Below are 57156 nucleotides of genomic sequence, written 5' to 3'. Positions count from 1 at the left end.
GCGCGGAGCAATGTTGAGGGTTCTCCCCTACACCGAACGACCACGAAAAAGGTATCAGCGAACCTTGAAAAATTTCAGCGAGGTTCCACCGTCACCCAATACCCGGTGAGGCTGCTGACCTTGACCGGCAGCGTTTCCTGCAACAGGTGCAGGCTGGCGTCGGTATCGCGCAGGGAAAACGCGCCCGACACGGTGAGGTTGGCCACCGAGTCGTGGCAGCGCAACACACCGGCGCGATAACGCCCCAACTCATCCAGCAGGTCCGCCAGGCGCATGTGCTGGGCCAGCAGCATGCCGTTCTCCCAGGTCAGGGCGCTGACATCCAGCGGTTCCACGGCGGCCACACGGTCCGCACCGAAGGCGCCCTGCTCGCCCGCCTTGACGATCACGCCTTGGGTCGCATGCTCCGGCAGCAACTCCACCGCGCCTTCGGTCACGGCCACTCGGCATGCCTGCTCACCTACCCGCACGCTGAAACGCGTGCCCAAGGCCCGGGCGGTACCGTGGCGGGTCTGGACGATAAAAGCACGATGGGCCGCATCCTTGGCGGTGGTGATCAGCACTTCGCCCTTGAGCAGCTCAATGCGCCGTACCTGATCGGAGAACGCGATATTCAGCGAGCTGCCGGTGTTGATCAGCACACGCGTGCCGTCGGGCAAAGTAAGGTTCTTTTGTTCGCCAATGGCGGTGTGCTGGTCGGCCGTCCATTGCTGCCACGGCAATTGCCGATACGCCAGCCAGGTCGCCGGGCCCGCCGCCAGCAACAGCCCGAGGGCCTGGCGTCGGCCGAGGGGTTTCTTGCGGCCGATGCGCTTGAGGGTATCGCCGGCAATCGCCGCCGGCACCGTGTTGAAGTCCCCGAGAATCGCCTGCGCCCGTTGCCAGGCCTGGGCGTGCTGGACACTGCGGCCCTGCCACTGGGCGATGGCGCGACGGTCTTCATCGGTGGCACTGCCGGATTGCAACTGCACCATCCAGTCGGCGGCTTCCCCGAGGATCAGCGGATCAATCGGCTGGCTCATGCCACGCTCAGGCAGGCCAGGAAGGCATCGCGCATGTAGCGTTTGACCGAAACCAGCGACACGCCCAGGGCATCGGCGATCTGCTGATACGTCAGGCCGTCGATCTGCGACATCAGGAATGCCTGGCGGGTCTTCTCCGGCAGGTCCCGCAGCATCGCTTCAATGCGGTACAGCGCTTCGAGAATCAGCCAGCGGGTTTCCGGCGAGGGTACGTGCTGCTCGGGCAGATGGGCGATGGTTTCCAGGTAGGCGCGCTCCACCTCCTGGCGGCGCCAGCTGTCGATCATCAGGCCCTTGGCGATATGGGTGAGCAACGCTCGTGGCTCGGCGCCCAGGTTGCTGGTGGTTTGTCGGGTGAGCAGGCGCATGAAGGTGTCGTGGGCCAGGTCGGCCGCATCGCTGGCGTTGCCCAGCTTGCGGTCCAGCCAACGGTGCAACCATCCATGGTGTTCGCAGTACAGGTCCTGGATATGCAGATTGAGGGGAGACGACATGCCGATCACCGGGGCGCGCCGGAGCGGTGAGGCTCAAGCGTAATTAAGAATTGATCGCATTCTAATCTGCATCGAGGGTGCTGGCAATTTCACAGTTTTTTCAGCGCTGAAGATTCCTGTGGGAGCTGGCTTGCCTGCGATGGCGGTGTGTCAGTCGCCAACGATGCAAGCTGGGCCGCCGCCATCGCAGGCAAGCCAGCTCCTACATTTTTGAGCTTCGCCCGGCGTGTTATCCGGGCGCTTGGATTACGCCAGTTCAGCCCGCAGTTGACGCGCCGCCGTCACCATGTGAATCAGCGCCGCTTCCGTCTCCGGCCAGCCACGGGTTTTCAAGCCGCAATCCGGGTTGACCCACAGGCGTTCAGCGGGGATACGCTTGGCCGCCTTGCGCAGCAGGTTGGCCATTTCCGACGCATCCGGTACCCGTGGCGAGTGGATGTCGTACACACCAGGGCCAATGTCGTTCGGGTAAGCGAAGGCTTCGAACGCCTCCAGCAATTCCATGTCCGAGCGCGAGGTTTCGATGGTGATCACGTCAGCATCCATGGCCGCGATGGACTCGATCACGTCGTTGAACTCGCTGTAGCACATGTGGGTATGGATCTGGGTTTCGTCACGCACGCCGGAGGCGCACAAGCGGAAGACTTCGGTGGCCCAGTCCAGGTACTCCTTCCACTGCGCCTGGCGCAACGGCAAGCCTTCACGGAAGGCGGCTTCGTCGATCTGCACGATCTTGATCCCGGCGGCTTCCAGGTCCACCACTTCGTCACGAATCGCCAGGGCCAGTTGCCGGGCCTGCTCTTCGCGGCTCACGTCTTCACGGGGGAACGACCACATCAGCATGGTCACCGGGCCCGTCAGCATGCCTTTCATCACCTTGTTGGTCAGGCCTTGAGCGTAGCGGATCCACTCCACGGTCATGGCTTTCGGGCGGCTCAGGTCACCAAAAATCACCGCCGGTTTCACGCAGCGCGAACCGTAGCTCTGTACCCAGCCGAAGCGGGTAAATACATAACCGTCCAACTGTTCGGCGAAGTATTCGACCATGTCGTTACGCTCGGCCTCACCGTGTACCAGCACATCCAGGCCAAGGTTTTCCTGCACCTCTACCGCGTGACGAATCTCGCTGTGCATGGCTTCGACGTATTCGGCTTCGCTCAGCTTGCCGGCCTTGTACGACTGGCGTGCCAGGCGGATCGAGGCGGTTTGCGGGAACGAACCGATGGTGGTGGTCGGGAACAGCGGCAGGTTCAGGCCGGCCCGTTGTTTCTCGATACGCTGGGCAAACAGCGAGTGACGCTGGCTGTCCTTGGCGGTAATAGCGGCAACGCGGGCTTGAACAGCAGGCTTGTGGATACGCGGGGAAGCGGCCCGGGCAGCCTGCACGGCGCGGCTTTCGGCCAGGGCGGCGACAACGTTTGGCGCTTCAGGTTGATTCACGGCCTGGGCCAGCACGGCCACTTCTTCACACTTCTGCACGGCAAACGCCAGCCAGCTTTTCAGCTCGGCATCCAGCTTGTCTTCACGGCCCAGGTCCACCGGGCTGTGGAGCAACGAGCTGGACGGCGCGACCCACAGGCGATCACCCAAGCGCTCATGAGCGTGCTGCAAGGTAGCCAGGGCCTTTTCCAGGTCGCAGCGCCACACGTTACGGCCATTGACCACGCCCAGGGACAGCACCTTATAAGCCGGCAGGCGATCGAGGATGGTCGGGTATTGATCCGGTGCACGCACCAGGTCGATGTGCAGGCCGTCGACTGGCAGGTTGGCGGCCAGGCCAAGATTCTCTTCAAGGCCGCCAAAGTAGGTGGCCACCAGCTTCTTCAGCGGGTCACGCTGGATCAGGTTGTAGGCACGCTCAAACGCGTTCTTCCAATCCTGCGGCAAGTCCAGCACCAGGATCGGCTCGTCGATCTGCACCCACTCCACGCCCAGGTCCGCCAGGCGCTGGAAGATCTGACCGTACAGCGGCAGCAGGCGGTCCAGCAGGTCGAGCTTGTCGAATTCGCCACCCTTGGCCTTGCCCAGCCACAGGTACGTCAGCGGGCCGATGACCACCGGCTTGACGGTGTGGCCGAGGTCGCGGGCTTCCTTGACCTCTTCGAACAACTGATCCCAACCCAGGTGGAATTGCTGGTCGGCGCTGAATTCAGGCACAAGGTAGTGGTAGTTGGTATCGAACCACTTGGTCATTTCCTGGGCGTGGGCACCGCCGCAGCAGTTGTCGCTGACGCCACGGGCCATGCCGAACAGCGTGTGCAGAGTGGCTTTGCCGTCGGCCGGGCGGAAACGCTCAGGGATCACACCGAACATCAGCGAGTGAGTCAGCACCTGGTCGTACCAGGCAAAATCACCGGCGGGCAGCAGCTCGATGCCGGCGTTCTTTTGCAGGTCCCAGTGGGTCTTGCGCAGTTCGCGGCCTACGGCGCGCAGGCCGGCTTCGTCGAGTTCGCCCTTCCAAAACGCTTCCTGCGCTTTTTTCAGTTCACGATCGCGACCAATGCGCGGGAATCCAAGGGAATGGGCAACAGCCATGACATAAAGCTCCAATGTGTGTGTGTATGGGAGCTATTGTCGGGATCGAACGATAGTGAGACAAACTCATTCTATTCCAGATGATCACAAGTTCTATTCATGATGCCAGCGCAATCAAGTGTGGGAGCTGGCTTGCCTGCGATTGCGGTGGGTCAGCTGCACTACTATCAACTGACAGAGTGCTATCGCAGGCAAGCCAGCTCCCACAGTAGACCGCGTATGCCTTTGCTTCGCTCTACATCACGCCTGTTTTGCTTATCACTGAAATAGCCGCCAGCGTCTGTTTCACCTACCGCACGCTCCCCATACTTTTGCTTCCCGAACCTCCAAGGAAGCCCTCACATGGAACCTCATCAGCCTGCGCCTGTTACCACCCTGCTCGTTCACTTCGCCGCGTTGGGCGTGGCCATCCTCGGCATCGGTAGCCTGGCCCTATTGATGGCCTGGGCCGGGCGCCTGATTTTCTAGGTCAGTCGGCCGGAATGTCGGCGCTCAAGGTACGGATCAGCGCGTGCGCCTGAGCGTCCCGCTGCGCGGTGTACAGCACCACTTCGCGACTGGGCAGCGGTGGCAGGTCGAAGCGCTGCTCCACGTCGACGCAGCCACTCGGCGCCATCCGCCCCACCATCGCACCAATGCCAATCCCCGCCACCACCGCCGCGCCGATCGCCAGGATGCCACTGCCCACAAACGCCTCTTCCCAGGCACGGTTCTGCTGGGCCAGCGCCGCCATCACCATGCTGCGCATGCCGCAAGGCTCCGGCTGAATGGCCAGGGGTAACGCCCCGCCCTGGCGCAACTCGAAGTCGCGTGAAGCCATCCAGCCGAAGCGTTCAACGCCCACCACTTCGCCGTCCTGGCGACGGTTGTCATGGCGCAGGATCATCGCCACATCCAGCTTGCCCTGCTCGTAGTTCATCAGCATGTCCCGCGAGGTGCCGAGGCTGAACGCGACGATGACGTCCGGGTCGGTGGTGGCCAACCGTCGCAGCCACAGGCTGAGATCGGCGCCGACAATGTGATGGCTGACGCCCACGCGCAAGGTGCGCTTCTGCGGGCCAAAGCAGTTCATTGCATCCTGGTAGTTGTCGAGCAAACGGCGGGCGCTGGCCAGGAACATCTGGCCGTGGGCCGACAGCGTGACCCGCCGCGGCGTACGCTCCAGCAGCTTGCGGCCGAGGTTTTCTTCGAGGCGTTTTATCTTCAGGCTGATGGCCGCCTGAGTGCCGCCGATGGCATCGGCGGCGCGGGTGAAGCTCTGGAGTTCGGCGACCAGGACGAACGCCTGGATGGCGTCGATATCGGGCATTTTCATGGGTGGGCTGACGCTGGAAAGTTAAGAGGTGACGTTAGCATGCCGCGCCTGCTGCCCAAACCACTGCATGATCAGTGACCACGCCGTCTGATGCCAATGGCACTTCATGCCAAACCATTAAGTGCCCAGAAGCGTTAACAGACTTCAGTCAATCAGCCCATCCGCGTCATAAAACGGATACGGCCCCGGGTAGTCCCCGAACACGCCGTTGTGGCTGACCAACCCTTGCTGTTCATCCCAGCGATGCAAGAGATAACCCGCCGGCTCCAGGTTGAAATGCGCCGGTGCGGCCTCCTGCAAATCCAGCACGATTTGATGGGACGTGCCCGGGCATACACAGCTCACACTGCCGCCGAAACGTCGCTGCATCGGCCGGTGCAGATGCCCGCACAACAGGCGCTCCACTTGGGGGTGACGGGCGATAATCTTTTCCAGCGCGGCGGCGTTACGGAACGGCTCGCGGTCCATATGGCCGATGCCGCTGATAAACGGCGGGTGATGCAGGATCAGCAGGGTCGGCACGTTCGGGCGCAGCGCCAGTTGCTCGTCAAGCCACTGCAACTGGCTGTCGAGTAACTGGCCGCCATGGGCGTCGGGAATCGTCGAGTCCAGGCCGATCAAACGCACCGGGTAGTCATCCACCACCCAGTCCAGCGGGCAGTCGGCGTTCGCCGGTAAATAGCGGTGATCAGCAAATGCGTCGAGCAAATGCCGGCGGTGGTCGTGATTGCCCGGCACCAGGTAGCAAGGCATCTGCAAGCGGGCCAGCTCGGGGTGCAGCACGGCGTATTCATCGGCGCGACCGAAGTCCACCAGGTCGCCGCTGATCACCACGATATCCGGTCGTGGATAGCTGGCATTCAAATGGTCGACCGCGCGGCGCAACGCACCAAGGGTGTCGACCACCCCATAAGTCAGGCGCTGGCCGGCTTTAAGGTGCAGATCGCTGATCTGCGCAACAAGAAACGGACGGTTCAAAATAGGCTCTCTGAAGTCAGGCATGCAGGGTGAACAGCTTGTGTGGGGCGATGGCCAGGGCAATCGGCGCGCCGACGGCGTGGAGTTGGTTATCGTTGCTGTCCACCAGCAGCGGTTGCGGGCCGCCGACGTCCACCAGCAGACGGCTTTGCGCGCCCTGGAAAAACTGCGCCAGCAGGTGCCCGTGCAGGTGCCCTTCGCTCTCCATCACCCGCAGGTGCTCGGGGCGGCAGTACACGGTGGTCGGCAGATGGGGTTCGTGCCACGGCAGTTCGCCGCCGCACACCGTCAGGCCATGGGCGGTGCGATCGATCACCGAAAAGGCATTCAGGTTGCCCACGAAGCCTGCGACAAACGCATTGGCCGGCTGCTGGTAGATCTCTCGCGGGCTGGCCAGTTGCGCGATACGCCCCTGCTCCATCACCAGGATGCGATCCCCCAGGGCCATGGCTTCGCCCTGGTCGTGGGTGACGAACACCGAGGTGATGCCCAGGCCGCGCAACAGCTGATCCAGCTCGCTGCGCAGACGCTCACGCAACTGTGCGTCGAGGGCGGCCAGCGGTTCGTCCAGCAACAGCACTTTGGGGCGAGGCGCCAACGCGCGGGCCAGTGCCACACGCTGGCGCTGGCCGCCGGACAGTTCATGGATGCTGCGCTTGCCATGATTCTGCAGGCCCACCAGCTCCAGTAGTTCGTCACAGCGCTTGTTGCGCTGCGCCGGCGCGATGCCGCGAATCTTCAAGCCATAAACGATGTTGCCGGCCACATCCAGGTTGGGAAACAACGCATAGTTCTGGAACACCATGCCCACGTCACGCCGCTCGATGGGCAGGCGGGTGACGTCGCTGTCACCGAAAAAAACCTGGCCCACATCGGGACGTTCAAGGCCGGCGATCAAGCGCAACGTGGTGGTCTTGCCGCAACCGGAGGGGCCGAGAATGGCCAGGGTTTCGCCGCCCTCGATGGTCAGGTCGAGGTTCTGCACGGCAACGGTGCCGTCGGCGAATGCCTTGCGGCAACCCTTCAGGCGAATGGTGATAGCGGTCATCGACGCTCTCCACGGGACAGACGAGCGCTGATGGCCTGCAACGCAATCAGCAGCGGCACGATCATCAGCAAAAAGATAAGGGTGTAGGCGCTGGCGATTTCCAGGCGCGCCGAGGCGTAGCTGTCGGCGAGGCCCACAGGCAAGGTCTTGGTCATCGGCGTGTGGAGCATCCAGGTCAGGTTGAACTCACCCAGGCTCAAGGTGACGACCATCAGCACGCCGGCGAGAATCCCCGCCCGGCAGTTGGGCACCACCACGCTGAAAAAGCGCTTGATCGGCCCCGCACCCAGACTGGCCGCCGCCTCTTCCAGCACCGGCAGTTGCTGGCGTTGCATCACCGCCATCACCGGGCGCACCAGGAACGGCAGGGTGAACAACACATGCCCCACCAGGATGAACAGCCAACTGCTGCGAAACCCGCCGAACTGGCCGTAGGTCAGCAACAACGCCAGGGCACTGGCCAGGCCGGGCATGGCCACCGGCAGCACCATCAATTCCTCGAAGGCGCGGCTGAAGCGGTTGTTCATGCGCACCAAAGCGTACGCCGCCGGCACGCCGATCACGCAGACGCATACCGCGCAGGCCAGGGCCAATTGCAGCGAGAGCCAGACCGTCGGCGAGTAGGCCTGCCACACCTGGATCAACCAGTCGAAGGTCAGGCCGCTGGACAGGCCGACGAAGAAATTGCGCGTCAGCCCCGCCAGCAATGACATCAATACCGGCACCAACATGAAGGCGCAGACCAGCAAGGTAAACAACAGTTGGATGACAAACAGCGATGAGCGCTTCACAGGACCGTCCCCGCGTTTTTCACCAGGCGCCGCGTGAGCAACAGCACGGCCCAGGTCACCGCACCGAGCACCACCGAGAGCGCGGCCGCCACGGCAAAATTGGCGTAGTTGGTGAACACGTTATAGATGGCGACGGGCGTCACGTTCAGCCGCGTGCCCAGGGTGAACGCGGTGCCGAAGGCGCCCATGGACGTGGCAAAACAGATCGCCCCGCACGAGGCCAACGCCGGCGCCAGGCCCGGCACGATCACATCGCACACCACCCGCCAATGCCCGGCACCCAGTGAATGGGCGGCTTCCTCCAGGCTGCGGTCGAGGCTTTCACACGCCGCCATCACCGTGAGGATCACCCGTGGAATCGAGAAGTACAGGTAGCCGACAAACAGCCCTGCCAGGGAATAGGCAAAGATCCAGCGCTCGCCGGCCAACTGCAATCCCAGGGCGGCAAACAAGCCCTGGCGGCCCGCCAGCAGGATCACCAGGAAGCCCACCACCACACCGGGGAACGCCAGGGGAAACGTCAGCAGCGCCACCAGCGCCGAACGCCCGAAGAATTGCTGGCGGGCGAGAAACACACCGGCGATGCCGCCCACCAGCAGCGCCGCCAACGTCACCAGCACCGCGAGCACGCAGGTTTGCGCCAGGCTGCCCAGGTATTGCGCGCTGCTCAGGACCTGCCAGTAACCGCTGCCGTTGCTGTCACGGCTTTCGCCCCCCAGCACCAGCAGGTGCGCCAACGGCAACAGCCAGAAGGCGAGCAGCACCGCAAACGCCGGGGCCAGCGCCCAGGCGGGATTTGGCCGCAAAAGTGCCTTCACTTACTTGACCTCACTCAGGTAGCGCGCGGCGAAGGCTTCCTGCACAGCGGCCATTTTCTGGTAATCCACCACGCCGGCCCGGGCATAGTCGCTGTCCGGCAGAAACTGCGCGGCGACGTCCGCCGGCATCTTCACCGGCCGCACCGGGCGCAGGTAGGCCTTGGCCCAGAGTGCCTGGCCTTGATCGGACAGCACGAAATCCAGGACCTTTTCACCATTGGCACGATGCGGCGCGTTCGCCACCAGGCTCATCACGTACGGCACGCTGATGCTGCCTTCCCTGGGAATCACGAAGGCCACGTTGGCGTTGTCCTTGTAGCGGGCGCGGTAGGCGTTGAAGTCGTAGTCCACCAAGATCGGCAACTCGCCGGAAAGCACCCGTGCGTAGGCGGTTTGCTTGGGCACGATGGGGGCGTTTTTCGAGAGCTTCTGGAAGTAGTCGATGGCCGGGGCGAAGTTGTCGAGGTCGCCGCCCATGGCGCGGTTGATCGCCACCGCAGAGACGTAGCCGACGAAGGCGCTGGAAGGGTCGAGGTAGCCGACCATGCCTTTGTACTCAGGCTTGAGCAGGTCGGCCCAGCTTTGCGGCACCGGCAGGCCACCCAGGGCGTCGACGTTGACCATGATGCCCAGGGTGCCGGAGTGAATCGCGAACCACTGGCCGTCAGGGTCTTTCAGGCCGGCGGGAATCTGTTCCCAGCCTTTGGGTTTATAGCCCTCCACCACCGCAGCCTTCTGCGCTTGCAGGCCGAACGTCACGCCGTAGTAGACGACATCGGCCACCGGCGCGGCTTTCTCGGCCACCAACTGCGCCAGGGACTGGCCGGAGTTCTTGTTGTCCAGCGGCACCTGCACGCCAGTGCTCGCGGCGATGGCCTTGAGTTGCGTGCCCCAGTCCGCCCAGTCTGGCGGGCAGTTGTAGCAAATCGCGGTGTCGGCGGCCTGGGCCAGGCTGGCCGCGCCGCACAGCAGCAATGCCGCCAGGGTTTTACTGAGCATGCTCATCAAGCGTCTCCTTTATGGGGTTGGGTGCTTTCGCCCGGCCGGATATGGCACGGCAGGCAATGGGAAACCGGGGCGTTGCCGGCGATCTGCGCCAGCAGTTGGTCGATCACGGTGCTGGCCAAAAGCGCGATGGGCTGCACCACGCTGCACAACGTCGGGTGCATCTGGGTGCCCAGGGAAATGCCGTCAAACCCCATCACCGAAAGTTGCTCGGGCACATTCCAGGCGTGCCGGCGCAGTTCGGCGATCAGGCTGATGGCGAGAAAATCGTTGGAGCAGACCAGCGCCGTGGGTGCCTGCGGGCCTTGCAAAAAGGGCTCGACGGCAGCGAACTCGGCTTGGGTATGGGCCGGCATTTCGATCACCGATTGGCTATCAAGGCCGTACTCGCCCATGGCATCGCAATACCCGGCATAACGCAGGCGCGCCCGGTCGGACTGCAACGCAGGGCCGGCGACCATGGCGATGCGGCGATGGCCCGCTTCCAGCAGATAACGGGTAGCGAGGGCCATGCCGGCGCGGTTGTCCACCGAGACGGCGCTGTAGTTGGGGTTGTCGGGTTGGTGGTAGGCCAGCACGAACGGCGTTTCTTCCGTGGCCAGGCTGTGGAGCACGCTGTTGCTTTCGGCGTCGGTGACGGTCAGCACCAGGCCGTCGACGCGCTGGCGCAGCAGCTCTTCCACCACGCTGCTTTCGCGCTCGGCGCTGTAGTCGGTGGTCGCCAGCAACAGGTTATAGCCACGCAGGCGTGCCGCGCGCTCCATGGCCTGGAACTGCTCGGCGAACACCGGGTTAAGCAGGTTGGGCACCACCACGCCGATCAGGTTGGTGGTTTGCAGCCGCAGTTGGCGGCCCAGCAGGTTGGGCCGAAAGCCCAGCTCGCGGGCGGCGGCGAAGACCTGCTCGCGGGTGGCCGGGCGTACCTGCTCGGGGGAAGCAAAGGTCCGGGCGGCGGTGGCGCGGGATACGCCGGCCAACCGGGCTACGTCTTTCAAATCAGTCATTGTCACTCGCTTGAGATCGATCTCATTGGCGAGGACAGTAACGGGGGAATGTGGCAGTCAGGCGATGGGGAGATGACGGTTTGATGTCAGCGTGGGCGGGGTTTGGGAGTTCGCTGAACATCTCATGTAGGAGCTGTCGAGCTTTAGCGAGGCTGCGATAGCGGTGGGTCAGGCGACACTTCTATTGAATGTGCCGCCGCCATCGCAGCCTCGCTAAAGCTCGACAGCTCCCACAGGGGACCGATGTTGCTGGATGGTCAGGCCACCAGCCCCTTTTTGGCGGCGTTGGCGAGTATGTCTTGCGCGGGCACGTTGACCCACGTGGCAGCGTCCACCTCACCCAGCGTTGCCAGCCAGGCTTCCACCATCTGATACCCCAACGTGTACCCCAGCCACCTCGGCCGCGTCCCGGTGCCGAAGAACCATTCGCTGTGGTCGTAATACGTGGCCTCCAGAAGCTGGAACTCTACCGGTGAACTCAGCAGCTCCTCGGGTGCAAGCGCCCTCTCCCACAGCTCCGGCTCACTGCTCAGCACCCGCCGCACAAACTGCCCGGCCAGCCCTTCGCTGACCATGGCCTCTCCCAGCGTCCAGCCATAACCCGGGCCCGCCATGCGCAGGCAATGATGCACTTCATGCACCACATGCCGACGCAGGGAGCCGCTGCGAAAACTGGCGAGCAAATAGTGTCCATGCGTCCATTCTCACCTCTCGTCGCCAAAGCCGGGATCCGTATCCAATGCGGCTCATCATACCCACAGGCTGTCATATTCACAGGTCAGCTTATAACCGGGCGCGCAAATTCCGCTGACTAACCTTTCGATCTGTCCCAAGTGCGGGCACAATGCGTGTCCTTTTTTGGCAGGCACCGCCGCAGGCTCTGAAAATGATCAAAACGCCGTACTACCTCATCGACAAACAGAAGCTTCTGGTCAACATGCAGAAGATCGCCTACGTGCGCGAACAGTCCGGCGCCAAGGCTCTGCTGGCCCTCAAGTGTTTCGCTACCTGGTCGGTGTTCGACCTGATGCAGGAATACATGGACGGCACCACCTCGTCGTCGCTGTACGAGCTCAAGCTGGGTCGCCAGAAGTTCGAAGGTGAAGCCCACGCCTACAGCGTGGCCTGGGCCGACGATGAAGTCGAAGAGATGCTGGATAACTGCGACAAGATCATCTTCAACTCCATCAGCCAACTGCAGCGCTTTGCCGAGCGCAGCGAAGGCAAGACCCGCGGCCTGCGCGTCAACCCGCAAGTGAGCAGCTCCGACTACCTGCTGGCCGACCCGGCGCGCCCGTTCAGCCGCCTGGGCGAATGGGACCCGGTGAAGATCGAAGGCGTGATCGAGCAGATCTCCGGCTTCATGTTCCACAACAACTGCGAGAACGGTGACTTCAACCTGTTCGACCAGATGCTCAACACCATCGAAGAACGCTTCGGCGCACTGCTGCACAAGGTCAACTGGGTCAGCCTCGGCGGCGGCATCCACTTCACCGGTGAAGGCTATGCCATCGACGCCTTCTGCCAGCGCCTCAAGGCGTTCTCGCAGAAGTACGACGTGCAGGTGTACCTGGAACCCGGCGAAGCGGCGATCACCAACAGCGCCTCCCTGGAAGTGACCGTGCTCGACACCCTCTACAACGGCAAGAACCTCGCCGTGGTAGACAGCTCCATCGAAGCCCACCTGCTGGACCTGCTGATCTATCGCCTGAACGCCAAGCTGGCGCCAAGCAGTGGCGAACACACCTACATGGTGTGCGGCAAGTCGTGCCTGGCCGGGGACATCTTCGGCGAATACCAATTTGATCAGCCGCTGGCCATCGGCGATCGACTGTCGTTCATCGACACGGCAGGCTACACCATGGTCAAGAAAAACTGGTTCAACGGCCTGAAAATGCCGTCCATCGTAGTGAAACAACTCGACGGTACAGTCGAAGTGGTTCGTGAATTTGGTTACGACGACTACCTGTCCAGCCTTTCGTAAAGCGGACAGATAAAGGAGAGATAAAGCAATTGAAAAAGAACGTTCTTATCATTGGTGCAGGAGGTGTCGCCAAGGTGGTGGCCCACAAGTGCGCGCAGCACAACGACGAACTCGGTCGTATTGCTATCGCGTCGCGCAACATCTCCAAATGCCAGGCCATCATCGCAAGCGTCAAGGCCAAGGGTAGCCTCAAGGTACCCGCCGACATCCAGGCCTTCGCGCTGAACGCTCTGGACGTGGAAGCGACCAAGGCTCTGATCCGCGAGACCGAATCGCAGATCGTCATCAACGTCGGTTCCGCGTTCCTCAACATGTCGGTACTGCGTGCCTGCATCGACACGGGCGTGGCGTACCTCGACACCGCCATCCACGAAGAGCCGGGCAAGGTCTGCGAGACCCCGCCGTGGTACGGCAACTACGAATGGAACCACCTGGAAGAGTGCAAACAGAAGAACATCACGGCCATTCTTGGCGTGGGCTTCGACCCGGGTGTGGTCAACGCTTATGCAGCGCTGGCGCAACAAAAGCATTTCGACCGCATTGATTCGATCGACATTCTCGACGTCAATGCCGGCTCCCACGGCAAATATTTCGCCACCAATTTCGACCCGGAAATCAACTTCCGCGAATTCACCGGACAGGTGTGGAGCTGGCAGAACAGCCAGTGGACCAGCAACACCATGTTCGAAGTCAAACGTACCGACGACCTGCCTGTGGTCGGTTCGCAGAACCTGTACCTGACCGGCCACGATGAAGTGCACTCGCTGTCGAAAAACCTCGACGTGCCCAACGTGCGTTTCTGGATGAGCTTCGGCGAACACTACATCAACGTGTTCACCGTGCTGAAAAACCTCGGCCTGCTCTCCGAAAAACCGGTCACTACCGCCGAAGGCCTGGAAGTCGTGCCGCTGAAACTGGTCAAGGCCGTGCTGCCTGACCCGTCGTCGCTGGCACCGGGCTACACCGGCAAGACCTGCATCGGCGACCTGGTCAAGGGCACCAAGGATGGCCAGCCACGCGAGCTGTTCATCTACAACGTGGCCTGTCACGAAGAAGCCTTCGCCGAGACCGACAGCCAGGGCATCTCCTACACCGCCGGCGTTCCGCCTGTAGCCGCAGCGCTGCTGGTTGCCCGTGGCGAGTGGGATGTGAAGCACATGGCCAACGTCGAGGAACTGCCGGCTGAGCCGTTCCTCAAAGCGCTGGACGTGATGGGCTTGCCGACTCGGATCAAAGACGAGAACGGTGACCGTGCCTGGGATGCGATTGCCTGACAGGCGATAGCTGACCGCACAAAAAAATGCGCCCGAAGGGGCGCATTTTTTGTTGGGGCCAACCCAAACCTCAAACCCAATGAAAATCAAATGTGGGAGCTGGCTTGCCTGCGATAGCGGTGGGTCAGTGCAGGTTATATTGCCTGACACGCCGCTATCGCAGGCAAGCCAGCTCCCACACTGACGGTGTTCACTTCTATTCAAGATTGCGCGCCGAATTACTCAACGCCCTTGAACACTGCAACAACGCCGGCGCCAGCTGCTTCTCGGCATCCGCCCGGCTCCAGCGACTGGTGGGCGCCACCACATGCACCGCCGCCACCGGCCGGCCATTCGCCCCCAGCACCGGCGCGCCGATGGTCATGTCCCCCAGGAACAGCTCCTGCCCATTCACCGCATAGCCCTGCTCGCGCACCTGCTGCAACGACTCCATGATCCTGTCGACGTCCGTCAACGTCTGGCTGGTATGCGCCACCCGCTGGCTGTGCTCGATCAACGCCAACGCCTCATCCTGCGGCAACGCACTCAAATACGCCCGGCCCGACGCCGTGCAGTACATCGGCACCCGCGAGCCAATCGGCATGTGCACCGGCACAAAGCCTGAGCTGACGAAGCGCGCGATGTACGTCATGTCGTAACCCGCAGGCTCCGTCAGGCACGAGGTTTCTCCGGTCAGGCGAGTCAATTCCGACAAGAACGGGTTGGCCAGTTCAATCAGCGAATGCGCATCCAGATAACTGAAGCCCAACTCCAGCACCCGGGGGGTGAGTTGGTAATGACGGGTGCGCGAGTGTTTCCGAAGGTAACCCAGGCTCTCCAGAGTAAACACCATGCGCTGGGCCGAACTTTTGGTCATGCCGGCAGCCTCCGCCACCTCTGCAAGGCTCATGCTGCGGCGCTGTGCGCTGAATGCCTTGAGCACCGACAGGCCTTTTTCCAGGGATTGGTTGTGCAAGCTGTTGCGTTCTTCAGACATGGCGGACTCGCGGTCAGGTCGATCAAGCGTGGCGATATTTCTACACCAAAGCGCGAAATCCGACCACTAAAAATCGCATATCGATACGAATGGTTCATTTTATCGATTTTCTATACCACTAAACGATTTTATTGAATCGAAATGGCACAGAGCTTGCGGTTTCCTCTCCAGCCGCTTGCGGTACTGACGATCCGTTTTCCTTCTGGAGTAACCTGATGAACAGTCTTTCGCCCTTGTTTCGCCGCCTCGCTTTTGGCCTCTGCGCCACCTTTTGCGTGGCAACCGTGCACGCCGCCGGTGCAGCCTCGTACAAAGTCGGTGCAACGGCCAGCGGCTCACCGTTTACCTTCCTCGACATCAAGAGCAACAGCATCCAGGGCGTGATGGTCGATGTCGCCAATGCCGTGGGCAAGGCCGGCGGTTTCACCAGCGAAATCGAGCAGACCAACTTTGCCGCGCTGATTCCTTCGCTGACCTCCGGCAAGCTCGACTTCATCGCCGCCGGCATGCTCAAGACCGAAGAGCGCACCAAAGTCGTCGACTTCAGCGCCCCGGTGTACGCCTACGGCGAAGGCCTGATCGTCAGCGCCGACGACAACGCGGCCTATCCCGATCTCAGCTCCCTGAAAGACCAGGTGGTCGGCGTGCAAGCCGGCACGATCTTCTACGACATGCTCAACAAGCTGGGCATCTTCAAGGAAATCCGCACCTACGACTCCATCGGTGAAATGGTGCGGGACCTGAGCCTGGGCCGTATCAAGGCCGCCGTGGGCGACCAGCCGGTGGTGGCGTACCAGATCCGCCAGAAGCTTTTCAAAGGCGTGAAGCTCGCGGCCGACTACAAGCCGGTCAACGTCGGCGAGGTGTGCCTGGTGGTGCGCAAGGGCGACAGCGAAACCCTCGCACGCCTGAACCAGGCCATCGCCAGCATCAAGGCTGACGGTACCCTGGAGGCGATCCTGAAGAAGTGGGGGCTTGATGCCCAGGTGCAGCCATGAACCCGGCTGAATTCCTGCAGAACGCCCAGGACTTCCTGCCGATCCTGCTGCAAGGCGCGTGGGTGACGATCCAGATTACCGTGCTGTCGTTCCTGCTCAGCAGCGCCATCGGCCTGGTGCTGGCGCTGCTCAAGCTGTCGCCGATCAAGGCGCTGTCGTGGGCGGCGAGCACCGTGATCAACGTGATTCGCGGCCTGCCGATCATCGTGCAGCTGTTCTACATCTACTTCGTGTTGCCGGACATGGGCGTGCACCTCAGCGCGTTCCAGGCGGGTGTGATCGGCATGGGCATCGCCTATTCGGCGTACCAGGCGGAGAACTTCCGCACCGGCATCATCGCCGTGGAGCAAGGCCAGCGTGAAGCCGCCGAAGCCCTGGGGATGCGCGCGGTGCTGATGATGCGCCGGGTGATCCTGCCCCAGGCCTTTCGCATCGCCCTGCCGCCTTACGGCAACACCCTGGTGATGATGCTCAAGGACTCATCCCTGGTGTCGACCATCACCGTGGCCGAGATGACGCGCCAGGGCCAACTGATCGCCTCGTCCACCTTCCAGAACATGACCGTCTACACCCTGGTCGCCCTGCTCTACCTGCTGATGAGCCTGCCACTGGTGTATGGCCTGCGCCGCATGGAACAGCACCTGGGCCGGAGGAAAAAAGCATGATCGAGATTCGCCAACTGCAAAAACACTACGGCACCCATCGTGTGCTGCACGGCGTTGACCTGGACGTGGCCAAGGGCGAAGTGGTGTGCCTGATCGGCCCGTCCGGCTCGGGCAAGTCCACCTTGCTGCGCTGCATCAACGCCCTCGAAGCCTACGACGGCGGCACCATCAACGTGTTCGGCGAGACCGTGCAACGTGGCAGCAAGACCGTGCACGCCCTGCGCAGCCGCATGGGCATGGTGTTCCAGCGCTTCAACCTGTTCCCCCATCGCACCGTGCTGGAAAACGTGATGGAAGGCCCGGTGTACGTCAAACGCGAACCGCTGAAACAGGCGCGAGAAGAGGCCTTGGCGCTGCTGGATAAAGTCGGCCTGTCGGCCAAGGCCGATGCCTACCCGGAGCAACTCTCCGGCGGCCAGCAGCAACGTGTCGCCATCGCCCGTGCGCTGGCGATGAAGCCCGATGCGATGCTGTTCGACGAGCCCACCTCGGCCCTCGACCCGGAACTGGTGGGCGACGTGCTGGAGGTAATGCGCACCCTGGCCAATGAAGGCATGACCATGATCGTGGTGACCCACGAAATGGGCTTTGCCCGGGAAGTGGCCGACCGCGTGTGCTTCCTGCACGGTGGCTACATCGTGGAGAGCGGGCCAGCGGAGCAAGTGCTGGGCAACCCGCAACAGCCGCGTACCCAGGACTTCCTGCGCCGCGTGCTGCACCCGACGGCCAACACCCGGAGCCTGTCATGAAGTCACTCTGGGCAGCGACAGCACCTGCCGCCCCGCCGACGCCCGCGTTGGCGGAATCCATCAAGGTCGACGTGGCCATCGTCGGTGCCGGGTACACCGGTTTGTCCACGGCCCTGCACCTGGCGGAGCGCGGCGTGAGCGTGTGCGTGCTGGAAGCCAACGAACCCGGCTGGGGCGCGTCCGGGCGCAATGGCGGGCAGGTCAACCCGACACTCAAATACGACCCGGATCAACTGGTGCAGATGTACGGCGCCGCGCGCGCCGAGCCGCTGATCCATACCGTGTCCAACTCGGCCGACCTGGTGTTCAACCTGATCCAGCGCCATGGAATCGACTGCGCGCCCACACGCAAGGGCTGGATGCAGGTTTCCTATTCGGAAAAAGGCGTGGCAGGCCTGCATGCCCGGGCCGAACAGTGGGAGCGACGCGGGGTACCGGTGCAGCGCCTGGATGCCAACGCAGTGTCCTCTCGCATGGGCAGCCAGGCGTTTGCCGGTGGCTGGCTGGACGGCCGCGCCGGGGCCATTCAACCGCTGGCCTATGCACGCGGGCTGGTGCGCGCTGCGCAGGCGGTGGGGGTGCGCATTCACGGACAAAGCGCAGTGACCGCGATGCAACAGGCGGGCGCCGGCTGGAAGTTGCAGACCGCCAGCGGCGCACAGGTGTCGGCAGGCCAGGTGGTATTGGCTACCAATGGCTACAGCGGCGACTTGTGGCCCGGCATGGCCCAGAGCGTGCTGGCGGCCAACAGTTTTATCGTCGCCACCCGGCCATTGAACGGGCCTGCGGCAGACAGCATTTTGCCCGGGCAGGAAACCGTCTCAACCGCCCAACGCCTGCTGCTGTACTTTCGCAAGGACGCCCACGGTCGCCTGCTGATGGGTGGGCGCGGGTTGTTCAACGACCCCACCGGTCCCGCAGATTTTGCGCACCTGGAGCGCTCGCTGGCGCTGCTGTTTCCGCAGCTGGGCAAGCTGGACTTCGAGTATCGCTGGGCGGGACGGATCGCGATCACCCGGGACTTTATGCCCCACGTTCACGAACCTGCGCCGGGGCTGACCCTGGCCTTGGGCTGCAATGGACGCGGGATTGCGTTGTGCACCAGCCTGGGCCAGCAACTGGCGGGACGTTTATGTGACAGCCGCTCGGACTTTTCCTATCCGGTAACCCCGCTGCAGCGACTACCCTTGCATGGATTGCAACGGTTCTACATCGGCGCGGGCGTGGCGTGGTACAGCTTGCTCGATCGCTTGAATGTGAGCTGAGAACGAGGGGCGCGCTTTTCGTCGCGCCCCTGCCCCGGCCCCCAACCCCAACCTGTACGAAAGGAGTCGTCCGTGAACAGTGGAACAACGGCAAACGGCCTGGCAGCACGCCTGGCCATGCTGTTCTATAGCGCCGTCAGCTATGGGATCTTTTTGCTCAGCGTCGTGTACCTGATCGGCTTTCTTGGCCACCTGGCAGTGCCCAAACATATTGATGACGGGCCCCGCCTTGACTGGCGCCTGGCAGCGTTGACCGACCTTGGCCTGATCACGCTGTTTGCGATTCAACATTCGGTCATGGCCCGAACGGGCTTCAAGACACGCCTGACCCGGTTCATTCCGGCGACCATTGAGCGCTCCACCTATGTGTTGGTCAGCAGCCTGATACTCGGGTTGATGTTCTGGCTGTGGCAGCCCATCACCGCACCTGTCTGGACGGCGGACTCTCCACTCACAAGGGCGTTGATAACCGCACTGTTCTGGGCAGGTTGGGTGGTGGTTTTTGTGGCAACGTTACTGATCAGCCACTTCGAACTGTTCGGCCTCAAGCAAGCGATTGATCACCTTCGGGGCGCAAAACCCCGCGCCCAACCGTTCAAGACACCGTTGCTGTACAAGGTTGTTCGTCACCCGCTGTACCTGGGGTTCCTGATCGCGTTCTGGGCAACCCCGGACATGACCGTCGGGCATCTGCTGTTTGCGCTGGCCTTCACGGCGTACATCTTCATTGGGGCGCACTTTGAAGAAAAGGATCTGGTGGCGCTGTTTGGGGAGACCTACCGGCGCTATCAGAAAGAGGTCGGCATGGTGCTGCCGTGGCGCCGGAAAGGTCAGCGGTGAAGATCAAAGCTCGCTGGGTTCGCCGGCATCATTGAAGCTGTAGATATTTTCATGCTTGTAGCCCCAGCGACCGCCCTGCTCGCGAATATGAGGCTCGAAGGTGAAGCACGTCACCTCTTCAAGGCGCCGGTGATTGCCCGCTTCGATGTAGAGCCGTTGGTCACGCTGCTCGCAGATGCTGTGGCCGACGTTGCCGGCGAAATCGAGGTTCTCGAAACCCTCGGAGGCGATCAGGTCATTGGCGAACGCATGCAAATCATTGAACGTGGTCCCGGGCCGGGCGAATGTGCGCATCATCGCGTGTAACCGGTGCTCCACTTCATAGCCCTTGCTGAACTCCGCCCCCGTCGGCACCGCCCGGCACACACCCTCTTCCACATAGAAAGAGCGGGCGCAATCGCCCCATACATTGCCGGAGCGTGGGCTCAAATCCACGGTGATCAGATTGTGCAAACCGACCGCTTCGTCACTTGGCCGATAGTCGCGGCCCGACACCGAAAGCGCACTGCGTGAACCCAGTAATACGAAGGCTGGGCAGTCGTAATACCAGGTCTGCGGATAGCCGGAATCCGCGAGCATCTGCGCTGCCATTTGGGCGATGGAGGCTTCGGTTGAATGTGGGGTGATTCGCGTAACGAGCTGCTGCAGCACCGACTTGGCGGCGGCCTGGACGACACGATTGGGCAACATGGACCGTCTCTGACTGATGGGTGATTGCGTCGATAGTATCAGCACCTTGCTCAGTGACAGGGAGGCGTGCTCGGATTTTTCCGACAACTATTTCAGGTTGTCGGTCGGACTCGGGCTGACTAACCTCCCGCAGTCGCTGCCAATTCAGCGACCGGATTTGACCGTCCGCAACCATAGAACAACTGCGCCAAAACCGATCTTGGGCGTTTTTTTTACGCCTGATGTATTGTGTCGCGGCAGCTGTACGCGGGATACCTTCGGGTATGCCGGTTTTGTTCTTTGGGCCGGTCGGTCAACCCGCGTATAGCTGCCACCCTAATCGTTTGACCGCGAATAGTGGCAGCTCCATTCACAAAGGAGCTTCACCATGATTAAAGACAGTCCAAATCCCCCGAGTCATGCCGACCGGCTTCAAGAAGCCGCTTACCGCGCCATTCATCACTATCTGAAACCTGACGCCCAACCCCAAACGCCCGAACCCACCGAGCTACCGTTCGATGGATTATTTACCGTGCGTAAGGACCTGGACACAGAAACCTTGCTGGCCAACGCCTCGCAAGACCTGGCGTCGATCAATGTCATCGCCGCTCACTTGGCCTTCGAAGTCGACGGCACCCAACGCAATGTAGCGCTGGGCATTTGCCGGATGCTGGAAGGTGTGCAGATGCTGGTCGACAAAGCACTGGATAGATGCGCGCAAACCTGCCCGCGCTAATGATCGTAATGATTGCTCCCACACGCGTGGGAGCAATCAAGCCCTAGAACACCGACCACCCAATCCGCTCACTCAACAACTCCAATGCCTTCATCCCCGCCAACGAATTCCCCGCCGCATTCAACTCCGGCGACCACACGCACACCGTAAACTGCCCCGGCACCACCGCGAGAATCCCGCCGCCGACCCCGCTCTTGCCCGGCAAGCCGACGCGATACGCAAAATTCCCCGCCTCGTCATACAGCCCGCTGGTGGCCATGATCGAGTTCACCTGCTTGGTCTGGCGCGCCGTCAGAATCTGCTCGCCACTGTGGGTGCAAACCCCTTCATTCGCCAGGAAGCAAAACGCCTTGGCCAGGTCCAGGCAGCTCATCTGCAACGCGCAGTAGTTGAAGTAGCTGTGCAGCACCGCGTCCACATCGTTGTGGAAGTTGCCAAACGACTTCATCAGGTACGCCATCGCAGCATTACGCGCACCGTGCTGGGCTTCGGATTCGGCCACAACGCTGTTGACCAGGATCTGCGGGTTGCCCGACAGCCGTCGCACGAAGTCGCGCATGGACAGGATAGGCACGGCAAAGCGCGACTGGTTGATGTCGCAGATCACCAGCGCGCCGGCATTGATAAACGGGTTGCGTGGCCGCCCGCGCTCGAACTCCAGTTGCACCATGGAGTTGAACGGCTGCCCCGACGGTTCGTGGCCCAGGCGCTCCCAGATGCTTTCGCCGCCATGGTCGATGGCCTGCACCAGGCTGAACACCTTGGAGATGCTCTGCACGGAGAACAAGGTGTGGGCATCGCCCGCGCAGTAGGACGAGCCGTCGTTGCCATACACGGCAATGCCCAGTTGCTGGGCCGGCACGTCGGCAAGCGCGGGGATGTAGTCGGCGACCTTGCCGAGGCCGATCAGTGGACGGACTTCGTCGAGGATCGACTCCAACAGGGACTGCATGTTTTGTTCGGGCATGGTTTGGAAAATAATGATTGGCGGGCGCGGAGGATACCTGAAACGCCGGGACTTACGGGTGTGTTCAATCTCGCTGACAGCGCAAAAAAAGGGCCTTCAGGCGTTCCAACAAGCAAAGAAAATCAATGTGGGAGCTGGCTTGCCTGCGATGCAGACACCTCGATGTATCAGTTGCACCGAGGTGATGCTATCGCAGGCAAACCAGCTCCTACCTTTGACCCGCCACCCGCTCCCGCCCCTTGAACGCCACCGAAAAACAAAAAAAGATCAGCAACGCAAAACCCGCCGGAAACAGCCAGATGCTGCGCCAGTCATGGCTGCCACCGGCCGCCGCGTAGTGGTCGGTCACCTGCCCTGCCACCCAGAACCCAATCAACATGCCCACACCATACGTGGCCAGGGTAATCAGCCCCTGGGCCGAACTCCTGAAGCGCTCCGGTGCCTTGGCGTCGGTGTAGATCTGCCCCGAGACAAAGAAGAAGTCGTAGCAGATGCCATGCAGCGCGATCCCGGTAAACAGCATGAACGCCAGCTCACCGTTGTTGCCATAGGCGAACAGTGCATAGCGCAGCGCCCAGGCCAGCATGCCCACCAACAACGCGATCTTGATACCGAAGCGCTGGATGAACAGCGGCAACAGCAGCATGAACAACACCTCGGACACTTGCCCGATGGCCATTTTTGCCGTGGGGTTGGTCACGCCGATTTCCGCGAGAAACGGGTTGGCGTTCTGGTAGTAAAACGCCAGGGGAATGCAGATCAGGATCGAGGCGATGAAGAACACCAGGTAGCTGCGATCCTTGAGCAAGCCCAGCGCATCCAGCCCCAGCAGTTGCTTGATACCACCACTGCCCGCCTCGGCCTTCAACGGCGCGGTACGCGGCAAGGTGAAGCTGTAGAAACCCAGCACCAATGATGCGATGGCAGACATCAGGAAGGTGTTGCGCAACGCGCCGGTGGTGATCGACTGCTGGGAATCCCAGGCGAACACAAAGCTGATCACCAACCCCGCGACGATCCAGCCCAGGGTGCCCCACACGCGGATGCGCGAGAACTCCTGGGCCGGGTCGCTCATTTGCCGGAAGGCCACCGAGTTCACCAGGGCCAGGGTCGGCATGTAGATGACCATGTACGCCAGTACGTAGGGATAAAAGCCGACAAAGTCCGGCGCGCGGTACAGCTGGTAAAGCAGCACCGCGCCGATCAGGTGCAGCACCGCCAGGATGCGCTCGGCGTTGAAGTAGCGGTCGGCGATCAGGCCGATGATAAACGGGGCGATAATCGCGCCCCACGACTGGGTGGAAAACGCCATGCCGATTTGCCCGCCATTGGCCCCCAGGTTGCTGGCGAGGAAGGTGCCGAGGGTGACGAACCAGCCGCCCCAGATAAAGAATTGCAGGAACATCATGACGCTCAGTCGCGCTTTCATTGTGGTCACCGTTTTATTGTTATTTTGGGTCAGAAGCGGTGTTCAGGCGTCGGGCAGGCCCAGCAGCCGTCGGTTGGATTGCTCGTCGGATGTCACACCGGCAAAGTCGTCAAACGCTTTGGTGGTCTTGCGGATCATGTGCTGCCGGATGAACGCCGCCCCTTCTGCCGCGCCTTGCTGTGCATCCTTCAGGCAGCATTCCCACTCCAGCACGGCCCAGCCCTTGAAGTCATATTGGGTGAGCTTGCTGAAGATCGATTTGAAGTCGATCTGGCCGTCGCCCAATGAGCGGAAACGCCCGGGGCGGTCAACCCATCCCTGATAGCCGCCATAGACACCGGAGCGCGCATCGGGGCGAAACTCGGCATCCTTGACGTGGAACATGCGAATGCGCGCGTGGTAGCGGTCGATGAAGCCCAGGTAGTCCATTTGCTGCAGCAGCAGGTGGCTGGGGTCGTAGAGGATGTTGGCCCGGGGATGGTGGTCGACGGCCTCGAGGAAGCGCTCGAAAGAGGCGCCGTCGTGCAGGTCTTCACCGGGGTGGATTTCGTAGCACAGGTCGACACCGGCGGCTTCGAAGCAATCGAGGATCGGCAGCCAGCGCTTGGCCAACTCGGCGAAGCCCTGTTCCACCAGGCCGCCGGGACGCTGTGGCCACGGGTAGATGTAGGGCCAGAGCAGCGCGCCGGAGAACGTCGCGTGGGCTGTCAAACCGAGGCGTTGGCTGGCGCGGGCGGCGAGTTTCAGTTGGTCGATGGCCCACTCGGTGCGCGCCAGGGGTTGGCCCCGCAGGTGGGCGGGGGCGAAGTCGTCGAACAGCGTGTCGAATGCCGGATGCACGGCCACCAGCTGGCCTTGCAGGTGGGTCGACAGCTCGCTGATTTCGACGCCGGCGTGGGCGCAGGTCGCCTTGAGTTCGTCGCAGTAGGCCTGGCTTTCTGCGGCGCGGGCCAGGTCGATATAGCGGGTACCGAGTGTGGGCAACTGGATCGCCTTGTAGCCCTGGGACGCTGCCCATTGGGCGATGTTGGCGAGGGTGTCGAAAGGCGCTTCGTCCGAGATGAACTGGGCGAGAAAAATACCGGGGCCGCGCATGTCTGTGATCTCCTTCATAGGTGGCTGGCCAGGGTCGTCCACTTCGCGTCACCGCGATGGTTGGCGATCACGGCTTCGATAAAGGCCATGCCGCGTACGCCGACTTCGATGCCGGGCACGCCGACAGCTTCGGTGCCTTGGCGAATGGCACTGGCGAAGTCGCGGTAGAGGTTGGCCATGGCTTCGAGATAACCCTCGGGATGCCCGGCGGGCAGGCGCATACGTTGCACCGCCGCATCGCACAGCCAAGGCTGGCCGGTGCCGGAGCGCAGGATGCGCAGGGGTTGATCGAGGGAACGGTGGATCAGGCTGGCGGGTTCTTCCTGGCGCCATTCCAGGCCGCCTTTGTCGCCATAGAGGCGGATCTTCAGCGGGTTCTCTTCACCGGCACACACTTGGCTGGCGATCAGCACGCCGCTGGCGCCGGCCGCCATCTTGAACAGCATCGCGGCATCGTCGTCCAGTTGGCGGCCAGGTACGTGGATGCCCAGGCTGGCGCAGAGCTGTTCGATTGGTTGGTCGGCGATGAATTCGGCAAGGGAAAAGGCGTGGGTGCCGATGTCGCCGATGCAGCCGCCCACTCCCGACAGCTCGGGACGGCTGCGCCAGTCCGCCTGTTTGTTGCCCTGCCCGGCCACGTCCTGGCTGAGCCAGCCCTGGGGGTACTCGACGATCACCTTGCGCAGGGTGCCGATGACGCCGCTGCGCACCATGTCGCGTGCTTGCCACACCATCGGGTAGCCCAGGTAGGTGTGTGCCAGCCCGTAGAGTCCGGGGCTGGTGCTGACGACCTCTGCCAGCGCCTGCACTTGAGCAAGGTTGAGGGCGGCAGGTTTTTCGCTGAACACATGAAAGCCCGCCTGCAACGCCTGGGTCGCAATGGGCGCATGCAGGTGATTGGGGGTAACGATCACCAGCAACTGCATGCGCTGGTCGGCCGGGAGCGCCTGCTCGGCGGCCAGCATCTGCTGCCAGTCGCTGTAGCAGCGGGCCGCGGGCAAGCCCAGGGCGTTGCCGGTATTGCGGTTGTTCTCGGGCTGGCGGCTGAAGGCTCCGCACACCAGCTCATAACCGCCATCCAGGCCCGCCGCCTGGCGGTGAGCCTGGCCAATGAAGGCGCCCTCGCCGCCGCCCACAAAGCCCATTCTTATTTTTTGCACCACTGCCGTCATCGCAAGTCTTCTCTTTTGGGGCGTTTACCGATCATGATGTAACCGGTTACATCGTGCCGGAAATTTAGGCCCAGTTGCACGCGGTGTCAAACCCCGGCTGCGGTAAACTTGGCGGCTGTTGCTCTGATAACGAGGTGGTCTTGTCCAATATTCGTGAAGTCGCCCGCTTGGCCGGGGTCTCGGTGGCCACCGTGTCCAGGACCCTGGCCAGCCCCGAACGTGTGCTGCCCGAGACCCGCGACAAGGTCAACGCCGCCGTGGAACAGACCGGCTACCGGCCGAACCGCATGGCGGTGCAATTCCGTTCGCGGCGCACCGGCAACCTGGTGATCCTGGTGCCGGCGATTGCCAACACGTTTTTCGCCCGGGTCATCAGCGGTGCACAGCAAGCGGCGCAAGCGGCGGGTTACCGGTTGCTGTTATGCGACACCCGGGGCCAGGCAGAAATCGAAAAGCAGTTCGCCGAATTGGTCCACGCCCATCAGGCCGATGGGGTGATTCAGTTGCGCGCATCCGACCCGTTCAGTGATTGCACCGACTCGCCGCCGCTGGTGAATGCCTGCGAGGTGATCCAGCACGGCCGCCACCCCACCATCAGCCTCGACAACCGTGGCGCGGCCATCGCCATGACCCAGCACTTGATCGACCTCGGCCACCGCCGCATCGGCTTGATCAAGGGCCCCAAAAGCAGCCCGCTGACCCAGGACCGCGTGGCCGGTTATGAAGACGCCTTGCACGCCGCGGGCATCCCGCGCGACCCGGCACTTATCTGCCACGGCGACTTCACGTTGCACGCCGGTTTCGAGGGCGCAGGCATCATGCTAGCCCTGCCCGAACGCCCCACGGCGTTGTTCTGCGAAAACGACGAAATGGCCATCGGTGCCTTGAAGCGCATCAAGCAACAGGGCCTGCGCGTGCCCGAGGATATTTCCCTGGTGGGCTTTGATGACATCCCCTTCGCCGCCTACTGCGACCCGCCGCTGACCACCATCGCCCAGCCTGCCGAAACCTTTGGCCGCAAGGCGGTGGAGATGCTCATCGCATTGATCGAGAAAACGTCGCTGCCGGAACGCCAGGTGGTGTTGCCGTTCGAACTCACCTTGCGCGACAGCACGGCAGCGCCCAAGACTCAGTAGTGCGCCACATCCGACACCTGGGTATCCAGCACGTCCCGCGCCAAGGCCCAGGCCTGATCCCTGGACTCCACCACCAGCAGCGGGTAGCCCCACGCCTTGCCAAACATCACGGCAAACGGCTTGAGCGCCAGGCGCTTGGCTGCGCTGGGCTCCACCTGAATCATGCCTTTGACGAAAGCCCGCAGGGCCGGCTTGTGCTTCTTCATCCAGATCGAGGCCTGTTTGCGTTCTTCGTGGGAGTGCTCGTGTGTGCTTTCGTCCACGGCTTTTTCGTGCAGCAGGACGAAGGGCTCCTCACGCTGCAACAAGGCCTCGAACGCGGCAAAGGTATCGGGCGGTGGCGTGTCGCTTGGGGCGTCAAACACGATTTTCACCACGGGGAATGTTGAACTGTCGAGTTGCATGGGAAGCTCCTTTAACGAGAATGGTTCTCATAATAGCCAAGCCGCCACTGGACGCCATTGCACAGAATGGCCAGAATGTTTCGCATTCCAGCCAAGGCTCTCGCCGCCATGTACAACCATCGCCTCGAAACCCGTGACCCGCTGCGCCCGGCCCTTGCCGATGCGATCCCCCGCGCCGTGGTAGCGGTGAGCGCCTCGAGTACCTCCGCCAGCTGGGAGCACGCACCCCACCAGCACCGCAAGGGTCAGTTGATGTACACGTTGCGCGGGGTGATCCATTGCGTCATTGAAGAAGGCATCTGGATCGTGCCACCCCAGTGTGCGTTGTGGATTCCCGGTGGCCTGTCCCACGCCGCACGCGGGTCGGGAGCCGCGGATGTCTACTGCCTGCTGGTCGATCCCGACGCTGCCAGCGCCCTGCCCCGGCAATGCTGCACGCTCGCCGTATCAGCGCTGTTACACGAATTGATCAGCAAGGCCGTCAGCTTCCCGCCGCTGTATGACACGGATGGCGCCCAGGGACGGCTGGTGGCGACGCTGCTGGACGAACTGGCACTGGCACCGGTCGAGGCCCTGCACCTGCCCATGCCCCGGGACATCCGGCTCAGGCGCCTGGCCGACAGTTTGCTGGCCAACCCCAGCGACAAGGCCACCCTGGGTGAATGGGCCGTGCGCATCGGCATGAGCGAACGCAGCATGACGCGGCTGTTGCTGGAGGAGCTCGGCCTGAGTTTCGGCCGCTGGCGCCGGCAGCTGCATGTGATCCTGTCACTGCAGCGCCTGGCCAAAGGTGAAAGTGTGCAAACGGTCGCGCTGGACCTGGGCTATGAGAACGCCAGCGGCTTTATCACCATGTTCCGCAAGGCTATCGGCAAACCACCGGCGCGCTACCTCGCAGACCGTGCAGGCATATCCGAGCGCACAACGCCCGCTATCGCCCTGCTGGATTATTATAAATAGTCGAATTTTAAGCATTTAGAGCTTAAGGACTAGAAGGGTTAAATCATTCCGGCCAGAAAAATCAAGCCGGCCTAAAATACTTATCGCACACTAAAAATTTGCACTAGCATATGAGAACTCCCGCCCAGAAATCCGCTTTCAATACCCACCCGAAAACCGCCTTACCCCCCGTAAATAAAGTGCCGAATGTTAAAATTTGTCACGTTTTGGCGTATTCAATTCGATTAACATCTAAACGCCTGCAGCGATTGAATTGACGGCCTCGCATGCCGGAAAAGGGAGCAACGTGATGCATTTTTCCAACGTCCTCGCTATTGCACGGACCCCATCGAAATCCGAGGACTTCAGCGAGCTTATAGTTCGTACTGTACCGAAAAATCTAAAAGTCGATACACGCTCCTACGGCCAACTAATTGGTCCCTATGAAAGCCATGGACATTACCGTGCCATCATCATAGAGATCGACACCCCCTCTGCCAGCACTCAAACGCTGGACATCATTAAAAAAACCAGATCCGAAAACCCCGGCAGCACGATTTTCCTGGTTGTCACCTTTGCCACCACACTAAGCAAAACCAAATATTATCTCGCAGGCGCCGACTACTGCATAAAGGTCGTCGAGAGCTCGCCCGAGAAAAAACTTGCGCTCTTCGCCGCGTTCCTCAGCGAGACATACTGGCTAAGTAATACTGATTTGCTACTCGATCAGGACCGCATGTGCATCTACGGCGGCGGCAAAAAGCTTGAAGTGTCTTTCGTCGAAATGAAGGTACTCGAAGCCCTCATTCATAATCGCCTGCTCAGTCACGATGAAATTGCCGTGGTGATGGGACTTAACGCCAGATTTTATGACTCGCGCGCGCTGGAAAAATCGATTAGCCGCTTGCGTGGCAAAATAAAATCACACTACGGAAGTAATATTATTCAAAGCATTCGGGGTTACGGCTACAAACTAAGCAGAGGGCTGGCTTCGGTTAACCATATCCACCCCGTCAAGGAGCGGCCGAACCGTGAATAGCGGAACTCAATTACTTGCGGAGTCATTCGACTTCAGGTTTTCGCGGCAAGCGATACTTGAACGAAATTGTACGTTATGGGGCAGCGAGATCAGGGTTCATGCCGAGCAGGCGCTTGAGAGCCTGCCTGATGATGTGTATCCCTTTTATTCCAAAAAGCTAAAAGACGCTTACAGCGAAGCTCTGCAATACACAAAGCCCAACTCATTTGCCCGAGAAGGAAAACGTTTGCGTGTGGATAAAGGCCCGGGGCCGCACAAGTTTCTCCGGATAGAGCAATCCTTATTGATGAATGAAGACCTGCTCAAGGAAATCATCAACACCTCCAACGCACTGGAAAAACACAAACAACAACTTATTGTCAGCATTGAAAATACACTGGATACTCTCGCGGGTCCGGCAGAACGCAGAAACATGATCCGCCAACTCTATAACCTGAAAGACCGTAGCGACGTAAAACTTGCCTATAACAATTACACATTGCATACAAAAAACACCGACCTGCTGATCGACTTGAGTCTTTATGACTATATAAAAATGCCTTTTCCAGACTCGGCCCTCCGGCTCAGTCTGAATACGCGCTCAGGCCTGTTCGACCGGCTTTACGACCAGATGCTGGGACTAATCAGCACCACCCGGGTCTCGTTCATCGCCGACAACGTCGAGTATGCCGACAGCGCGCTTCTCGCCAGACGCTTGCCATTTGACTATTTTCAGGGCCCCTACTTCTCCCCTGCTGATAGTTTATGAACCCCCGTACTTTCCTGGAATCGGTGAATGCCATGAGTTCTCTCAAGAAACACACATTTACATCCACGTACCCGTCCATCGCGCTACATGATTTCACGCCCAACGTGGCATTTTTACATTACGACGTTGACAGCGGCCCGCTGGTCGAAACCGCGGAAAAAGCATCGGATGCCTCGGCCAGTTCCTATGCGGTGACCAGTGAACAGAACTTCAATCTATGGCTAAGCAATTATGTCGCCGCCAAAAGACTTTATGAGGCCAACAACCGACTAACCCGACACCTTCAAGACACCGCAAAAAACCCGAAAATCAGCGTACTGAAGTCAGAACCTGAGCGCCATGAGCTTAATAACACTACAGCGGAAATGGTTAATACAACGTCCGCCTTGCGCGCCCCGGATGTCTGGTTACTTACCCACCAAGACCGGGCATTGGTAAAAGGCGGATTGCGAATTTCCCTGACCACTATTGAGTCGGCCCTGATCAAAAAGATGCTGAATCATGAAGAACGTGTGGTGAGCAAAGAGGAGCTGATCCGCAACATCGGGCGCGAACCCGATATCTATCGAGGGCTCGAAATGTGCCTTAGCCGGCTCCAGGACAAGTTCAAGCGGGTGAACGATGGCGAACGCCTGTTCCGGGCGGTACGTAACCGCGGTTATTGCCTCACACAAAAAATAAAAAGCCCATTGAGCAACCGCAACAACGTCGCCGAACAATAATTATTTCATAAAAATTACAATTCACCCTGCCTATTAAAATCCCTTTCTATCTGCCATTTTATAACAACATGCCCGCGTTATAAGTCGTCAGCCATTGCTCCCTGCCATTCATTACTATCAATACGCACGCCTACGCGTGCGCCTGCCATTTGATAGTCATTAAAACCACGCCTCGCTTTAACCTGCCAGCACGTGAGTGGATACCACAGGGAGCAGAAGTATGCTTAACAACAGAAGAATGCATCGTAACCTTACACCCAAGGGCCTCACCTTTTGGGGGCAGTGGGCTATTGCTGTGAGTATGGTCGTTGTACTTTTGTTTTCACTGGCACTGTTCAAGACCGGACAACTGGAATCCCACTACCGGATATTGGCTGCCATTACAATACTGGCATCTATCCCGGCCTACATGTTATGTGATGTCTATAGCAAAAAAGATGACTTTTTTGTTGGGCTGGGACGGTTATTCACCGGTTGGTTATTGACCTTGGGCATATTGTTGGCCGTGGGCATGGCCTGTAATGCCAGTTCGCTGTTTCCGCTGGAGATCCTGCTACTCTGGGCTGCCGTCAGCTATCCAATACTAGCACTTTGCTACATTCCGATTCACAGTCTGTCCAGGTATTACCATCGACAACTTCACGAACGCCAGAAATCACTGATTATTGGTACCGGGAAACTTGCAACGGACTTGGCCAACACACTTTCCAGGCAAAAACGCTCGCCCTTGGTCGGCCTCGTAGGTCCAGACACAGCGTCGCCACAGAACAGCACTCAACCGCAGATTCTCGGCGACTTGCCCGACCTTCCCACGCTGATCAGGCAACACGGTATTCGCCGGCTGTACATCACTCACTCGCTCCAGGAAGCGACTCATATCGAGGAGCTGTACGTCAACCTGCTGGAGATCAGCGTGGACGTGATCTGGGTGCCCGACCTCAACAACATGCTCCTGCTCAATCACAGCGTGGCCGAAGTGGATGGCTTGCCCGCGATCTTCCTCAACGAGAGCCCGCTCACCAGTCGCCCGACGGCAGCACTCAGCAAATCGCTGCTGGACAAGAGCCTGGCACTGTTGGCGATTGTGCTGCTCAGCCCATTGCTGCTGCTGTTCGCCTTGCTGATCAAGCTCACCTCCCCCGGCCCGGTGATTTTCAAGCAGGACCGGCACGGCTGGAATGGCGAAGTGATCAAGGTCTGGAAGTTCCGCTCGATGCGCGTGCATGACGACCGCGAGGTGCGCCAGGCCAGCCGCAACGACTCACGCATTACCCCGGTGGGGCGCTTTATCCGCCGCACCTCCATTGATGAGCTGCCGCAGCTGTTCAACGTGCTGCAAGGGCATATGGCGCTGGTGGGCCCACGCCCCCATGCCGTGGCCCACAACGACTACTACTCGGGCAAGATTCGCGCATACATGGCGCGGCATCGCATCAAGCCCGGCATCACCGGCCTGGCCCAGGTCAACGGCTGCCGTGGCGAAACCGAGACCCTGGAGAAGATGCAAAAACGTGTCGATATCGACCTGAGCTATATCAACAACTGGTCGCTGTGGCTCGACATCAAGATCCTCTTCAAAACGCCGTTTACACTGCTCTCCAAAGACATTTACTGATCCCTCCCTACCCCGCACCGCCACACCGGCGGCGCGGGGCACCAGGCGCCCTGCGGGGCGTTTGTCGTTCCTCCCCGCCACAACCCCCGCCATGCGCAACGATACCGCCCACAGCAGCGCCTGGGCATCCAGGCCCACGCCATTCGCATAGAAATCACAGAGGGAAAGTCAGGGGAGTATTGCCCGCCGGCATTGCACCTGGCGTTGTGTGGCTGCAAGTCCTTGCGCTGCCCGGCGCATTCAGCACCGGGCAGCGGATAACCTTGGCGTCACTCAGTGATCTTGTCGAAGTTGTTGTAGAACAGTTCGCTGTCACGCCCGTCGGTCATGGTCTGCAGCGAGTAGGCACGGTTCAGGCGAGCCCCGCCGTCACGGGTCAAAGGTGCCCATACGACATTCGCCCGACGCATCGTCGAGGTGCTCATCAACTCGTCGAACGGCACCGAAATATAGATGCCCTTGTCGAAGCTGCCCTCGCCGTATTCTTCCTTCGAGGCAGTGGTCAGCGTCACCCAGCCACCAAATTTCACACCGTTCTTGAACTGCCGGGAGATGTCGACGGTGGTGCCCCAGTCCCGTGCCAGATAACGCCCCACGCTGACTGCCGCAAGGGTGTCAAAGGGCAGCTCGGTATAGCTGGTGACATGGCCGGTGATGGTCTGGTAATCCCGCAGGCCGAAGCCCTGGTTGAAATCGCGCTGGCGCACGAAGTTCAGGTCTGCGCCCACCGACCAGTGCTTGCCCGTAGGCCGGAACAACACTTCACCGCCCACCCCGGCGTACATCGACTCCAGGTAACCGCCGTAGACCATGCCATACAGGTCGCGGTCCAGGCGCTGCGCATGGTTGACCTGGAAGTTCGGCATCGTCACATCCGACGTCGTCATGTATTGGCGCAGGTCGGTACGCACCCGTGGCAACCCGCTTGGCGCGTCGTAGGTGAACTTGTCGTAGTTGTTCAGCAGGTTGGCACTGAGCAAGCCGCTCCACCAGGTGTTGCGGGTAAAACGGTACTCCGCGTCGGCGTCGGCGGTGAACTGGTAGAGCAACCCGTCGGGGCCGCCGATGTTCTGTTTGTAACCCAGGCCCAGGCCGTAGCTGAACGGCGCAGGCTTGGCGGTGTAGAGCGTGGTTTCCCGATGGGCGATCGCCGGATTGACCTCGGTGGCACGGTGCAGATCCGTCAGCGGTTGCTCGTTGTTCACTACCGCACGGAAGGTGTCACGGGGCACGCTGGTTTCTTCGATAGGCATGTCATAACGCTTGTTCACCAGGGTGAACCAGTCGACGTCCTGATTGGCGCTGTTGTCGAGAATGCGGCTGGCACGCCCCACGGCCTTGGCGGAATAAAAGTAGCGTTGCTGCTCGCCATACACCATCAATTCCGAACCGCGCTGGGCAATGCGCTCTACCTTGTAGCCGGCATTCTGCTGCAGTCGGTCCGCGACATTGGCCCAGTTGACCTGGTCGGCCGGGGTGGTGGGCATGCGTGCCGGCAACGGTTCGGCGGGTGGGTCGTAGGTCTTGACCGGCGCCTTGCGGCTGACAAAGTTGGTGTGCAGGGTGATGCCGAACATCGCGGTGTTGCCGCGCTCCCAGGCCGCACTCAAATCGACGCTGTCGGCCAGCTTGTAGACCACGCCGATGTTGACCGGCGAGTCCTGCTTGATCGGGTTGTCCAACGGCTCGTGCTTGTAGTCATTGCCCTCGTATTCAAGCTTCAGGCTCAAAGGCTCCCAGGGCGTTTGATAGGCAATCCCGCCAAACAGCGAAGGACGTCCCCTGAAGTAGGCATTGGAGTTCACGTCCCCTGCCCTGGCGACCACCGCCGTGCTCTTGGGCCGGTCGTTGAACTTGCTGCCGAACACCGACAGCGGGTTGCTGAAATCCCCTCGGTTACCCAGGTAGCCCCAGGCCAGGCCGAGGCTGAAATCCAGGTTGCCATAGCGCTTGTTAGCGACGAAGTATTCGCTGGAAAACAGCCCGGTACCGCCGATGTCCCTGGCGCCGAACGCCACTTGGGGCGCCCAGTGGCTTTCTTCCCAGAGGCGGGCCTTGAAGTCGATGGCTTTGTCTTTGAAGCTCTGGCTTCCGCTCAACGCCTCGGCACCGTAACGGCGGTTGCTGATGGCGGTGTAGCGAAACGAACCCTCCAGCCAATCGAACGGCTGCAATGAAAAGCTGTAGCGTGAGTAGGGATCGGTGCGGTTGGCGTTGGCGCTCAACTCGCCCGCCGGGGCCATGCGTGCAGTGGGGGTTTGTAGCAGGCCCACGCCGCCAAAGTCGTTTTGGGTGTAACGGGGTTCACCGTGAACCAGTCCGCAGGGCAAGAGCAATACAGCAGCAAAACGTAAATTCAAGGGTTCACCTCAGCCAACGGTTGGGTGGCGAAAAACTCGGCCAGTTGTTGGTTGAGATCGGGGGTCGGCGTCTCAAGGTCATCGCTGCGGATCGGCACCAGAATCCGGCTACCGGGTGCAGCCACAATGCCGTCCTCCCGATTCCATGCCGCCACGCCCACGCGGCGCACCTGGCCGTCGGGCTGGATCAGCCACAGGTCATCACGCTCGGCGTCATCGAGGACGGTGCAGCCGCGGACATACTCCCGGACTTCGCGCATCGCCTGGTACGGCACATCACAGGGCTGCGCGACCGCCCCGAGCACTTCCACGGTGGACGGTCTCGCGGGGTAAACCAGCTGGTCGCCATCATCCAGCAAGGCGTTGCGGGCAAACCCGGCCTCCACGGCGATCGGGTCCAGCACCGTCACCTGGCGGCCGGTGACGGGCAACTGCTCCACCTGCTGGTACAGGCGCGCACTCAAGTCCGCCCGCGAGTGCCGGTCATCCAGCAAGGCGCCCCGTTGCAGCAGTTTCAGGTCGAACAGCACACCCGCCTTCAACCGTGCCTGCTTGTCCATCAACGACTGGTGCAGCCAGGCGGCGCCCAACCAGTAACTTTCGGCGTTGGGTTGAGCCAGGCGAATAACGTCCAGCAAACGCGCCCCCGGCTTGACCTCGAAGGCGCCGGGGCTGCGCACATCACCACTGACCGTGACCGCCGCCTGGCCAACGCCTGGGCCAACCAACAACAGGCCAAGGCATAAAAGCTCGGAACACTTCACCGGGCAGCCTCCCTGTCAGGGCGCAACTGCACGATCTTCAGGGTCAACCGGGGCGTCAAATGCTGCTCGCTGCGCAGGATGAAACCATCCTGCGGGTCGACCCAATAATGGTTGGTAGCGTGGAAATTCAAGGTGGGAACATCCACCTGCTCGTCGATGCGCAGCAAGGCGTAATCCTTGTCCAGAATGCGAAGGGTCTCGATGTCGTGGGGGCTGAAACGGCTGTTGACGGCGACGCCGATCCGGTTGCCGTCATACAGGTCGATCCAGCGCGTGCTGGTATAGCCGTCGGGCAAATGCTGAAGGCCGCGCTTGAACGGCGACTCGCCACTGAAGCGGGTGCCGTCCAGGGAAAAACCCAGCCCGACAGTGCGTACCACCAGGCCGTCGCGCATCATCACCACCTGCTTGCCGGAGGCGACCCAGAACTTCAGGTCGCCACGGCGGCGGGCCATGGCCATCACCCCTTCGCTGACGGCCGTGGTGACCAGAATCTGCGGATACGGCACCGCATCGACCTGGGCCTGGGTGACATTGATCGGCTCAGGGCCGGTGACGGAGGTTTCGAGGGTGTACCAGGACGCCCTCATCAACGGGTTACACCCGCACAACAAGAGCGCCATCGACAGACCGGCACAGGTAGGCAAAATTTTCACGACAGGATGGCGCCTTATCTGCTGTTGACTTCGCTGAGGTCATTGGCCGATCGGGCACCCAGCCCAATGGCAGTGGCGGTAGGCAGCAGTTGGCTGATCAGGCGGTTCCAGCGCGTCACGCCGGCCGGCCCGACGTACACGATGTCTTGGGGCTGCAAGTCGAATCGGGTGGCGAGCACCAGCGCCGAAGGTGACTGGGCATCGAGCTGGAACACCTTGGCCGGCTCGGCTTCCAGGTTGTCCACGCCGCGAATCACGTACACCGCATTGCCATTGGAGGTGGTCTGGTTCAAGCCCCCTGCCGTGCCCAGCGCATCGGTCAGGTTGATCGATTTGCCCTTGAAGCTCAGTGCCCGGGGCTGGTTGACTTCGCCCATGAGATAGACGCGTTTCTGGTCGTTATAGGGCAAGTACAACCGGTCGCCGCCCTTGAGGTAGATGCCCTGCAGTTGCGAGCCCTGGCGATTGAGGCTGTCCAGGTCCAACCGGTATTCACGGCCGTCCCGGGTGAGTGTCAGGCCCGACAGGTCGGCATTGGTCGGGTCGACACCGGCAGCACCGATAGCCTCCACGGCGCTCAAGGGCGTGGTGGTGATCGGCTGTTGGCCGGCCTTGATCACCGCACCGGTGACGACGACGGTCTGGCTGGCAAAACGCAACACGCTGACGTCGACCTGAGGGCTTTCAATAAACTGCGCCAGGCGCCCGGCGATAAAGGCGCGCAACTCCTCGATGGTTTTACCGGCCACCGGAACATTGCCGATATACGGATAAAACAGTGTGCCGTCCGGACGCACCAGGCGCCCGTTGGCGTCGAGCTGCTGTTGCGGCCCCGAGGGCGCCGTCAACTCGGGATGGTCCCAGACCGTGATGAACAACAGGTCATTGGCGCCGACGCGATAACCGCCCGGCACATAAGACAACAACTCCGCGGGCACCGACTCACGAACGTGAGTGGCGGCATCCATGGCAATCAATTTGGGGGTGATGGGAATCAACTCCACCCGGGTACTTTCGGGAGAACCCTCACTGGACATTTGACGCGTGTCCATGTGTTGACCAGGCGAAAACATACAGCCGTGCAAGCTGATACTTGCCAGCAAAAGAACAGGTAACCTACGAATCATAATGGCACTACGCTAGTCGAGGGCGAGTCTAAAAAAGATCACCCAGAAACTTCCGGGTGATCTTTTAACAACACAAGTTGCGGGTGATTAGTTGGTACCGGTGGTACCACCTGTACCGGTTGTGCCGCCAGTGCCGGAAGTACCGCCATTGGAACTGCCGCCCGAGTTGGACGCAGCAGCGGCAGCGCCGACAACTGCGGTGCCGACCCCGACGGTTTCACCGAGCGTCACGCCGCCCACCAGCGGAGTGCTCAACGACAGTGACTCGCCGCCTGTACTGGCCGCCTCGCTCACCGCAGCGCCGGCGACTTCACCCGCCGCCAGTGCCGCCGTACTTGTGAAAGCCAGCACGCCGGCCAACAGTAATGTCCTCATATCAGACTCCTTCTCGATATTTACCCCTTATACAACTTTGCAATAAGGGAGTAGTGATGGAACGGAGATAAAGAGGCCATGAAAACTGCACGACAATAGAGTGAACCGCGCAATTAGCCTCCTCGGAATCATCTCACTTGTGGATACTGCAAACCACCAATGTTAATAATCGTCAGTATCAGATGACTGGCCGTACGGATAACCCGCGACCAATACCGTAATACTCGAATCCATTGGCTTTCATGCGCTGCGGATCAAATATATTGCGGCCATCAAAGATCACCGGCGTACTCAGTTTTTCTTTGATGAAGTCCAGGTCCGGGGCCTTGAACTCGCGCCACTCCGTCACAATCACCAACGCATCGGCGCCCTGGAGCGCGGCTTCCTTGGTGCCCATCAGCAGCAGGTCTTCGTTCATGCCGTAGATGCGCTGGGTTTCGGCCATCGCTTCCGGGTCGAAGGCTTGAATCCGCGCGCCTACGCTGCGCAATTGTTCGATCAATACGCGGCTGGAGGCTTCGCGCATGTCATCGGTATTGGGTTTGAAGGCCAGGCCCCAGATCGCAAAGGTCTTGCCCTCCAGTTGCCCGCCGAAGTGATGGTGGATATGCCCGAACAGGTGCTGCTTCTGGCGCTTGTTGACTTCCTCGACGGCTGACAACAGCGAGGCGTGGTAGCCGATGGACGATGCAGTGCGCTCCAGGGCCTGCACGTCTTTCGGGAAACACGAGCCGCCGTAGCCGCAGCCGGGGTAGATAAAGTCGTAGCCGATCCGTGGGTCAGAACCGATGCCTTTACGCACCGCCTCAATATCTGCGCCCAGTCGTTCGGCGAAGTTGGCCATTTCATTCATGAAGGAAATCTTGGTGGCCAGCAGGCAGTTGGCGGCGTACTTGGTCAGCTCGGCACTGCGGATGTCCATCGTGATGATTTTTTCGTGGTTGCGGTTGAACGGTTCATACAGTTCCCGCATGCGCTCCACGGCGTAGTTGCTGTCGCTGCCGATGATGATTCGGTCGGGGCGCGTGCAGTCCGCTACCGCTGAACCTTCCTTCAGGAACTCGGGGTTGGAAATGACGTGGAACTCCACCTCAAGCCCACGGGACTTCAGTACCTCATCAACTTTCGCGCGGACTTTATCGGCTGTCCCTACCGGCACGGTCGACTTGTTAACGATGATCTTCGGCTCGGTCATGTTCTGTGCGATGGTCGCCGCCACGGAGAGCACATACTTGATGTCGGCGCTGCCGTCGTCATCCGGCGGCGTGCCCACGGCGATGAATTGCACCTCGCCATGGCGCACGCCCTGGGCGGCATCGGTGGTGAAATGCAGGCGGCCGGCGTCATGGTTCTTCTGCACGAGGGCACTCAAGCCCGGCTCGAAGATCGGAATAATCCCGCTCTTGAGGTTCTCGACCTTGGTGGCGTCGATGTCCACGCAACACACTTCATGCCCCGCGTCAGCCAGCACTGCCGCCTGCACCAGGCCCACATAGCCGATTCCAAATACAGTTACATTCATTTCAATATTCCTTTAAACAAGCTCGAGGCGGCCATAGCGGTCTTCAAAGCGGATGATGTCGTCTTCGCCGAGGTAGGAGCCCGATTGAACTTCAATCAGCTCCAGCGGGATGCGTCCCGGGTTTTCGAGAGAGTGCACAACGCCAATGGGGATGTAGGTGGACTGGTTCTCGGTGAGCAGCACCTGCTTGTCGCCGATCTGCACATTCGCGGTGCCGGACACCACGATCCAGTGCTCGGCACGATGGTGGTGAAGCTGCACGGAAAGCTTGTGCCCCGGCTTCACCGTGATGCGCTTCACCTGGTACCGATAACCCTGGTCCACCGAGTCGTACTTGCCCCACGGCCGATAGACTTCGCGATGACTCGCGCTTTCGATCCGGTGGTTTTTAGTCAGCTCGGTGACGATTTTCTTCACGTCCTGGGCATGCTCCTTGGTGGTCACCAGGATCGCGTCGGCGGTCTCGACCACCACCACGTCACTGATGCCCGCCACGGTGACCAGCCGGTGGCTGGCGTGCACATAACTGTTGGTGACGTCTTGCAGCAAGACGTCGCCCTTGGTGCAGTTCTGGTTGGCATCCTTGGCGCCCGCCTCCCACACCGAGTCCCAGGCCCCTAGGTCGCTCCACGGGGAGTTGAGGATGACCACCGAGGCGATAGCGGTTTTTTCCATCACCGCATAATCAATCGACACGTTGGGCGCGTTCACAAAATCCACCTGGCTGAGCCGGGTGAAATCCTGGTCATGGGCCGCATTGGACAGGGACAACTCGGCGGCCACCATGATCTCCGGGCTCAGGCGCTCCAACTCCGCTTTCATCACCGAGGCGCGGAACATGAACATGCCGCTGTTCCAGAAGTAGTTGCCCTGGGCCAGGTAGCCTTGGGCGGTCGCCAGGTCAGGCTTTTCGACAAAGGCCTCGACATGCGCCGCGCCGTCGACCGCCGCCGCTTGAGTGCGGATATAGCCGTAGCCGGTTTCCGGTTTGGTGGGCACCACCCCGAAGGTGACGATCTTGCCTTTGTTGACCTCCGCCTTGGCCGACGTCAGGGCTGCGTTGAAGGCGTCGGTATCGCCGATGACATGGTCTGCCGCCAGCACCAGCAGGATCGGATCATCCCCGTCCGCCAGCGCCGAGAGCGTCGCGGCCGCAATGGCCGGGGCGGTATTGCGGGCAGTGGGTTCCAGGAGGATTTTCTGCGGGATCAAATCCAGCGAACGACTTTGTTCGGCCACGATGAACCGGTGTTCTTCGTTACACACAATGATCGCAGGGCTGACGCTCTCGCCCTCGATGGACAAGTTCTTGATTCGCTCCAAAGTAGCCTGAAACAAACTCAAGTCACCGTGCAGGGCAATAAACTGCTTGGGTTTAAGTGCCCTGGAAAGCGGCCACAGGCGCGTGCCTGAGCCGCCAGACAATATAACTGGGATCATAGCGATTACTCGATGATTAAAGGCAATAAGAGCTTATTGACAAGCAATCAGGACTTAAGAGGTAAATGACTTTACATAACTGATCAAACGATTTCTCTCAGTAAAGTCCAACGAACTTTCTGCACTGCTGTAGTTGAGCGCCGAATCAATCGCCGAAAAGAACCCATCTTTATCATGGGCGATAAATACAGACGGCAGGTCTGAAAAGTTCTCGGCGGTATCGAACTGGTGATTATTGATATGTTCACCCCGTCGGCTGTCGCGCGGAACGATAACGATGGGTTTGCCCAGTTCAAGGGAGCGAATGATATTGCCCATGCCCGCATGGGAAACGATCACCTTTGAGGCATTGAAGTTCTTGGAAAACAGCGGCTCGGCAATGGTCTTGTAGGCGGTAATACGGCCCAGGTCATTTTCGTTATTGCCCACCTGCGCCACAATCGGGACCTGGGGATTGGCATGGCTCCATTCATTCAGGTAGCCGAGCATTCTTTCAAACGGTGCTTGAGTGCCAACGCTGCAAAATATCATTTATACGATCCTCCCTTTGTATTGGGCCCGACTGTTTTGTGACAGCGAGGGCCACTGGGTGAGCAACTCGTCGACAAAGTAAACCGCGATTCTTCCGGACAAAGAGAGTTTCTTGGGGTTGGCGATGCTGTCGATCCACAGGGTCTTTTTGCCCATGAGTTTCCCCGCGATCAAACCCAGCAAACCCGGAGCGGCGCCCGTGGAGATCACGTATTTGGCTTTGCTGCGGTAGACGATCGCAAAGATCTGGCAAAAGCCCTTGATGATCTTCAAGGGTTCACTGCGGTTAAAGTCCGGAACTTGCGCAAACTTATGCAATGGGTACTGCGAGCCAATACTGACATCGACGGTGGCAATCGTAACTTTTTGACCCTCGAAGGCAGGCAGCAACTTGCTCATTTGCACCCAGTGTCCACCTCCAGAACAAATCAATAAAACATCACTTGATTGACTCATGACGGTTCCCTTCCTGTCAGAATTAATAGACATCATTAAATAGCAGCGGCAGTTCTTAACAATTGCGCCTGCCCTTCCCAGCGGGTAATTCGCTTGGCTTTGAGCAAGGCTGACTTTTCTTTATAAGTGTCTTGATTGGCGATGAGCTGCGAAACACCGGCCTTGATGGACAGCGGGTCCAGCGTCTCCACAAACACCGCCGCCTCGGAAAACAACGAGCGCAGCACCGTGGTGTTCGAAAGGGCCATGGGCCGCCCGGCGCTGACCGCTTCGTTGGCCACGCTCAACTGCACGTTGTCGCGGGTGGTGAGGCCGAGCACCACATTCGCGTTGCACAGCAACTGCTCGAAAGTCGCTTTGCTGAGGAAGCCGGTCAGCTTGATGTTCCCGGGCAGCGAGGCCACGAGCTCCTCGCAAAGCTTGCCCTGATGCTTGCCGGTGATGAGGAAGTCGACCGCCGGCATTTCCCGGGCGGCGTTGATCACGATCTCGATCGGTTCATCGATATCAAAGGAGCAAGGGAACAGCACATACGGCCTCTCGCGCTCACTGGCGGGGGCCGCCGGAAAGTCGCACGGCAGGTCTTCCAGGATAAAGATGTTCGCGTCCTTGACCCCCAGGCCCGTCAACTCTTCCTTGACCTTGAAGTTATGTACGACCACCGCATCAATCCGGTTCAGCAGCGACACGGTTCCCGGAAAACCGATCCATTGTTTACGCAACAGGCTGTTGTGGGCGTCGGCAATAATCTTCAGGCGCCGGTTGAATACATACTTGTAGGCCAGTGCTATATGCAAGACCGGGCTCGGCGGCAGCTGCACCCAAAGCACTTCAGGCGAGCCGACCAACAGCGTCTTGAGGGTTTTAAAAGACTTGATCAAATAGTCCAGTGGCCGGGCCGCTTTCTTCTTGAACCGGTTGGGCAGATGCAGAATGTCATACGCCCAATATTGCTTCATGGTATCGGCGCGTCGTTGATAGCCGATCCATGCAATCATTAATGATTTCACTTAAGAATCCTGCATAAATAAGGGTGGGCACACGGGGTGCTTTACAAGGCAAACCAGACAGGAAAGTCGGCGCGGTACAGAATGTTTTTATTTCGCGAGCGAATAGGTTTGGCCGGGTTGCCGCCCACGATCGAATAGGCTTCAACGTTGCGCGTCACCACACTGCCTGGATAAACCACCGCGCCTTCGCCGATGGTGACGCCGGGCATCACCATCACATTGGGGAAGATCCAGGCGTTGTCTTCAATCACCACCGGCTTGCCCACCAGGCAACTCATCGGGTCATCAATATCGTGGCCCAGGGTATAAATCCGGGTGTTATGGGAAATATTGACGTTGTCGCCGATGCGGATGCCCGCACGGTTATCCAGGTAGCAGTCGTAATTGATCGTGCAGTTTTTGCCGATCGAGCAGTTGCCGAACGAGAACAACACCACCTTGCGGTGAACCGTGGTATTGGCGCCCACCCGGCACCCGGTTGCCCGCAGCAGAAAACGCCGCAGGTTGAAAAACAGCGCCAGGCTGAGCAGCGTGTTGAACAGGGCCAAGGCGGCCTTCTTGATATTCAGTTTCAGGTTCTTCATCTAGTCGCCCTGCCCTGATGTATCCGTCACGCGCTGGGAACTCATCACAAAATTGCGGAAGCGGATATTGGTACTCACCGGTGTGGCGAACGAGGGGTTATTGCCGCCGAAGAACGTCGAAAACAGCAGGCCATCAATGGTGATGTCCGGGGTGTCCCTGAACGTCAGCCCGGTTTCGGTGTGCACCAGTTTTTTGTCGTACCAGATGGAAATCACCCCATCGGCCCTACCCGGCGTATTCAACTTCACGAGTTGCTCAAGGGTGTGCCATTGCCCGACGGTAAAGATCCACGTACCCAGGCCTACGGCGGTGCCCCAGGTTTTACTGGTGGGCAGGTAGGCATAAATGGCCCCGGCGCCCTTTTCTTTCCAGATGTAGCGCGTGGAAAAACCGTCATGGCCGTTGGGTATCTTCCCGCCCGTATTGCCGGTGCCCCCGTAGAGGCCCGGCAGCTTCCCGCCTTTTACGAAGTTGAAATTCTTGTCGAACTTCAACTCGTAGGTCAGCACCAGGCATTCCCGGCCCGGCTGCGGGAGCGGCGACTTGAATTCAATGCCCCCGTAAGGCAAACCCAGGCGCACCATCGAGCCCGGGTCGTAGGAACCGGCCGGAAAGTGCACGGCGATGTCCTTGATCTTCTGGCTGTAGGCCTTGTTCGTCAGATTGGCGCTGCCCTTTATGCTGCGCTGCGCCTGGGGCCCGTCGATCATCTGCGAAACATCCGGCAGTGACGGGTAGATGTTCTTGATGGGTTGCTCGCAACGGTCGTTCAGCTCCGATGCGCCGCTGGCAGCCATCTGCAGAGCGCACGCCAAGGTGAGTAGCGTCGAGGTTGTCTTGTTCACGTCGGTTGCCCCTCAACTCTATTTTTCATCGACCCAGTTCAAAAAGTCGTCCACCGCTTTTTGTGCAAGGGCAGAACGCTGGGCGATCTCCTGCTTTAGGTGCTCGGCCATTTGCACTTTGGATTGCCTGAACTCAGCGATGGTCGAGAGGATCACCTCAGGGTCCGGGGTGCTGACGAGCCTGGTGCCGCGGGGCAGCATTTCATGGACCTTTTTCAGCTTGTTTTCGATCTCGACCGCGATGGTCGGAAAGCCCAGGGACGCCGGCAGCAACACGCCGTGTGCACGGGCGCTGATGATCACGTCGGACTCGATGATCAGTTTCGCCATGAAGGTTTCAGGGGTTTCGCCGGCAGCGTCCCAGCACAGCCATTCGAACTGGTCGTACTTGTCGATCAGGTGCTGGTCACGCTCTTTGTAGAGCGAGACCAGGCGCACCTGCTCGCCGCGCCTGGCCAGTTGATCAGCCGCCTGCACCATCGCCTTGATGAACTGCTGCCCGTTCGCGTCGTGGGGCCAGTCCCGCAGGATAAAGGACAGGTACTTGCCCTTCTTGAGGCTGCCGATTTCCAGGTCCTTGCTGGAGATCCACAAGTCGGAAAGCAGGCTGGGGTCGGTGTACACCTCGACGTCGGACTTGCCGAAGGTGTTGCAATGCTGCTGGCTGGTGCCGTCCCGCACGGAGATGTAGTCGCAGCGATTGATCACGCTGACGGCGCGGTCCAGCAACTTGCCACCGCCATCAAACGGGCCCAGGCCGATACAGAACGCCGCCAGACGCTGGTGGAAATAGATCCGGTCGACGCCGCCGCGCAGGCCGACATACAAACGCAGAAGCGTGGACTTCAGGTCGGTTTGCGCCTTGAGGCTCTTGTGCAGCTTCGCCACGATGCCCTGACGGGCGGTGGCGGCTTTGGCCGGCGGGATGAACGAGAAGAACTGGCCCCCGCCACCCAGCACCACCAGGTCGGCCTTGACCGGCTCCTTGATGTGCAGCCACTTGATACGCGGGTTGAAGTTGCGGGCGATCTCCGGGTGATCGACACCCACGGCGATATCCGATTCCTTAAAGCGTTTTTTCAGAATATTGATCACGCATAGCATTAATACGTCATCACCCAAATTACCAGGACCGTATGCCCCCCGGATATATACTTTGCTGACATTCATGCTGGGCTTCCATTTTCCACGGGGTCGTTAAACACGGTATTCAAGGCAAACGTCGTTGCGAGAATGTAGATAAATATCAACGCCAGTATCATCAAGCGATAGACCATACTTTCAACGTAGGCACTTGAGATAAAACTGACAAAAGGCAATGTCCACAAGATCAATATCCTGGGAGAAACCAGCAACTCCAGCGGGAGTATTTTCTTGTAGACGAAATACGGCAGGCCGAGCAGGAAGTGGATGAACTGGGAGCCGATAAATGCCTTGGCAATCCCGACGGCGCCCTCCTCCCGAAGCCATAGCGCCCCGGCGATGAATAACAGGCCCCACAGCACGTTACTCATGACACTGAACCAGGCCAGGTTCATCACGATCATCTTTCTTGAAATGCCGGACTTGAACGCACTGAGCAGCGAGCCAAGAATCACCAGGGTCAACGTCACTTCAAAATCCCGCCCCAGGAAACTACTGCCGTAGAGCTTCGCCAATAACTCGGGAAACATGATCACCGGCTGGATAATGACCAACACCACTAACCAGCCCGACAGAAAGTTCAAGGCGTCCAACTTGCGATTCTTGCTTCCCAGCGCGGCCGCCAGCATCGGCACCAGTACCGAGCCCAATACCACGGAAACATGGGAAAAGATCGCGTTCCATTGCATGGCGGCGGCGTACATACCGAGCGCAGCCAGGCCGTTGCTGGCTTCCGCCAACAGCTTGTTCGCAAACCAGTTCATCGGGGCCACCATCAAGCCCGTCAACAACACCGGCAGGCCCACCGACAGCACCGCGTGCTTTTCAGTGATCGCGCCCTTGAAACTCAGCGTGGTGCCCCTGGCCTTGAGGATTTTCCAGCACGCCAACGCGCTGAAAAATACGATCAATAACTGAGAACCGGCCAACCCCAACAGCGCGCCGTTCAAGCGGAACTGCACGGTCAGGAAATACGTGGCCGGGATCGCGACAATCGCGATGATTCCATTGATCGTCGCAATCGTGCGGTACTGCCCCCAGCCTGTCAGGCAGCCTTGGGTCCAACCCGACAAAATAATCAGGGTGATGGTGCACAACACGATCAGCGACGCGGCGTTCAGGCTGTCGGTGCCCAGGATGACGCTGGAGAAGAAATCCGGGAAAAACAGCGCTGTCCCGATGATCAGCGCACTGAACAACACCGAAAAAACCAGCGTCAGGGCGATGCCCTTGCCGGTTTTCTCGGGGCTCAGGTCCTTGAACTGCCCAATATGCTTGGCCGTCGCCGTGGTGGTGGCCTGGGCGGCGACGTTGGCAAGCATCACGATCGCGCTCTGGATCAGGCCGTACTCGCCAAACGATTGCGCGCCCAATACACGCGCAACCAATATCCCGGTAATCACCACCGACACTTTCGTGGCAACGGCGGAGATGAAGCTCCAGGCCGTACTGGACACGAATTTTTTCAACAGTGTGCTGTTCATCCGGCATTCACCTGCAAGGGCGTGGTTATCAGCGGCTGACGCGGGCTGAGGATTTTTTTGCGTTGCCTGGCGGCGTGTTCGGCACACACCCGCAGGACGATGGCGCCATACGCGATGCCGATGGCGTAGGGCTGATACGGCGTGGCCGAAACGATGAACATCACGCCCAGGAAGATCCCGATTGAGACGGCCACCCGGCTGTTCATGTGCTGGGTGATCGAGGTGACAAATACGTACAACAAGTACAGCCCGATCAGCCCGTACTTAACAAAGTAAGTCAGGTAGGCACTGTCGATATTCGAGTTCTTGTCATCCAGGCCACGGTATTCAAACCACGGAATCTCGAACGGCGTCCCGGCTCCCAACCCCACAAAGTAGTGCATGGGGTTCATGCCCCGGATCAACTCCAGCGCAGGGCTGAAGCGCGTAGCCAGCTGCGCGGCCATGCCTTCAGACGACAAACCGTCATTGATTCGGTCGGCCCCGATCATAGTGCTGATGCCGATAAACGCCATCAGCACCACCGCGCCCGCCAGGGCGACACCGATCATGCGCGCCGGTTTTTGGTATTGGTGAATGATGATCGCCGCAAACACCGACACAAAAATGAACCGCGAGTTGGCGATAAACAAACAGATGAGCGAGGTCGCCAGGCAGATGCGTGCGAGCTTTTTGCGCTGCTCGAACAGCCGTGGGTCGATGAAGTAATAAATCAGGTAGGCAACCGCTGCGTACGTACCCCCATCCAGGTAGCGATAGGCGTTTTCTTCGTAGTACACGTCCTGGAATTTGTACAAACCCAACCGCAGCCAGGCGATATCCAGCACGTTGAAAGCGGTCATCGCAATCAACAGCTTCAGCACCGTTTGCAGCTTCAGGGTTTTCGCGGCGAGGGTCGCGATATTCGTCAGCACGATAAACGACAGGATCATGATGAAAGGCCGAACGTCCTTCAGCAGGTACTTGTTCGAAGACTCCAGCAGACCGCAGGCGAGCAGCACCACATACAGGCCACAGCCGAAGAGAAGCGCGCCCGGCGCGGTCAGTTGGCTCTTCTGCGTGAGCACCTGCCTGATCAGCAACGCCCCCAGCCCGCCGACGATATAAAAGTCGAAGAAGTAGATCCCCTTGAGGGAGATTATTTCGCTGTAGGAGTTGCCCGTGGGAATCACCGACAGCATCACCCCGAACAGCACAATGGAGTACTTCGGGCTTTTTGCCGCGAGCAAACCCGCAGACAGCGCGACAAGGGATAACAGGTAAAACATGGCTGGCTATTCTTCAGGCTGATTTGAATTTGGCACGCTACCGCCCCAGGATTTTTCGTTCATTTCCTGAAAACGGGGCTTCTATCCTGCTGATACTGCGTAGGACGATGGTGCGTAACGAGGTGAATCAGCTTCGATCAGCCTGGTACTCGTACTGGTAATACCCGTAGTTGCCGTAGCCATATTTGGCGGAGGCTTTCTTTTCCACGCCGTTGAAGATCGCGCCCCGCAGCACAATGCCGTTCTGGGCAAACCGGCGGATGGTGTGTTCGATCTCCTTGGCCGGGTTCAGGCCGTAGCGGGTGACGATCAGGTTGGTGCCCGACTGCCTGCCCACAATCGCCGCGTCGGTCACGGCCAGCAGCGGCGGTGTATCCAGGATGACCAGGTCATAGCGCTCGCTGACCTGCGACAACAGTTCGGTCAGGTTGCGGTGCATCAGCAATTCAGACGGGTTGGGCGGTATCTGCCCGCGACTGATGAGGTCGAGGTTTTCAATCCCGGTTTTGTGAATCGCGGTTTCAAGCGTGCATTGGTTGGAGAGGACATCGGAAAGGCCACCCTTGGCGGACACACCCAACACCTTGTGCAGGTAGCCGCGGCGCATATCCACGTCAATCAACAACACGCGCTGCCCGGTTTGCGCGATCACCGCGGCCAGGTTGACCGAGACGAAGGTTTTACCCACCTCGGGGCTGGGGCCGGAAATCATGATCCGGTTATTCGGCGCCTCGAGCATCGCGAAGTGCAGGCTGGTACGCAAACTGCGCAAGGCCTCCACCGCCAGGTCAGTGGGGTGACTGATGGCGAGCAATGAAGACCCGGCATCGGCACGCCCACGGGCGCGGGTGATCTTGTCTTCTTCAACCTTTTGCAGAGAGCTGTAGGGAATCGACGCGTACACCGGCAAGCCCAGTTGCTCGATGGCTTCGGGGCTTTCCAGGCCGCGGTTCAGCGCCTTGCGCAGCAGCACCAGCGCCACCGCCAGGAAGCCACCCAGCAGGGTCGCGATCAGCACGATCAGGATCTTTTTCGGCTTGATCGGCTTGAGGTAATTGACGTCGGCGGTGTCGATCAGGCGTACGTTGCCCACGGTGCCGGCGCGCATCACGTCGAGCTCCTGGGACTTGTTCAGCAGTTGGGTATAAATCGCCGTACCCACCTCCACATCCCGGGTCAGGCTCAGCAGTTCCTGCTGGGTGGAAGGCAGGCTTTCGACCCGGCTTGCGAGGCTTTGCTGCTTGCTGGTCAACTCACCGATCTGGGTCAGCAACGCGCGATACGCCGGGTGCTGGCGGGTGAACTTGCGGTCCATCTCGGCCTGCTGCAACTTCAGCTCGGAGATGCTGGTGTCGAGCCCCACGATCTGGTCGAGAATCGCCTTGGTCTCGAGGGTGATGTCCACCGACTTGCTGCGGGTCTGGTATTCATTCAAGGCCTTGCCGGCTTTCTCCAGGTCCTTCTTGACCTCTGGCAGTTGCTCCTTGAGAAACGCCAGGCTTTGCGCCGCTTCAGCCGAGGTGCGCTCCACGTTTTGCCGCACGTAGATGGCCGCGATCTGATTGAGGATCTTGATCGCCTGGTCCGGGTCGGTGCTTTCCAGCGCCAGCCCGATCATGCCCGACTCCTTGCCCCGCTCAACCACGTCCAGGTTCTCCTGGTAGTCGAGGATGCTGCTCAGGCGGGGATTACGGATAACCCGGAAACGCGTGCCGGGTTTGGCGCGCAGCTCTTCAATCTGGAAGGCGACGCCGTTTTGCTCGATCAGTTGCCCGGCGTGGCCAGCAGCCAGGACCTGGTCGTCCTCATCCACCAGCGTGAATTGAGCGTTTTCACCCACGGTCAGGGTCAGCTTCTTGCCCAGTTGCCCGTCGGGCAAATCCAGCTTGAAGATCTTCAGCGACTCGCCGCCCCAGGCAAAGCTGTCCAGCCCCAGCAAGGGCTCGGCGATCACACCGGGGTTGGTCTTCTGAAAGCGGCGCGCCAGGAACTCGCCCACCACCGGGAAATACATCGGCTGTACGACGATATCGAGTTTCAGGTTATCGACGGTTTTGCCAATCACGTAGCGCGACTGGATCAGCTCGATCTCGGTGGCCGAAGGCGACTCTTTGCCCAGCATGCCGCCGATATCGGAGAAGCCCAGCAAGTCGTTCTTTTTCGCTTCGACCTGCAACAGGGCATTCGCCTGATAGACCGGGGTCGCCAGCACCGCATACGCGGCGCCGGTCACCATAAACGCGCCGGTAACCGCGGCGATCAACCATTTATGGTCGATCAGTGTTCCAAACAGACCGAGGAGATCGATCTCCTCGTTTTCGTCTTCCCGTGCGGTGACTGCTGGCGCTTGCTGCATAAGTCGGATTCTTAGCCTTTATATCGATTCAAAAAGTAGTGGCGATCAACGTGCTAGCCGCTGTGCCCATGCGTTTACGGCTTCTTCGATCAACGCATAAGCGTGCACAAATGCGGCCTTCCCTTGACGGTAGGGGTCGCTGATCTCTCGCTCGTTTTGCCATTTCCCCAACAGCAAGACCTTGCCTCGTGCCTCGGGAGCCATGCCGAGCACCGCACTGATGTGCTGGCGCTCCATCACGAGGATCAGGTCGGCTTCGCTGATCGCCTGGGGCGCCAGCTGCACGGCCTGGTGCTCATCGGCGGGATGGCCATGAGCTTGGAGTACCGCACGTGCGGTGGTTTCAATCGGCTTGCCGACCAATGCGGCAATACCTGCAGAACTGACCTTGATGTCGGAGCGCGCGAGTGCGCCACGTAAAAGACTTTCCGCGGTGGGACTACGGCAAATATTGCCAATACAGACGATCAACACTCTTTTAAACAAGGCGATATTCCCCGGGGCATCCATTACCCATGAAACAACTAGTAACTTCACGGCAGTATTTATTAACACGGAACTTTAATTTCCCCCAAAATTATCTCCGGACGAAAAATAACAACCCCTACGCACAACCAGACAATTTATAACATTCGTGACTTTGCAGCATTTATCGGCTTTAAATTACCCAACTACGCACTATCGTTTTATATAGACAGAGGGACGCCCCATGAGCGCAAATGCCAACAAGGCCTGGTACCTGGTCCAGTGCAAATCCCGGCAGGACGAGCGCGCCGAAGAGCATCTGCAGCGCCAGGGCTATACCTGCTTTCGCTCGACCTATAAACGCGAACGGCTGTTGAAGGGCCAGCGCAGGACCACCCGCGAATCACTGTTTCCCGGCTACCTGTTTATTCAGATGAGCCTGCAGGACAGCTGGAGCTCCCTGCGTTCGACCCGCGGTGTGTCGCGGGTTGTGGGCTTTGGCGCACACCCGCTGCCCATCAGCGATGCCCTGGTGGACGAACTCCAGGAACGCGACCACCAGGCCGTGGTGGCCGCCCTGTTGAAGCCGGGGGAAAGCGTGCGCATCCATGAAGGCCCGTTTGCCGAGCTGGAGGCGGTCTTCCTGGCAATGGACGGCGAGGAGCGTGTGGTGTTGCTGATGAACTTCCTGCAACGGGAACAGCGCATCAGCCTGCCGTTGACGGACGTCAGTCGAGTTCAGGCAACTTATTGATATAAGCAATCCCAGACTAAAAATAACAATCAACTTGTTAACAGACTAAAAATAACATCGCCTTACTTTTTCGCCTCTTCAGAATAGAGTAATACCTGAATAAACAGCGAGGAACAGCCATGAAAAGTTCAAAGCTATTGGTAGAGCGTATCGGCCTGTTTCCTTCTTCGGGAAACATTCACGTCAAGGTAAATAGTTCAACCACCGTTGTAGAACGCATGCAGGTGTTGTACGCCGGCAACTCGCTGGACAGCGACGAATCCTGCTCGGGGCTTTCAATGGTCTTTGCCGACTGGCGCTTCAAGTTGCAGGTCAGCAATCCCCTGTCCGTTTGCCTGTGCGTGGAAAGCCGCGGCGACAGCCACCTGATGCAAACCAAGACAGCCGAATTGCTGGCCAATATTTCCTGCACCGAGGAGCGGCCATGAGCATCTATGGGGATTTGAAACGCGCCTATGCCCTGAAAGGGCTAACCACCGCGTTTGAAGGGTTCGCGGGCCTGGCGCCCAACGAGCACCTGCCGGCGGAGCAATATGCGCGCAACACCCAGGTCATGTCCCGCTGGCTGGATCATTTGCGAGGCAACTCGCCGCTGGACATTACCGACACGCTGTTCAAGCAAATGAGGCGCGCCCAGCGCCGTGGCGATGCCCGGCGCTTCAATTCACAGACGGTGCTGCTGGGGCTGCTGGTGGAAAGCAACATGGCCGTGGACCTGGCCACTTACTCGGCGTTCAACAGGGTGGGAGCGGCCCGCCAGGAAGGCTCCTGATGGGCCTCGTCGGCCCCTGAAACGGCGACGGCCACATGATTGAGCAGCTTCTCGGCGTTGTACTTGGGCGCCATGGCACTTAACAACAGAATCACCATTCCCCCACCGATCAAGGATGGGGAAACCCGCACCTCCACCACCTCAAGGCGCCATAGAAACGCCAGCGCCGCCATCCCGCCCAGGAAGCCACCGGCCAGCGCCTCGTTGAGCGGATGAATATAGGGTGCCACGCAATAAGCACTGAACCAGCCGGTAATCAACATCCCGGCGATAGCCGCCGGCCAGCGCCAATCGGGATTGATCCGTCGCGCCACCAGGCTCATCGCCACCGGGACCATCAGCGAGGTATTCATCGCGTGACCGCTGAGCACGGCAATATCCAGCTGATGCAGCGCCACGCCCCAGCCCTTGAACAGCAATTTGCTGAACGCCACGATGGAATAGGTGCAGGCGATTGTCATCAGCCACCACTTGACCGCCTGGGGCCGGGAATACCAGAGCCAGACGGCGATCACCACGGCGGCCGGAATCATGACGGTGATACCGCCATACTGCGCAAGTTCTTCCCGTATCACGTGCTGTTCCCTACTTGCGAGTTTTCCCGGGCCCATGAGACCTCAGACCCGGGCAAAACACAACGACTTCAGGGCGCGGCAGCCAACGATTGCGGCGAAAAAACCTCGGTATCGGTCAATGCCTGCACCTCTACCCGGTGCGGGAAAATCTTCTTTTCCACAAACAAATCATCCACCTGCTGCAACGCCTGCACGTCGCGTTCCTCGACCGGCAACAGCGACTCATCACCCCATTTGCGCAGCAACTGTGAAACCTCCAGCGGGATATCGTTGACCTTGGCAAACACCCGCGCGTATTCCTCGGGGTTCTGCTGCGCCCACTCGAAGGCCTTGGCGAAACGCTGCAAGACGTCACCCAACGCCTTGCGCTTGAGCGGGTCGGTGAGCACTTCGTCGGAGGCGGTGATAAAGGTCAGGCCGGTGTTGATGCCCTCCCCGCTGATCAGCACGCGCGCGCCCTTCTGCTCGGCGAATGCCTGGTACACCCCGAAGGTGGCCCAGGCTTCGATCTTGCCGGCGTTGAACGCGGGCAATGCATCGGTGGGCAGCACGAAGCCGACGTTGACGTCCTTCTCATCCACGCCGGCATTCTCCAGGGCGCGGATCAACAGGTACTGGGAGATGCTGCCACGGGCGGACGAGACCACCACATTGCGGCCTTTCAGGTCTGCCACGCTGTGGATCGGTGAATCGGGCGGCACCAGGATCGCAATACTGCGCGCCTGGCTACGACGCACGGCGACGATACGCAATGGCGTGCCTCCCGTGGCCGCCGCCAGCACCGGCGTATCCCCCGCCGGGCCGAGGTCCACGGCACCGGCGCGCAAGGCTTCGAACAGCGGCGCGGCGCCCTGGAAGTTGGCCCACTGAACCTTGTAGTCGATGCCGTCCAGGGCGTGAGAGGCCTCCACCACCGTGCGCAAGCCCTTGGCCTGGTCACCGAGGATCAAGGTCACGCCGGACAAATCCGAAGAAGACTTCGGGGCTTCGGCGGCCTTTTCGCAGCCGCCCATCAATAACGCCGCTGCCAACAGCAGAACCGCCCTGAGCTCAACCATGGGCAAACCGCCGTACGCTGGCGTTTGCGGGCTGTGCCGCCGGGGCGTCCACTTCCACCCCGAGCAGGCTGAGCAAGCGCGCACGAATCGCCTGGAACCCGTCCTGGCCAGTATCCCGTGCACGCGGCAGATCGATGCTCAGTTGTTCGGCAATCTTGCCATCCGCCAGCACGATCACGCGGTCGGCCAGCAGGATCGCCTCGTCGACATCATGGGTCACCAGCAACACGGCCGGCGTGTGCTTGCGCCAGAGCTCGATGATCAGGCGATGCATCTTGATGCGGGTCAGCGCATCCAGGGCGGCGAAGGGTTCATCCAGCAACAGCAGCTTGGGCTCGCGCACCAGGCCGCGGGCCAATGCCACGCGCTGGGCTTCGCCGCCGGACAGGGTGGCGGGATAAGCCTCCAGCCGATGGGCCAGCCCGACTTCGGTCAAAGCTTGCACGGCACGGGCCTTGGCGTCGGGCACCCGCAGGCCGAGGATCACGTTTTTCCAGGCGCGCTTCCAGGGCATCAGGCGCGGCTCCTGAAACACTGCGGCCCGGGCCTTGGGCACGCGCAGCTGGCCGCTGTCGATACTGTCCAGGCCCGCGAGGCTGCGCAGCAAGGTGGTCTTGCCGGAACCGCTGGCGCCCAGCAATGCGACAAACTCCCCGGGAGCGATGTCCAGGTCCAGGCCATCGATGACCCGTTGCTGGCCGAACTGGCGCACCACATTACGCAACTGCACCGGTGCTACTGAAGCTTCGAGAATCGACATGTCAGTTCCTCACAAACGATGGGCGCCAGGCCAGGGCAAAACGCTCCAGGGTGCGGATCAGGCCATCGATCAGCAGGCCCAGCACGCTGTAGATCAGCAGGCAGATCACGATCACGTCGGTGCGCATGAAGTCCCGTGCATCACTGGCCAGGTAGCCGATGCCGGCGGTGGTGTTGATCTGCTCGACGAACACCAGGGCCAGCCACGAGATGCCCAGGGAATAACGCAAGCCGACAAAAAACGACGGCAGCGAGCCCGGCAGGATCACATGCCAGATCAGCTCGCGACGGTTGAGGCCCAGGGTGTTGGCGGCCTCGATCAATTTGGGGTCGATGTTGCGGATGCCGGCGAACAGATTGAGGTAAACGGGAAAGGTGGTGCCGGTGACGATCAGCGCGATCTTGGTGAACTCACCGATGCCGAACCAGAGGATGAACAACGGCACCAGCGCCAGGGACGGAATGGTGCGCAGCATCTGCATCGGCGAGTCGAGGATCACCTCGCCGCGCTTGGACAGGCCGGTGATCAACGCGGCCACCACCCCGATACTCACGCCGATGCTCAACCCCAGCAGCGCCCGTTGCAGGGACACCAGCAAGTGCTTGCCCAGCTCGCCGGAGACGATCATTGCCCACAAGGTGCCGCCAATCTGCGACGGTGCGGCAATGATCCGGGCCGGGATAAAACCCAGCTCGGAGGCCAGCTCCCACAGCAGCAACAACACAACCGGGCTGACCAGCCGCAGCAACACCTCGGGGGTGCGCCAGTTGCGCAGCCAGCGCGGAATCAAGCGGGATGCAACCCCGGCTTGACCCTCGGCCTTGTCGACGGAAAACGAACTGGCGTTAAGGGACTTTTCAGTCATCGGGCTTCCTTCCTCATCAAGAACACGGCCAGGAGCGCCGCTGCGGTTTCATGCTATTCGCATAAAAAACCTCAGTGAAATTCTATTTGGGAATAACCTAATGCGATTAAAATGCGCATTACTGATAACTATATAAAAATATGATTCTGTATTTTTATAATTAGGATAGAACCAATCGGCATTTTACAGGCCCGGTTGCGGCCCCTATTTTCGATAGCAGCTTTATTCCTGCCCTCAACAAGGACTGACCATGAGCATCGAATTTATCGGCTATATCGGCGGCCACCACGCCTCCGAGATCCACCCTCGCAGCGGCCCGACCTTGCAACCCGACTACGTGGAAACCGTGGCCCGCGCCCACGAAGAGGCCGGCTTCGACCGTGCGCTGGTGGCCTTCCACTCCAACAGCCCGGACAGCACGTTGATCGCCGCCCATGCGGCCAGCGTGACCCGTACGCTGAAGTTCCTGATTGCCCATCGACCAGGTTTTGCCCAACCCACCCTCGCCGCCCGGCAGTTCGCGACGCTGGATGTGTTCAACGGCGGGCGCACCGCCGTGCACATCATCACCGGCGGTGACGACCGTGAACTGCGGGCCGATGGCAGCCATATCGACAAGGACGAGCGTTATGCGCGCACCGACGAATATTTGAGCGTGGTGCGGCAGGAATGGACCAGTGAAAAGCCCTTTGACCATCACGGCACTTACTATCAGTACGAGGGTGCGTTTTCCACGGTGAAGTCGCCGCAGCAGCCGCATATTCCGTTGTATTTTGGCGGGTCTTCGGCGGCGGCCATTGCGGTGGCGGGCAAGCATGCGGATGTGTATGCACTGTGGGGTGAGACCTACGAGCAGGTGAAGGAAGTGGTTACCCAGGTGCGCGCTGAAGCGGCCAGGCATGGGCGTACGGTTCGCTTCAGTTTGTCGTTGCGGCCGATTCTGGCAGAGACCGAGGCGCTGGCGTGGGAGCGTGCGGACAGCATCCTGGAGCAGGCGACGGCGTTGGCTGAGCAGAATGGGTTTGTGAGGCGTGAACCGCCGAATGAGGGGTCGCGTCGGTTGTTGGCGGCGGCGGCCCAGGGGTCACGGCTGGATAAGCGGTTGTGGACCGGGATTGCGGGGTTGCTGGGGGCTCAGGGGAATTCGACGTCGCTGGTGGGTACGGCTGACCAGGTGGCCGAGGCGTTGCTGGATTATTACGACTTGGGCATCACGACGTTTTTGATTCGCGGGTTTGATCCGCTTAATGATGCGATTGACTACGGCAAGCGGCTGATTCCGCTGACTCGGCAGTTGGTGGCTGAGCGGGAGCGTCAGGCGGCTGAAAAAGTGGCCTAGATTTGGGGGTTGGGCCGGGTACATATCCGTTATTTAGGTAACGGCGGCTTATGGTTTCGCTCTTACAGCGAGTCACTTTGCAAAAGCGGCAAAGTAACCAAAACGCTCTGCCCCGCCTGTCGGCACCTCGCCTAGGCTCGGTGTTCCCTCACTCCGGGATTGCTCCGCGGGCCGCCGCGACGGGGCGTCCCTGCCCCGTCGCGGCTAAACCGGC

The 57156-nt window shown here is 60.1% G+C and carries 58 protein-coding genes; 19 read left to right on the top strand and 39 right to left on the bottom strand.

What is annotated here, in order from left to right:
- Positions 1-74: 74 nt before the first annotated feature.
- The 3 genes from HX875_RS27875 to metE form a co-directional block, all read right to left on the bottom strand.
- Entirely contained in the window at positions 75-1022 is a 948-nt protein-coding gene (locus HX875_RS27875; protein ID WP_177047634.1) for a FecR domain-containing protein, read from the bottom strand.
- On the bottom strand, positions 1019-1516 hold the full coding sequence (locus tag HX875_RS27870) for a sigma-70 family RNA polymerase sigma factor (RefSeq protein WP_177047632.1): 498 nt from the start codon (positions 1514-1516) through the stop codon (positions 1019-1021). Before HX875_RS27870 ends, HX875_RS27875 begins: the two co-directional genes overlap by 4 nt.
- 246 nt (positions 1517-1762) lie before the next feature.
- A complete protein-coding gene (gene metE / locus HX875_RS27865) occupies positions 1763-4051 on the bottom strand; it encodes a 5-methyltetrahydropteroyltriglutamate--homocysteine S-methyltransferase (protein ID WP_177047630.1) in 2289 nt (762 codons plus the stop codon).
- Between the two features lie 342 nt (positions 4052-4393).
- On the opposite strand from metE, the gene HX875_RS32930 reads away from it, so the two are divergent.
- On the top strand, positions 4394-4519 hold the full coding sequence (locus tag HX875_RS32930) for a hypothetical protein (protein WP_256348192.1): 126 nt from the start codon (positions 4394-4396) through the stop codon (positions 4517-4519).
- 1 nt (position 4520) lies between these two features.
- On the opposite strand, the gene HX875_RS27860 is transcribed toward HX875_RS32930, so the two are convergent.
- From HX875_RS27860 to HX875_RS27825, 8 genes are all read right to left on the bottom strand, one after another.
- On the bottom strand, positions 4521-5366 hold the full coding sequence (locus HX875_RS27860) for a LysR family transcriptional regulator (RefSeq protein ID WP_256348191.1): 846 nt from the start codon (positions 5364-5366) through the stop codon (positions 4521-4523).
- Positions 5367-5510: 144 nt separating this feature from the next.
- Positions 5511-6344, bottom strand: a complete 834-nt coding sequence (locus HX875_RS27855) for a phosphodiesterase (RefSeq protein WP_177047628.1) — start codon at positions 6342-6344, stop codon at positions 5511-5513.
- A gap of 16 nt (positions 6345-6360) precedes the next feature.
- Positions 6361-7392, bottom strand: a complete 1032-nt coding sequence (locus HX875_RS27850) for an ABC transporter ATP-binding protein (protein WP_177047626.1) — start codon at positions 7390-7392, stop codon at positions 6361-6363.
- The gene (locus HX875_RS27845; protein ID WP_177047623.1) at positions 7389-8183 is read right to left on the bottom strand and encodes an ABC transporter permease; all 795 of its coding nucleotides are present in this window, start codon (positions 8181-8183) and stop codon (positions 7389-7391) included. Before HX875_RS27845 ends, HX875_RS27850 begins: the two co-directional genes overlap by 4 nt.
- Entirely contained in the window at positions 8180-9001 is an 822-nt protein-coding gene (locus HX875_RS27840) for an ABC transporter permease (RefSeq protein ID WP_177047621.1), read from the bottom strand. The genes HX875_RS27845 and HX875_RS27840 overlap by 4 nt, the downstream gene beginning before the upstream one ends.
- Positions 9002-10006 (bottom strand): ABC transporter substrate-binding protein, encoded by a 1005-nt coding sequence (locus HX875_RS27835; RefSeq protein WP_177047619.1) that lies wholly within the window; start codon positions 10004-10006, stop codon positions 9002-9004. It lies immediately after the preceding gene.
- On the bottom strand, positions 10006-11010 hold the full coding sequence (locus tag HX875_RS27830; RefSeq protein WP_177047617.1) for a LacI family DNA-binding transcriptional regulator: 1005 nt from the start codon (positions 11008-11010) through the stop codon (positions 10006-10008). The genes HX875_RS27835 and HX875_RS27830 overlap by 1 nt, the downstream gene beginning before the upstream one ends.
- 257 nt (positions 11011-11267) lie before the next feature.
- Positions 11268-11693, bottom strand: a complete 426-nt coding sequence (locus tag HX875_RS27825) for a DUF2268 domain-containing putative Zn-dependent protease (protein ID WP_177047615.1) — start codon at positions 11691-11693, stop codon at positions 11268-11270.
- 203 nt (positions 11694-11896) lie between these two features.
- On the opposite strand from HX875_RS27825, the gene HX875_RS27820 reads away from it, so the two are divergent.
- Both HX875_RS27820 and HX875_RS27815 read left to right on the top strand, forming a co-directional pair.
- A complete protein-coding gene (locus HX875_RS27820) occupies positions 11897-12994 on the top strand; it encodes a carboxynorspermidine decarboxylase (protein WP_177047613.1) in 1098 nt (365 codons plus the stop codon).
- Positions 12995-13023: 29 nt separating this feature from the next.
- Positions 13024-14268 (top strand): saccharopine dehydrogenase family protein, encoded by a 1245-nt coding sequence (locus HX875_RS27815; protein ID WP_177047612.1) that lies wholly within the window; start codon positions 13024-13026, stop codon positions 14266-14268.
- Between the two features lie 196 nt (positions 14269-14464).
- Here the strand turns inward: HX875_RS27815 and HX875_RS27810 are convergent, their stop codons facing one another.
- Entirely contained in the window at positions 14465-15244 is a 780-nt protein-coding gene (locus HX875_RS27810) for an IclR family transcriptional regulator (RefSeq protein ID WP_177047610.1), read from the bottom strand.
- A 215-nt stretch (positions 15245-15459) separates the two neighbouring features.
- Between HX875_RS27810 and HX875_RS27805 the strand changes: the two genes are divergently transcribed.
- The 5 genes from HX875_RS27805 (at position 15460) to mddA (ending at position 19761) form a co-directional block, all read left to right on the top strand.
- On the top strand, positions 15460-16242 hold the full coding sequence (locus HX875_RS27805; RefSeq protein ID WP_177047608.1) for an ABC transporter substrate-binding protein: 783 nt from the start codon (positions 15460-15462) through the stop codon (positions 16240-16242).
- A complete protein-coding gene (ehuD, locus tag HX875_RS27800) occupies positions 16239-16907 on the top strand; it encodes an ectoine/hydroxyectoine ABC transporter permease subunit EhuD (RefSeq protein WP_177047606.1) in 669 nt (222 codons plus the stop codon). Before HX875_RS27805 ends, ehuD begins: the two co-directional genes overlap by 4 nt.
- Complete coding sequence (locus tag HX875_RS27795) at positions 16904-17656, top strand: amino acid ABC transporter ATP-binding protein (RefSeq protein ID WP_177047604.1); 753 nt, start codon at positions 16904-16906, stop codon at positions 17654-17656. Before ehuD ends, HX875_RS27795 begins: the two co-directional genes overlap by 4 nt.
- The gene (locus tag HX875_RS27790; protein WP_177047602.1) at positions 17653-18921 is read left to right on the top strand and encodes an NAD(P)/FAD-dependent oxidoreductase; all 1269 of its coding nucleotides are present in this window, start codon (positions 17653-17655) and stop codon (positions 18919-18921) included. Before HX875_RS27795 ends, HX875_RS27790 begins: the two co-directional genes overlap by 4 nt.
- A 72-nt stretch (positions 18922-18993) precedes the next feature.
- Positions 18994-19761, top strand: a complete 768-nt coding sequence (gene mddA / locus HX875_RS27785) for a methanethiol S-methyltransferase (protein ID WP_371321505.1) — start codon at positions 18994-18996, stop codon at positions 19759-19761.
- A 3-nt stretch (positions 19762-19764) separates the two neighbouring features.
- Here mddA and HX875_RS27780 read toward each other — a convergent pair whose 3' ends face one another.
- Complete coding sequence (locus tag HX875_RS27780) at positions 19765-20451, bottom strand: M24 family metallopeptidase (protein ID WP_177047600.1); 687 nt, start codon at positions 20449-20451, stop codon at positions 19765-19767.
- Between the two features lie 367 nt (positions 20452-20818).
- On the opposite strand from HX875_RS27780, the gene HX875_RS27775 reads away from it, so the two are divergent.
- A complete protein-coding gene (locus tag HX875_RS27775) occupies positions 20819-21166 on the top strand; it encodes a DUF6124 family protein (protein ID WP_177047598.1) in 348 nt (115 codons plus the stop codon).
- 43 nt (positions 21167-21209) lie between these two features.
- Here the strand turns inward: HX875_RS27775 and glsB are convergent, their stop codons facing one another.
- From glsB to HX875_RS27755, 4 genes are all read right to left on the bottom strand, one after another.
- A complete protein-coding gene (gene glsB, locus HX875_RS27770; RefSeq protein ID WP_177047596.1) occupies positions 21210-22118 on the bottom strand; it encodes a glutaminase B in 909 nt (302 codons plus the stop codon).
- 223 nt (positions 22119-22341) lie between these two features.
- The gene (locus tag HX875_RS27765; protein WP_177047594.1) at positions 22342-23562 is read right to left on the bottom strand and encodes a nucleoside permease; all 1221 of its coding nucleotides are present in this window, start codon (positions 23560-23562) and stop codon (positions 22342-22344) included.
- Positions 23563-23604: 42 nt separating this feature from the next.
- Positions 23605-24657, bottom strand: a complete 1053-nt coding sequence (locus HX875_RS27760; protein ID WP_177047592.1) for a sugar phosphate isomerase/epimerase family protein — start codon at positions 24655-24657, stop codon at positions 23605-23607.
- Positions 24658-24671: 14 nt separating this feature from the next.
- Entirely contained in the window at positions 24672-25829 is a 1158-nt protein-coding gene (locus HX875_RS27755) for a Gfo/Idh/MocA family protein (RefSeq protein ID WP_371321504.1), read from the bottom strand.
- A gap of 140 nt (positions 25830-25969) precedes the next feature.
- Here HX875_RS27755 and HX875_RS27750 point away from each other — a divergent pair, with 140 nt between their 5' ends.
- Positions 25970-26965: a LacI family DNA-binding transcriptional regulator gene (locus tag HX875_RS27750; RefSeq protein WP_177047590.1), complete on the top strand. Its 996-nt coding sequence runs from the start codon at positions 25970-25972 to the stop codon at positions 26963-26965.
- Here the strand turns inward: HX875_RS27750 and HX875_RS27745 are convergent.
- Entirely contained in the window at positions 26959-27369 is a 411-nt protein-coding gene (locus HX875_RS27745) for a hypothetical protein (RefSeq protein ID WP_177047587.1), read from the bottom strand. The genes HX875_RS27750 and HX875_RS27745 overlap by 7 nt on opposite strands.
- Before the next feature lie 108 nt (positions 27370-27477).
- Between HX875_RS27745 and HX875_RS27740 the strand changes: the two genes are divergently transcribed.
- From HX875_RS27740 to HX875_RS27720, 5 genes are all read left to right on the top strand, one after another.
- Positions 27478-28329, top strand: coding sequence for an AraC family transcriptional regulator (locus HX875_RS27740; protein ID WP_177047671.1), 852 nt, complete (start codon positions 27478-27480; stop codon positions 28327-28329).
- 289 nt (positions 28330-28618) lie between these two features.
- Positions 28619-29347: a winged helix-turn-helix domain-containing protein gene (locus tag HX875_RS27735; RefSeq protein WP_177047586.1), complete on the top strand. Its 729-nt coding sequence runs from the start codon at positions 28619-28621 to the stop codon at positions 29345-29347.
- Entirely contained in the window at positions 29340-30095 is a 756-nt protein-coding gene (locus HX875_RS32925; protein WP_177047584.1) for a hypothetical protein, read from the top strand. The genes HX875_RS27735 and HX875_RS32925 overlap by 8 nt, the downstream gene beginning before the upstream one ends.
- A gap of 32 nt (positions 30096-30127) precedes the next feature.
- Positions 30128-30817: a winged helix-turn-helix domain-containing protein gene (locus HX875_RS27725; RefSeq protein ID WP_177047582.1), complete on the top strand. Its 690-nt coding sequence runs from the start codon at positions 30128-30130 to the stop codon at positions 30815-30817.
- A 220-nt stretch (positions 30818-31037) separates the two neighbouring features.
- Positions 31038-32432 (top strand): undecaprenyl-phosphate glucose phosphotransferase, encoded by a 1395-nt coding sequence (locus HX875_RS27720; RefSeq protein WP_177047580.1) that lies wholly within the window; start codon positions 31038-31040, stop codon positions 32430-32432.
- 269 nt (positions 32433-32701) lie between these two features.
- Here the strand turns inward: HX875_RS27720 and HX875_RS27715 are convergent, their stop codons facing one another.
- The 17 genes from HX875_RS27715 to HX875_RS27635 form a co-directional block, all read right to left on the bottom strand.
- On the bottom strand, positions 32702-34792 hold the full coding sequence (locus tag HX875_RS27715) for a YjbH domain-containing protein (RefSeq protein WP_177047571.1): 2091 nt from the start codon (positions 34790-34792) through the stop codon (positions 32702-32704).
- Positions 34789-35556, bottom strand: coding sequence for a capsule biosynthesis GfcC family protein (locus HX875_RS27710; protein WP_177047569.1), 768 nt, complete (start codon positions 35554-35556; stop codon positions 34789-34791). Before HX875_RS27710 ends, HX875_RS27715 begins: the two co-directional genes overlap by 4 nt.
- Entirely contained in the window at positions 35553-36212 is a 660-nt protein-coding gene (locus HX875_RS27705) for a YjbF family lipoprotein (protein ID WP_371321503.1), read from the bottom strand. Before HX875_RS27705 ends, HX875_RS27710 begins: the two co-directional genes overlap by 4 nt.
- Positions 36213-36226: 14 nt before the next feature.
- Positions 36227-37339: a polysaccharide export protein gene (locus HX875_RS27700; protein ID WP_177047557.1), complete on the bottom strand. Its 1113-nt coding sequence runs from the start codon at positions 37337-37339 to the stop codon at positions 36227-36229.
- Positions 37340-37426: 87 nt separating this feature from the next.
- A complete protein-coding gene (locus tag HX875_RS27695; RefSeq protein WP_177047555.1) occupies positions 37427-37714 on the bottom strand; it encodes a hypothetical protein in 288 nt (95 codons plus the stop codon).
- Between the two features lie 178 nt (positions 37715-37892).
- The gene (locus HX875_RS27690; RefSeq protein ID WP_177047553.1) at positions 37893-39236 is read right to left on the bottom strand and encodes a UDP-glucose dehydrogenase family protein; all 1344 of its coding nucleotides are present in this window, start codon (positions 39234-39236) and stop codon (positions 37893-37895) included.
- 12 nt (positions 39237-39248) lie between these two features.
- On the bottom strand, positions 39249-40676 hold the full coding sequence (locus HX875_RS27685) for a mannose-1-phosphate guanylyltransferase/mannose-6-phosphate isomerase (protein ID WP_177047551.1): 1428 nt from the start codon (positions 40674-40676) through the stop codon (positions 39249-39251).
- A 54-nt stretch (positions 40677-40730) separates the two neighbouring features.
- On the bottom strand, positions 40731-41207 hold the full coding sequence (locus HX875_RS27680) for a glycosyltransferase (RefSeq protein WP_177047549.1): 477 nt from the start codon (positions 41205-41207) through the stop codon (positions 40731-40733).
- Entirely contained in the window at positions 41208-41663 is a 456-nt protein-coding gene (locus HX875_RS27675; RefSeq protein ID WP_256348190.1) for a UDP-N-acetylglucosamine transferase subunit ALG14, read from the bottom strand.
- Positions 41664-41698: 35 nt separating this feature from the next.
- Positions 41699-42661 (bottom strand): glycosyltransferase family 1 protein, encoded by a 963-nt coding sequence (locus tag HX875_RS27670; protein ID WP_177047667.1) that lies wholly within the window; start codon positions 42659-42661, stop codon positions 41699-41701.
- 53 nt (positions 42662-42714) lie between these two features.
- Positions 42715-43257, bottom strand: coding sequence for an acyltransferase (locus tag HX875_RS27665; RefSeq protein WP_177047547.1), 543 nt, complete (start codon positions 43255-43257; stop codon positions 42715-42717).
- The gene (locus tag HX875_RS27660) at positions 43258-44103 is read right to left on the bottom strand and encodes a polysaccharide lyase (RefSeq protein ID WP_256390356.1); all 846 of its coding nucleotides are present in this window, start codon (positions 44101-44103) and stop codon (positions 43258-43260) included.
- Between the two features lie 18 nt (positions 44104-44121).
- On the bottom strand, positions 44122-45273 hold the full coding sequence (locus HX875_RS27655; RefSeq protein ID WP_177047545.1) for a polysaccharide pyruvyl transferase family protein: 1152 nt from the start codon (positions 45271-45273) through the stop codon (positions 44122-44124).
- Positions 45270-46730, bottom strand: coding sequence for an oligosaccharide flippase family protein (locus HX875_RS27650; protein ID WP_177047543.1), 1461 nt, complete (start codon positions 46728-46730; stop codon positions 45270-45272). The genes HX875_RS27655 and HX875_RS27650 overlap by 4 nt, the downstream gene beginning before the upstream one ends.
- Complete coding sequence (locus tag HX875_RS27645; protein ID WP_177047535.1) at positions 46727-47998, bottom strand: DUF6369 family protein; 1272 nt, start codon at positions 47996-47998, stop codon at positions 46727-46729. The genes HX875_RS27650 and HX875_RS27645 overlap by 4 nt, the downstream gene beginning before the upstream one ends.
- A 127-nt stretch (positions 47999-48125) precedes the next feature.
- Complete coding sequence (locus HX875_RS27640; RefSeq protein ID WP_177047533.1) at positions 48126-50354, bottom strand: polysaccharide biosynthesis tyrosine autokinase; 2229 nt, start codon at positions 50352-50354, stop codon at positions 48126-48128.
- A 45-nt stretch (positions 50355-50399) separates the two neighbouring features.
- Positions 50400-50840, bottom strand: a complete 441-nt coding sequence (locus HX875_RS27635) for a low molecular weight protein-tyrosine-phosphatase (protein ID WP_177047664.1) — start codon at positions 50838-50840, stop codon at positions 50400-50402.
- Positions 50841-51063: 223 nt separating this feature from the next.
- On the opposite strand from HX875_RS27635, the gene rfaH reads away from it, so the two are divergent.
- The 3 genes from rfaH (at position 51064) to HX875_RS27620 (ending at position 52345) form a co-directional block, all read left to right on the top strand.
- The gene (rfaH, locus tag HX875_RS27630; RefSeq protein ID WP_177047531.1) at positions 51064-51573 is read left to right on the top strand and encodes a transcription/translation regulatory transformer protein RfaH; all 510 of its coding nucleotides are present in this window, start codon (positions 51064-51066) and stop codon (positions 51571-51573) included.
- Positions 51574-51692: 119 nt separating this feature from the next.
- The gene (locus tag HX875_RS27625) at positions 51693-52001 is read left to right on the top strand and encodes a phosphomannomutase (protein ID WP_256348189.1); all 309 of its coding nucleotides are present in this window, start codon (positions 51693-51695) and stop codon (positions 51999-52001) included.
- Positions 51998-52345, top strand: a complete 348-nt coding sequence (locus HX875_RS27620; RefSeq protein WP_177047529.1) for a hypothetical protein — start codon at positions 51998-52000, stop codon at positions 52343-52345. The genes HX875_RS27625 and HX875_RS27620 overlap by 4 nt, the downstream gene beginning before the upstream one ends.
- Here HX875_RS27620 and HX875_RS27615 read toward each other — a convergent pair.
- The 4 genes from HX875_RS27615 to HX875_RS27600 form a co-directional block, all read right to left on the bottom strand.
- Positions 52297-52920 carry a hypothetical protein gene (locus tag HX875_RS27615; protein WP_177047527.1) on the bottom strand — a complete coding sequence of 208 codons (624 nt, stop codon included), beginning with the start codon at positions 52918-52920 and terminating at the stop codon, positions 52297-52299. The genes HX875_RS27620 and HX875_RS27615 overlap by 49 nt on opposite strands.
- 68 nt (positions 52921-52988) lie before the next feature.
- On the bottom strand, positions 52989-53978 hold the full coding sequence (locus HX875_RS27610) for an ABC transporter substrate-binding protein (RefSeq protein ID WP_177047524.1): 990 nt from the start codon (positions 53976-53978) through the stop codon (positions 52989-52991).
- Positions 53971-54738: an ABC transporter ATP-binding protein gene (locus tag HX875_RS27605; RefSeq protein WP_177047522.1), complete on the bottom strand. Its 768-nt coding sequence runs from the start codon at positions 54736-54738 to the stop codon at positions 53971-53973. Before HX875_RS27605 ends, HX875_RS27610 begins: the two co-directional genes overlap by 8 nt.
- A 1-nt stretch (position 54739) precedes the next feature.
- Entirely contained in the window at positions 54740-55603 is an 864-nt protein-coding gene (locus HX875_RS27600; protein ID WP_177047521.1) for an ABC transporter permease, read from the bottom strand.
- A gap of 250 nt (positions 55604-55853) precedes the next feature.
- On the opposite strand from HX875_RS27600, the gene HX875_RS27595 reads away from it, so the two are divergent.
- Positions 55854-56942 (top strand): LLM class flavin-dependent oxidoreductase, encoded by a 1089-nt coding sequence (locus HX875_RS27595; protein ID WP_177047519.1) that lies wholly within the window; start codon positions 55854-55856, stop codon positions 56940-56942.
- Positions 56943-57156: the final 214 nt, after the last annotated feature.

Source organism: Pseudomonas yamanorum, assembly GCF_013386765.1.
GTDB lineage: Bacteria > Pseudomonadota > Gammaproteobacteria > Pseudomonadales > Pseudomonadaceae > Aquipseudomonas > Aquipseudomonas yamanorum_A.
Note: the sequence above shows the minus strand (reverse complement) of the source record. Positions and strands in the feature narration are given on the sequence as shown.

Coding starts and splice junctions, on each gene's coding strand:
- HX875_RS27875 (WP_177047634.1), bottom strand. CDS start 1,022: ATGAGCCAGCCGATTGATCCGCTGATCCTCGGGGAAGCCGCCGACTGG.
- HX875_RS27870 (WP_177047632.1), bottom strand. CDS start 1,516: ATGTCGTCTCCCCTCAATCTGCATATCCAGGACCTGTACTGCGAACAC.
- metE (WP_177047630.1), bottom strand. CDS start 4,051: ATGGCTGTTGCCCATTCCCTTGGATTCCCGCGCATTGGTCGCGATCGT.
- HX875_RS32930 (WP_256348192.1), top strand. CDS start 4,394: ATGGAACCTCATCAGCCTGCGCCTGTTACCACCCTGCTCGTTCACTTC.
- HX875_RS27860 (WP_256348191.1), bottom strand. CDS start 5,366: ATGAAAATGCCCGATATCGACGCCATCCAGGCGTTCGTCCTGGTCGCC.
- HX875_RS27850 (WP_177047626.1), bottom strand. CDS start 7,392: ATGACCGCTATCACCATTCGCCTGAAGGGTTGCCGCAAGGCATTCGCC.
- HX875_RS27835 (WP_177047619.1), bottom strand. CDS start 10,006: ATGAGCATGCTCAGTAAAACCCTGGCGGCATTGCTGCTGTGCGGCGCG.
- HX875_RS27830 (WP_177047617.1), bottom strand. CDS start 11,010: ATGACTGATTTGAAAGACGTAGCCCGGTTGGCCGGCGTATCCCGCGCC.
- HX875_RS27820 (WP_177047613.1), top strand. CDS start 11,897: ATGATCAAAACGCCGTACTACCTCATCGACAAACAGAAGCTTCTGGTC.
- HX875_RS27810 (WP_177047610.1), bottom strand. CDS start 15,244: ATGTCTGAAGAACGCAACAGCTTGCACAACCAATCCCTGGAAAAAGGC.
- HX875_RS27805 (WP_177047608.1), top strand. CDS start 15,460: ATGAACAGTCTTTCGCCCTTGTTTCGCCGCCTCGCTTTTGGCCTCTGC.
- ehuD (WP_177047606.1), top strand. CDS start 16,239: ATGAACCCGGCTGAATTCCTGCAGAACGCCCAGGACTTCCTGCCGATC.
- HX875_RS27795 (WP_177047604.1), top strand. CDS start 16,904: ATGATCGAGATTCGCCAACTGCAAAAACACTACGGCACCCATCGTGTG.
- HX875_RS27790 (WP_177047602.1), top strand. CDS start 17,653: ATGAAGTCACTCTGGGCAGCGACAGCACCTGCCGCCCCGCCGACGCCC.
- HX875_RS27780 (WP_177047600.1), bottom strand. CDS start 20,451: ATGTTGCCCAATCGTGTCGTCCAGGCCGCCGCCAAGTCGGTGCTGCAG.
- HX875_RS27775 (WP_177047598.1), top strand. CDS start 20,819: ATGATTAAAGACAGTCCAAATCCCCCGAGTCATGCCGACCGGCTTCAA.
- glsB (WP_177047596.1), bottom strand. CDS start 22,118: ATGCAGTCCCTGTTGGAGTCGATCCTCGACGAAGTCCGTCCACTGATC.
- HX875_RS27765 (WP_177047594.1), bottom strand. CDS start 23,562: ATGAAAGCGCGACTGAGCGTCATGATGTTCCTGCAATTCTTTATCTGG.
- HX875_RS27760 (WP_177047592.1), bottom strand. CDS start 24,657: ATGCGCGGCCCCGGTATTTTTCTCGCCCAGTTCATCTCGGACGAAGCG.
- HX875_RS27755 (WP_371321504.1), bottom strand. CDS start 25,829: ATGACGGCAGTGGTGCAAAAAATAAGAATGGGCTTTGTGGGCGGCGGC.
- HX875_RS27745 (WP_177047587.1), bottom strand. CDS start 27,369: ATGCAACTCGACAGTTCAACATTCCCCGTGGTGAAAATCGTGTTTGAC.
- HX875_RS27740 (WP_177047671.1), top strand. CDS start 27,478: ATGTACAACCATCGCCTCGAAACCCGTGACCCGCTGCGCCCGGCCCTT.
- HX875_RS27735 (WP_177047586.1), top strand. CDS start 28,619: ATGCATTTTTCCAACGTCCTCGCTATTGCACGGACCCCATCGAAATCC.
- HX875_RS27725 (WP_177047582.1), top strand. CDS start 30,128: ATGAGTTCTCTCAAGAAACACACATTTACATCCACGTACCCGTCCATC.
- HX875_RS27720 (WP_177047580.1), top strand. CDS start 31,038: ATGCTTAACAACAGAAGAATGCATCGTAACCTTACACCCAAGGGCCTC.
- HX875_RS27700 (WP_177047557.1), bottom strand. CDS start 37,339: ATGATTCGTAGGTTACCTGTTCTTTTGCTGGCAAGTATCAGCTTGCAC.
- HX875_RS27695 (WP_177047555.1), bottom strand. CDS start 37,714: ATGAGGACATTACTGTTGGCCGGCGTGCTGGCTTTCACAAGTACGGCG.
- HX875_RS27690 (WP_177047553.1), bottom strand. CDS start 39,236: ATGAATGTAACTGTATTTGGAATCGGCTATGTGGGCCTGGTGCAGGCG.
- HX875_RS27685 (WP_177047551.1), bottom strand. CDS start 40,676: ATGATCCCAGTTATATTGTCTGGCGGCTCAGGCACGCGCCTGTGGCCG.
- HX875_RS27680 (WP_177047549.1), bottom strand. CDS start 41,207: ATGATATTTTGCAGCGTTGGCACTCAAGCACCGTTTGAAAGAATGCTC.
- HX875_RS27675 (WP_256348190.1), bottom strand. CDS start 41,663: ATGAGTCAATCAAGTGATGTTTTATTGATTTGTTCTGGAGGTGGACAC.
- HX875_RS27670 (WP_177047667.1), bottom strand. CDS start 42,661: ATGATTGCATGGATCGGCTATCAACGACGCGCCGATACCATGAAGCAA.
- HX875_RS27665 (WP_177047547.1), bottom strand. CDS start 43,257: ATGAAGAACCTGAAACTGAATATCAAGAAGGCCGCCTTGGCCCTGTTC.
- HX875_RS27655 (WP_177047545.1), bottom strand. CDS start 45,273: ATGAATGTCAGCAAAGTATATATCCGGGGGGCATACGGTCCTGGTAAT.
- HX875_RS27650 (WP_177047543.1), bottom strand. CDS start 46,730: ATGAACAGCACACTGTTGAAAAAATTCGTGTCCAGTACGGCCTGGAGC.
- HX875_RS27645 (WP_177047535.1), bottom strand. CDS start 47,998: ATGTTTTACCTGTTATCCCTTGTCGCGCTGTCTGCGGGTTTGCTCGCG.
- HX875_RS27640 (WP_177047533.1), bottom strand. CDS start 50,354: ATGCAGCAAGCGCCAGCAGTCACCGCACGGGAAGACGAAAACGAGGAG.
- rfaH (WP_177047531.1), top strand. CDS start 51,064: ATGAGCGCAAATGCCAACAAGGCCTGGTACCTGGTCCAGTGCAAATCC.
- HX875_RS27625 (WP_256348189.1), top strand. CDS start 51,693: ATGAAAAGTTCAAAGCTATTGGTAGAGCGTATCGGCCTGTTTCCTTCT.
- HX875_RS27620 (WP_177047529.1), top strand. CDS start 51,998: ATGAGCATCTATGGGGATTTGAAACGCGCCTATGCCCTGAAAGGGCTA.
- HX875_RS27610 (WP_177047524.1), bottom strand. CDS start 53,978: ATGGTTGAGCTCAGGGCGGTTCTGCTGTTGGCAGCGGCGTTATTGATG.
- HX875_RS27605 (WP_177047522.1), bottom strand. CDS start 54,738: ATGTCGATTCTCGAAGCTTCAGTAGCACCGGTGCAGTTGCGTAATGTG.
- HX875_RS27600 (WP_177047521.1), bottom strand. CDS start 55,603: ATGACTGAAAAGTCCCTTAACGCCAGTTCGTTTTCCGTCGACAAGGCC.
- HX875_RS27595 (WP_177047519.1), top strand. CDS start 55,854: ATGAGCATCGAATTTATCGGCTATATCGGCGGCCACCACGCCTCCGAG.